This window comes from Elusimicrobiota bacterium, assembly GCA_016182905.1.
GTDB lineage: Bacteria > Elusimicrobiota > Elusimicrobia > UBA1565 > UBA9628 > GWA2-66-18.
Window position 1 is genome coordinate 1 of the sequence record JACPFR010000025.1, and the last position, 55803, is coordinate 55803.

Genomic DNA, 55803 nt, shown 5'->3' on the forward strand with positions numbered 1-55803 from the left:
CGCGCGGCCCCTCAAGCAGATCGTCGAGCGCCAGCTGTCCGACGCCATCGTCGAGGCCGAGCTCGAGGGCCGCATCGGCGAGGGCGACGCGGTCAAGATCGACTGGGACGCGCAGAAGAACGCGTTCACGGCGGACAAGAAAAATTAAGGTCCCGGACTGTCTCCGGAAACAGCCGCCCCACGGCGCGGCTTCATAACGGGTAAAATCTCAACGTGACCAGCAAAAAAGCCGGAGCCGTGCACCTGCGCGACTGGGGCGGGCCGGGCGCGCCGCTCCTCCTGACCCACGGCATGGCCGCGCACACGCACTGGTGGGACGCCGTCGTCCCCCGCTGGAAGGGCGTCTTCCACGCCGCCGCGCTCGACTTCCGCGGCCACGGCGACAGCGACTGGCTGTCGAGCGGCGAGCCGTACGTGTCGCCGCGCTGGGTCGAGGACATCGAGACCGCGCGCAAGGCCCTGGGCTGGGAGCGCTTCATCCTCGTCGGCCACTCGATGGGCGCGCGCATCGCCCTCGACTACGCCGAGCGCCACGGCGAGCGCCTGCGCGGAGTCTGCGCGATCGACTTCCTGCCCGAGTTCTACGAGTCGCGCACGCGCACCCACGAGAAGGTCCGCTCGCGGCCGCAGCCCGTCTACGCCGACGAGGAGACGATGCTCGCCAAGTTCCGCCTCCAGCCGCCCGGGACTTTGCTCGACGAGCGGGCCCTCCGCGAGCTGGGACGCCACGGGGTGAAGAAGACCGCCGCGGGCTGGTCCTGGAAGTTCGACTGGCGCTCGTTCCTCTTCCCGTACGGCCCGGTCTGGGAGCAGCTGCCGAGGGTCGCCGTGGACGCGCTGATCGTGCGCGGCGAGCACAGCACGATCATGACCCGCGAGGTCCTGGACAAGGTCGTCGCCGCGCTGCCGCGCGGCCGCGGCGCCGAGATCGCCGGGGCGCATCACCACATCCCCCTCGACAAGCCCGCGGACCTGGCGGCCGCCGTCTCCGCCTGGGCGTCGTCCCTGCAGGCGTGATGGAGATCGCCTCGATCTGCGTCGGCCCCGCCCGCAGGATCCCCTGGCGCGGGGAGACCGTCGCCACCGCCATCTTCAAGGCCCCGGTCGAGGAAGCCCGCGTCGCGGCGCTCGGCCTCGAGGGCGACGAGCAGGCGGACCCGGCCGTGCACGGCGGCCCGGGCAAGGCGGTGTACGCGTACTCGGCCGATCACTATCCATGGTGGAAGCAGCGGCTGCCGGGCAGGGAGCTGGCCTTCGGCGCCTTCGGCGAGAACCTGACCGTCTCGGGCTTCGACGACGAGGACGCCTGCCTCGGGGACGCCTACCTCGCCGGCTCGGCGCTGCTGATCGCGGCGCAGCCGCGCCTGCCCTGCGCGAAGCTGGGCCTGCGCTTCGACGACCCGGGCATGGTCAAGCTCTTCGCGCAAAGCCTCCGCCTCGGCGTCTATTTCCGCGTCGCGAGGCCCGGACGCGTGCGCCGCGGGGACGCGTTCGAGAAGGTCTCCGAGCACGCGCTCCGCCTCCCGGTCCCGGAGCTCGCCCGGCTGTACTTCGACCCCGGGCTCACGGCCGAGAAGGCCCGGCCCGCGCTCGAGCATCCCGCGCTCGAAGACAACTGGCGCGCGATGCTGGCCAAGCGCCTGCGCGCCGGGGCTTAAAAAGAGATAATATCGCGTGGACCCCGCCGAACGCTCGCGCCTGGCCTCGCTTCGCGCGCTGAACATACTGGACACGCTCCCCGAGGAGCGCTTCGACCGGATCACGCGCCTGACCCAGAGGACCTTCGGCGCGCCGATCGCCCTCATCACGTTCATCGACGAGAACCGCGTCTGGTTCAAGTCCCGCATGGGCCTGGCCGAGGCCGAGATGCCGCGCAACGGCTCCTTCTGCGAGGAGACCTTGGCCTGCGACGGGCTGATGATCGTCCCGGACGCGTCGAAGGATCCGCGTTACTCCGCCCATCCGCTCGTCGCGGGCGGGCCGAAGATACGCTTCTACGCCGGCCAGCCTCTCCAGGGCCCGGACGGGAAGGTCGTCGGCACCTTGTCCTTGCTCGACGTCGCGCCGCGCGACCTGGATATCGAGCAGCGCCGGGCCCTGCGCGACCTGGCCGGCATGGTCCAGGACCAGCTCGCCGGCTCCGGCGACAAGGAAGCGCCGCCCGACGAGCACGCGCGCCTGCTCGCCCGCCTGCGCCTGACGCCGGAGCACGCGACGGGGCGGCGCCGGATCCAGCTCGCTTTCCTCGCGATCGCGGTCGCGCTGCTCGCGGTCACGGCGTTCTCCATGCGCCTGGCCGGCAAGCTCTCGGCCGACGCGGACCGCATCGAGGCCCTCATGGCCGCCCCCGAGCGGCCGTCGGCCTTCGAGGAGATGAAGGCGCCCCTCGACCGCCTGCGTTCGACCGCGCGCTTCTTCCGGATCGCCGTCGGCGTGCGCGGGCTCATGGGGCTGACCTTGGTGTTCTCCGTCCTCGTCATCTTCGACCGTCACATGGACGGGCGCCTCTCGGCCATGGCCGCCATCGAGCTCGACCGCACGCGCCTCCAGGCGGTCATCGACGCCATCGGCGACGGCGTCGTCGTCGCCGACGCGGGCGGGCGCTTCACCGTGTTCAATCCCGCCGCCGAGCGCATCCTCGGCCTCGGCATGGTCGACGACCCCGATCACTCGGACCGCTTCTACCTCTCTTTCTTCGAGGACGACGGCGCCGCGTGCCTCCCCGAGAGGCATCCCTTGAAGCGCGCGATCGCGGGGGAGACCGTGCGCGGCGAAAGGCTGGTCGTGCGCAACGAGCGGCGCCCCGGCGGCGTCCAGGTCGGGATCACCGCCACGCCGGTCCGCGCGTTCGACGGGACGCCGGCGGGCGGCGTCATCATCTTCCGTGATCTGGCGTAGACCCGCCGCGCGCCGTTTCCTATGAACGACCGAAAGTACTGCTTCGTCGCCACCGGCTACCTGGTCCGCGACGGCAAGACCCTCCTCCTCAAGCACAAGAAGCTCGGGATGTGGCTGCCGCCGGGCGGCCACATCGAGGACGGCGAGACGACCGACGAGGGCGTCCTGCGCGAGGTGCGCGAGGAGACCGGCCTCGAGGCCGACTTCATCGCTCCGCCGCGCGCCCCGGTGATGCGCGGCGGCCGGGTCGAGTCCCTGCACGAGCCCCAGCGCGTGCAGATCGAGGAGATCCCCGGCCACAACCACCACATCGACTTCATCTACTACCTCCGCGCCCGCCCCGGCGAGCACGCCCACCGCCCGGACGAGAGCGACGACATCCGCTGGCACTCGCACGAGGACCTGGGCCTGCCCCACGTCCCCGACGAGGTCCGGGAGTCGGGCCGCGACGCCATCCGCCTCGTCGGCGGCTGAGCCCCCGCCTCCCTTGACAGGGATGACTCCCCGGTCTACACTGCCCCAGCAACGGAGGAGATCATGACCCGACAGTTCACCGTCGTTCTCGGACTCGGATTCGCTCTCGCGGCCGCCCTGGGCGGCCCCGCGCTCGCCCAGCAGCCGAAGGAGGCCGGCGCCTCGGAGAAATGCCTCGGCGGAGCCTCGGGCGACAAATGCGGCGGGGCGGCCGCCGCCCAGGAGCACGACCTGCGGGTCGTGTTCGACAAGGAAGGCGCCAAGGGCGAGATCAAGTGCAAGAAAGGCAAGCTCAAGGACGGGAAGGTGGAGTTCGAGAAATGCCTGCAGGACAAGCTCGACAAGTACGAGGACGTCGCGGTCCTGAAGAAGATCGTCGCGAAGGAGCAGCTCGCCAAGCTTCCCGCCAAGAAGAAGCGGCTGGCCAAGAAGCTCGCCTTCTATGACTCCGCCCGCAAGGAGCTGAAGGGTAAGCTCGCCGAGATGGGCGAGGCCAAGAAGGAAGACATCGAGTACAAGAAGGCGGAAGGCGCGCTCGAGAAGATCGACAAGGAGTTCGACAAATCGCTCGCCGAGTGCGCGAAGGAAGACAAGGCCGACTTCGCCTGCCCGACGAAGGACTAGTTCCTGCTCAAGGCCTTGAGCAGCAGCGCCGCCGCGGCGACGACGGCCAAGACGTAGACTCCGGTCTTCCGTTCCGCCGTTCTCCGCTCCTCGGGCGGGGGCGGCGGAGCGGAGGGCGCGGCCGAGGCGCGCGGCGAGGGAGAGCCCGGCGCTCCCGCTGAGACCGGCGAGACGCCCTCCGCCGCCGAGGCCGGCTCCCGCGCGACGGAAGGCGCATGGACCGCCTCCGGGGCGGAGCCTCCCGCGGACCCGCCCAGGCCGCGGGCCAGCTCCCCCATCCGGGCGAGCAAGGAGGCCAAAGACGGAGAGCGGCGCCCGCCGGCTCCGAGCTTTTCCGCGGCCAGGTCCTCGGCCGCGGCGAGGCGCCGGTCCTCCTCGGTGTACTCCCCGAACCCCTCGTCCTCGCCGTCGATCTCCTCCTGGGCGGCGCTCCAGACCGCGTCGAGGTCCTCCGGCGGGACGTCCTGGCCCTTGCGGTAGGAGCCTTCAGCGGCGTGCGGGTTGCAGGTCCCCGACAGGCCGCTGCATGAGGCGGACCATTGGAAATCCCGGGCCTGCGCGGTCATGCCGATGTCCTTGAAGGCGGTGGCGCGGAGCTCCGGCCGCGCCGCGAAATCGCGCTTGAGGTCGGCGAACTTCTCTCGCGGGAGCACCGCGAAGAAGTCCGGACGCCGCACGAGCGCGGCCGGCTCCGCGCGCAGCGCCTCGCGGAGACGGTCGAGCTCGGGCTCCGTCGCGGGGGTCCCGTCCGCGCGCTGGATGGCGGGTTCGCCGCGCGGGCCCGCGCCGACCTTGAGCCCCTGCTCGCGGAAGGTCGCGGCGTAGCCCGTTCGCGCCGCCAACGCCAGCTCCGGGACGCTCCGCGTCCCGGCCGGCGCGGCGGCCGTCCCCGGCTGGGAAGGGCCGGCGCTCCCCGCGGGCGGCTCTTCGGCCGGCAGGAAGCTCCGGCGCATGGTGTCCGCCGCTCCGGCCGCCCGGCGCATCGTCCGCGCGCGCCGCTCTCCGGCGTCCCGGCGCAGGACCTCGGTCCGCTCGGCGCTGGGCGGAGGGCCCGCCGAAGGCGGCGCCGCGGAGGCCTCCGCGGGCATCAGCGCGGCCGACGGCTCCCCGGGGACCGGCGGCGGCGCGGCGGCGGCCGGGTCGGGCGCGCCGGCCTCGGCCTCGATGGCCGAGATCACTTCGTTCTCCTTATTATTCTTGACTTTTTTCTTCTCGAGAAGATAGGGCTTGCAGTCGCCGGTCTTCTTGCAGGCGCTGAATTTCTTCTTCAGCATCGTCGCGTATTCATCGTCCAGGGGCTTGACGTCCACCCCGGCGGCGTCGAGCGTCTTACGCGGCTCATCGAGCTTCCCCTCGTCGAGCTGTCCCCGGGCCGGAGAAGCGGCCAAAGCGGCGGCCACGAGGGCGGCGGCGAGTCGCGGAAGGCTCATGTCCAGAGTTTAACGGCCGGATCGGCCGGTGTCAATCGCCCGGCCCCTCGACGAGGAATCCTTGACCTACGAGGGGAAATCATGTTGAATTAAGCCTTACGCCGGGTAAAGCCCTTCGAGGCGCCGGCTTCAAGGAGATAAATCACCATGGCGAAGAAGGCGAACGCGGCGTTCATGAAGCCCCTCACCCCCAGCGACAAGCTCGCTGAGATCGTCGGCAGCAAGCCCCTCCCCCGCACCGAGGTCGTCAAGAAGCTCTGGGCGTACATCAAGAAGAACAACCTGCAGGACAAGAAGAACAAGCGCAACATCAACGCCGACGCGGCGCTGAAGGCCGTGTTCGCCGGCAAGGCGACGGTCAACATGTTCGAGATGACCAAGCTCGTCTCCAAGCACCTGAGCTAAGTCTTTGACCGTCCGGGGAGACCCGGAAAGTCGGAAGGCCCCCGCGCGAGCGGGGGCCTTCTTCGTTTTACGGATTTGATAAACTGGCGCAGGTGGGCGAAAAAAAACTCGGGGGTCTGGTGGCGCGTACGGGATTTGAACCCGTGATCTTCGCCTTGAGAGGGCGACGTCCTAGGCCGCTAGACGAACGCGCCACCAGAACCCCGAGAACGGAAGGTGCCCCATCTTACCAATTCCGACGAGGCTGAGGCAACTGTGCATCGTCGCGGCGCTGGCCGCGGCGGCGGCGTCCTGCGGGACCCTCGAGAAGGCCTTCGCCCCGGCCCCCAACCCCTGGCCCATCCCGCGCGAGAGCCGCGTGCGCCGGGACGGCCGCCTCCTGCGGGTGTACGGCGCTTCCCTCAAGAGCCGGGCGGACGCCGAGGCCGACGCGAAGCGGTCCTTCGAGGCCTGGATGTGGAGCCTCGACCTCGGAGACGACATCCCCGAGCGCAAGGCGCTGATCGACCGCATCGTGAACTCGAAAGCCGCCCTGCCGGTGCCGTCGCCGGTCCCGGAGAAATCCGGCTTCACGTCGATCATCGAGATCGACCTGCCGAGCCTCCAGAAGCGCCTCGGCACCCACTATGAGTGAACGCGTCCCGCGCGAGCTGCTGTTCGGCAACCCCGAGAAAGCCTCGCCGAAGATCTCCCCGAACGGCAGGCTCTGGGCCTATCTCGCCCCGGACGAGGGCGTCCTCAACATCTGGGCCGGCCCCGAGGGCGGCGACGCGCGGCCCCTGACCAACGACCGCGGCCGCGGCATCCGCGTGTTCCTCTGGGCCGAGGATGAACGGTCGATCCTGTACGTCCAGGACCGCGACGGGGACGAGAACTGGCATCTGTACCAGACCGACGTCGAGACCGGGGTCACCCGCGACCTGACTCCGTACCCGGGCGTTCAAGCCCAAATAGTCGCCACCGAGCCGCGTTTCCCGAACGAGATCCTCGTCGCGCTCAACGACCGCGACCCCAAGCTCCACGACGTCTGGCGTCTCGACCTCACGACCGGCGCGCGGACCCTGGAGGCGACGAACCCCGGCGACGCGATCGGCTGGCTGGCGGACCACGACTTCAAGATCGGCCTGCACAAGGCGACGACGCCCCAGGGCGGGACGGTCCTGCGCCTGCGCGACGGCGACGGCTGGAGGGACCTCCTGTCCTGCGGCCCGGACGACGCGCTCGGCGCCCACGGGTTTTCGCCCGACGGCGAGAACGTCTATATCGAGTCGAGCGTGGGCCGCGACACGACGGCCCTGCTCGAGGTCCCGCTGTCCGGCGGCCCGGCCAAGGTCCTGGCCGAGCACCCGGAGTCGGACCTGGGCTCGGTCCTGATCCACCCGCGCCGCTACCACGCCGAGGCGGCGTCCTTCGAGGTCGACCGCGTCACCTGGCGCGCGCTCGACCCCGCCGTGAAGACGGACATCGCCGCGATGGCCGCCCTGCAGGGCGAGGTCACCATCGTCTCGCGTAACGACGCGGACACGGTCTGGTACCTGCTCGTCAACAAGCCCGACAAGTCGCCCGCCTTCCTGCGCTGGAACCGGGTCGGCCGCGTCGCGACCCCGCTCTTCTCCACGCGCCCGAGGCTCGACGCCTACGCGCTCGCGCCGATGAAGCCGGTCAAATACGCCGCGCGCGACGGCCGCGCGGTGCGCGGCTACCTGACGACGCCCGCGGGCGCCCCGGCCGGCAAGCTGCCTCTCGTCCTCCTGGTCCACGGCGGTCCCTGGGTCCGCGACCACTGGGGCTTCCACCCCGAGGCGCAGTGGCTCGCGAGCCTCGGCTACGCCTGCCTGCAGCTCAACTACCGCGGCTCCGCCGGCTTCGGCAAGGCGCACCTCCACGCGGGGGACCGCGAGTGGGGCGCCAAGATGCAGGACGACCTCACCGACGGCGTGGAGTGGGCGGTGTCGCAGGGCGTCGCCGACCCGGGGCGCGTCGCGATCTACGGCGGCTCTTATGGCGGCTACGCCGCGCTCGCCGGGGCGGCGTTCACGCCCGACGTCTACAGGTGCGCGATCGACGTGGTCGGGCCCTCGAACCTGATCACGCTCATCCAGTCCATCCCGCCGTACTGGGCGCCGCTGAAGCGCACCTTCGACCTGCGCGTCGGCTCGATCGAGACGGAGGAGGACTTCTTGAAGTCCCGTTCCCCCTTGTTCCACGTCGACAAGATCGACATCCCGCTCTTGATCGCCCAGGGCGCGCACGACCCGCGCGTGAAGCAGGCCGAGTCGGAGCAGATCGTCGCGGCCCTGCGCGCGAAGGGCAAGCCCGTCGAGTACCTGCTCTATCCCGACGAGGGCCACGGCTTCGCCAGGCCCGCCAACCGCCTCGACTTCTACGCCAAGGCCGAAGCCTTCCTCGCCAAGCATCTGGCGTAGGCCTTTAGCACGAAAATAGGCCGGGCCCTACGCCTGGGCTTCGGTAGGCCTTCCGGTGCTGAATATCCCGTCGAGAACAACCTACCATGGAGGCATGATCCCTTCCCCGCTCCGCCGGGCCCTGCTGCTCCTCGCCGTCGCCGCTTTCCTGATCACCCGCGCCGCGGCCCAGAACGCCGACGCCGCCTTCGCCTCCGCGCTCCGGGAGGGCGCTCCCTCCTTCGCGCGGATCGCGCAGTTCAAGGCCAAGCCCCGGAAGCCCGTCCCCCAGACGAAGGGTCCGAGCGCCTCCGAGGCCGTCTGGGCGAAGGTCCTCGAGACCGTCAAGCGCGACGGCAAGTACAGGCCCGACAGCGCGTTCGCTCCCGGCTCGTTCTCCATCGAGGACACCGTGGGAGACCCGAAGGCGGACCACTCGACCCAGGGCATCTCGGTGTTCGGCATGCTCAACGACGAGGAGCGGTTCGAGGCGCTGAGCGTGATGCTCGTCTTCAGGGATCACAAGCTCGACCCCAAGGACGGAAACTGGCACATCGAGCAGTGGCTCTTCCAGACCGACGTCTACGGCGAGGTCGCCGAGCTCGCCGCCGGCACGGTCATCAAGACCCAGGACGGCAAGGTCGTGGGGACGACGCGCAGCGCGATCAGCCCCTCCGATCCCAAGGTCCAGGCTCGGTACGACGCGATGCTCGCGCACTGGGCCGAGCGGAAGCCTTAAGGAGCATGACCATGAGACTCCTCCCCCTCGCTCTCGCCCTGACGCTCGCGATGCCGGCCTCCGCGGCCTCGACCGACTCCGATTTCTCGGCCTCGCTCGGCGGCATCGGCGAGAACCTCATCGGCCGCGCGAAGGCGCTCAAAGGGAACTACCGGCTGGCGACCCAGGAGTCCGGGCCCAACGACCCCATCCTGCTCGCCCAAAAGCCGCTGCTCGACCTCATCAAGAGGGTGGAGCCCTCGGTCGTGTTCCTCGTGATGACGGCCCAGGGCGAGGGGGCCTCGAAGAAGCCCGGCAGCGGGATCTGCACCGGCTTCTTCACGGACGCCTTGAAGGAGCTCGGCCGCCCGAGCGTCATCACGACCAACGCCCACTGCGTCGAGAAGCTGGCGGTCGGTGCCGAGATCCAGGCCGGACTTTACACCGGCGACGACAACCGCCCCAAGATGACGAAGGGCAGGGTCCTCGCCTACGGCAGCAGCACCGCCGCCAAGGACATCGCCTTCGTCGAGCTCGTCGACCGGAGCCTCGACCGCCGCCCGCTCCCGCTGTGGTCGAAGCTCGACCGCGGCGAGCAGGTCATCGCGATCGGCAGCCCCCTGGGCATGACCTTCTCGGTCTCGCGCGGCATCGTCAGCGCGCTCGAGCGCGACCGCCTGAGCGGCGCGTTCGTGCTCGAGATGAACCAGGCCGACGTCGCCGTCAACCCCGGCAACTCCGGCGGCCCGCTGTTCAACATGTGGGGCAGCGTCGTCGGCATCAACACGATGATCGCCTCCCAGTCCGGCGGCTTCGAGGGCATCAGCCTGTCCGTGCCCTCGTCCTACATCACCTTGGCGATGAAGCAGTACAAGCGGACCGGCAACCTGAAGCCGGGCGCGATGCAGGTGGAGGTCTCCCCCTCGACCGAGACGCTGAAGCTGACCGTGCGCAAGGTCGTCCCCGGCGGTCCCGCCGACGCGGCGAAGATGCGGACCGACGACCAGCTGATCGCGGTGGACGGCGTCGACCTGAGCGGCCCGAACAACGAGGCCGCGATGAAGGCCTTCCTGACCTACGTGAAGTACCGCTCCCCGGGCGAGACGATCTCGGTGACCGTGCGCCGTGGCGGCAAGGACGTCGCGCTGACGGTCACGCTCGGCGAGGCGAAGCCGCCGGAGCCGCCCCGACCCGAGTGGGCGCCGATCCCGCCCAAGGAAAAAGCCGACAAGTCCGGCCCGACCGGCTTCTCGATCTGACCGGCGGCCGCCCCGACTGTTTCCGGAAACAGTCGGGGCGCCTTTTTCGGGGACCCGCGCCGGCGCGAGTCCGCCTCTTGACGGGCGGGGGAAGGCGGAGCATAATCGGGGGGACATGGCCTCCCCCCTGCTGCTGATCGCGGTCCTGGCCGTCCCCGTCCTCGCCCAGAAGGTCCCGGACTGCATCCACGTCTCGACGACCGCGGTCCGGCTCCGATACAAGCCCGACCTCGACTCGGTGCGCGACTGCCAGGAGAAGGCGCGCCGGAAGCTCATCGACGACGCCCAGGACAAGGGCAAGCCGCTCTCGTACGCGAGGATCGAGAGGATCGACGACCAGCAGAGGGCCGAGGTCCGAGAGTTTGGCCAACAGCGGCACGATCATCGAGGGCTCGACGAAGAACAACCGCGGCCTCGGCGGGGTGACCGACGAGGACCTGTCCCGGGTCTCCGCCGAGGAGGGCGCCGAGGTCGGCGCCCTCGAAGATCGCCTGCACGCGGCGGCGGGCGACGGCAAGGACGGCATCACGCCCGCGATGGGACGCGACCTCATCGACTCCCTGACCAAGAAGCAGGGCTTCGTGAGCGCGGACATGAAGGACCTGATCGACTCCGTCGTCCGCGACGGCGGCAAGCTCACGCCCGAGACGATGAAGAAGCTGCAGAGCGCGGGACGCGCGGCGAAGGGCGCGGGCCTCGACCTCAACATCGACAAGGGCACCGAGAAGGCCCTGCTCGAGCGCGACTTCGACGCGGACAAGGAACCGGCGCCCGCGCCCCCCGCCGACCCCGGCAATCTGTAAAATAGACGGGTGAAGACAAAACCCGGCGTCCTGCCTCTTTTCCGTCACCTGACGTCCGTCCCCACCGCTCCCTTCCGCGAGACCGCCGTATCGAGGAAAGCCCTCGAGTGGATCCGCGACAACCTCGGCTCGCGCGTGAAGGTCCGCCGCCTGCGCGGCGGCTTCATCGTCTCCTACCGCGGCGCCGGCGCGGGCCCGGCGCTGTGCCTGGCGGCCCACCTCGATCATCCCGCCTTCGACCTGGTCAAGGTCGGGAGGACGGGCGCCGCCGCGCGCCTGCGCGGCGGACTGCCCCCCCACCTGCTGGCGGGCGCCGCCGTCGAGGCCTTCCCGAAGGTCCCGAAGGACAACCGGCCGCTCGCGCGCGGCGTGATCGGCCCGCGGCCGAGTGAGGACGGCGGCGCGTGGACGATCGCGTGGAACGAGCCCCTGAAGAACGGCGTCAAGCCCGACTTCGCCGTCCTGTCCCTGCCGGCCTGCGCGGTTAAGGAAGGCTGGCTGCTGTCGCGCTCGGTGGACGACCTCCTCGGCTGCGCGATCAGCCTCGAGGCGATGCGGCGCCTGGCGAAGGCGCGCGCGAAGGTCAACCTGACCGTCCTGCTCAACCGCGCCGAGGAAGTCGGCTTCGTGGGCGCGCTCGACATGATCAGGTCCGGGAAGCTGTCCGCCCTGGACTCCTATCTGTCGATCGAGTCGTCGCGGGAGCTGCCGGGCTCGAAGCCCGGGCAGGGCCCCACGGTCCGCCTCGGGGACAAGGCCTCGGCCTTCGATCCCAACCTCACCGCTCTGCTCGACGACGCGGCCGAGGCGCTGCGCAAGCGCGGCGCCAAGGTCCAGCGCCTGCGCCTGACCGGCGGGACCTGCGAGGCGACGGCCTACCTGGCCTTCGGCTACGAGGCCGGCGGCGTGGCGATCCCCCTCGTCGACTACCACAACGGCTGGGGCGCCGACGCGGTCGCGCCCGAGAAGGTGCGGCTGTCGGACGTCGAGGGCGGCGTCAAGCTGCTCACGGCGGCGTCGAGGCTGTTCGGCGCGAAGCTCCTGCGCGGCGCCCTGCGCGCGCGGCTCGAGAAGCGCCACGACGGCGAGAAGCGCTCGCTCGCGCCTTAAAAAAACCGTGACACCGCGGCGATAGACCCGCCGCCGGCGCGCGAGCTACCATGGCCTCCGAGGACAAGGAGGAGAAGACCATGGCGAACGAACTGCAGGGCTTCAGGGTCGCGATGCTGGTGACGGGCGGATTCGAGGAGTCGGAGCTCGTCGAGACGAAGAAGGCCCTCGAGGCGGCGGGCGCGGCGGTCAAGATCGTCTCCCCGGTCACCGGCGAGGTCCAGTCGGCGAGGCACGGCAACCCCGGCGACATGTTCCGCGTGGACGCGCTGCTCGGCCAGACCCACGCCGGCGAGTACGACGCCCTGGTCCTGCCCGGAGGCGTCGCCAGCCCCGACCGGCTGCGCATCATGCCCGCGGCCGTCGCCTTCGTGAAGCATTTCGTCGAGTCGGGCAAGCCGATCGCGGCCATCTGCCACGGCCCCTGGACCTTGATCGAGGCCGGCGGCGTGCGCGGCCGCCGCCTGACGTCGTGGCTCTCCCTGAAGACCGACCTGGTCAACGCGGGCGCCAAGTGGGTCGACCAAAAGGTCGTCGACGACCGGGGGCTGGTGACGAGCCGCCGCCCCGACGACCTTCCCGCGTTCGTCGCGAAGACGATCGAGGTGTTCGCCGCGAGCCGCCTCGCGCACACGGGCGTCTCCCGTCCCGGGAATCGCCGATGACGTACGTCATCACGGAGAAGTGCCTGGGCGAGCGCTACGGCGACTGCGTGGCGGTCTGCCCCGTCGAATGCATCCATCCGATCGAGCACGAGGGCAAGCCCTTCATGATCATCGACCCTCAGGTGTGCATCGAATGCGGCGTCTGCCTGCCGGAGTGCCCGATCGGCGCGATCGTCTCGTCCGAGGGCGAGGCGCCCTCGGACGCCGCGCTCGCCGCGAGCCTGGCGCCGCAGGCCATCGAGTACGAGAAGGCGCACGGCAAGGCCCCGACGCGGCCGCCGAACGAGCCGCCGAGGCGCCCGGAGAACAAGCTCGTGAAATGAGGACGCCTCCGCCCCCTTGCTAAATCCTCCCACGGCGCTACAATGATGAGCGCAGATGCGACTCGAACGTTATTTCGGCCTCAACGACCCGGTCTCCAGCCTCAGCCATCTCACGGCGGCGGTCGGGGCCTTGGGCGGCACCTTCTTCCTCTACAAGAAGGGACGCGGCGACGCCTTACGCGTCTCTTCGCTGATGATCTTCAGCGCCTCCTTGCTGTTTCTCTTCGCGATGAGCGGCGTGTATCACGGCCTGCCTCCCGGGCCGACGCGGGTCATCTTCCGGCGGCTCGACTACGCCGGCATCTGGCTCGTCATCGCCGGATCGGCCACGCCGGTGCACGTCCTGCTCTTCAAGGGCCACTGGCGCTGGGGCCTGACCGCGCTGTTCTGGGGCGCGGCGCTCACGAGCCTCGTGCTCATCGACGTGTATTTCAGCACCTTGCCGTACTGGGCGATCGTGACGGCCTACATCGGCGTGGCTTCGCTCGGCGTCATCTCTTTCGTCCGCATCACCGCCCGCTACGGCTGGAAGGAGTCGGCCCTGCTGTTCCTCGGAGGCATCGCCTACATCGCCGGGGCGGTCATCGACTTCCTTGACGGGCCCGTGATCTTCACCGGCGTCCTCGGCGCGCACGAGCTGTTCCACTTCCTCGTCATCGTCGGGGCGTCCCTGCACTGGAGCTTCATCTACAACTGGGCGGGGCGGCAGGACCTCGCCCGCTGAGCCCGGTCAGGCGGCGCGCAGGTTCCGCCAGATCCCGTACCAGAACCGCCCGCTGGCCGTGGACATCGACGGCCGGCGCGCGTCGCGCACCAGCCGCCGGCCGTCCTTGCCCGCCCCGTGCTCCCGACCGGCCGCCGGCCGTTGCGCCGCCTTCGCATCCTTGATCGCCATCTCGCGTCCTCCGCCGGAAGATTCCGGCTCTTGATCATAGGAACGCGGGCTCAACTTTCCGTCAAGCGGCGGTCAAATATCCGTCAAATCACTCGAGCGCGGCTTCGGCGCGCTCGATGTCGGCGAGCGCCGCGCGGGCGCCGGGGCTGTCCGTCAGCGCGAGGACGCGCTCGTAGGCCGCGCGCGACGCGGCGTAGTCCTTCTCCTGGAAGCAGATCATCCCCAGGAGGAACTGAGCCCGGGCGTTGTTCGGCGCGCAGGAGGCGGTCTGCTCGAACAGCGCGCGCGTCGAGCGGTAGGTGAGGTTGCGCGCGGCGGCGATGGGGACCCACAGCGCGAGGAGGGCGGCGAGCGCGACGGCGCCGCGCTCGGAACGGCCGAGGAGATGAGCGAGCAGGAGACAGAGGCCCGCGGCCGGGAGATACAGGTAGCGGTCCGCGACGGGGCTGACGTTCGAGAAGGGGATCAGGTGCAGAAAAGGCGCGAGAGCGAGGGGGATCCAGGCCAGGGAGAACAGGCCCTCTTTGGAGCGGCGGAGGAGGACGGCGGCCGCGGCGAAGACGCCGAGCCAGAGCGGCCACCACGGGCCGGAGGGCAGGGTGCGCTCGAGGCACAACGGATACGGGACGGCGAGGGTGCGCAGATAAAAGGAGAACGACTCCAAGGACGAGTACTCGAAACGGACGGGGAAGGCGCGCGGGGGAGTGAGGACGGAGAAACGGAGCACGAGATAAACGGCGCTGAGGGCGGCGACGGCGGCGGCGAGGGTCTTCAGCCGGGGGAGCTCGGCGCGGGCGAACAGCACGACGTAGAGGATCGATATCGGAACGGCGACGAGGGCGGACTCCTTGGAGAGGAGGCCGAGGGCGAGGAAAAAACAGATCTTGAACGGCGACGGGTGATCCTTGTCGGCGCAATACTCGATCACCGAAAGGAGAACGGCGAGGATGCAGGATGCGGCGAACAGGTGGCCTTTGAACGAGGAGAAGTTGAGGAGCTCGGTGTGGGCTGGGAAAAAAGCGAAGAGGCACGCCGCGTAGATCGCCGGCCGGCGGCCGGCGTCTAATCGCTGGGCGACCCGATATAGAAGCACGGCGTTCAGGAAGTGGAGGCAAAGGCCGAACGAACGGTAGATCAACGGGAATGAATGGGTCGCGTAATGGAACAAGGTGACTGCCGGTTGATAGGTCCGCTCCGCGGCGAAGAGAAAATAATCTCGAGAGAACAGACCGCTCAGGAACTCCCCTAGGCCCAAACGGAACGCCGGGTTATCCCTGACGTGAGAGACATCGTCATAGATGACGGGAGACACGAGCGCCGGCGCGTAGATGAGGGCTATGGCGCCGGCGAGCGCGGCGGAGCCGCGCTTGCTCATACCTTTCATGAAGACAAACGGCGGTGGGTGACCTCGCCGGCCCAGAGGCAAACGACGGCCAGGAATATGCCGGCCGGAACGTCGACGAGGTAGTGCCAACCGAGCAGGACCGTGGACGAGATCACCACGACGTTTAGAACGAACAGCGCCGCAAAAATATTCTTTCGCGGCAAAACGGCGTAGGTCGCCAAAACCGACCAAGCGACGTGGAATGAAGGGAAGGCGATCAAACCGCCCAACAGCGTGGTCACCGGCTGGAAATTATGGACCTGCTCGTATTTCCAATGCGTCAGGCGCTGGACCTGGAGGAAGTGCGGGCTGTCGAAGACGCCGGCGGGCCCCGAGGACGGGAAGAAATAATAGATCAGGCTGCCGAAGAACGACGAGTACACGACCGCGTACAGGAACGCGCGCAGACGCAGCCGGTCGTGCGCGAGGGCGGCGATGCACGGCGCCAGGATGAGCTGAAGCTCGGTCGAGTTGTAGCATACGACGAGGAATGAACGCAGCGACGGCCTCTCCGCGACCCAGCGCAGCACCGCGACCGTGTCCCAGCCGAGGGCCGCGTCCCAGCGGGCGAGCGAGTGATCGATCCGCGGGAAGGGCGAGTACTGGATGCCCGTGGTGAGGACCCCCATGACGGCCGCGGTCAGGGCGTAGAAGGCGAGGTTGACGGCCGCGAAGGACGCGTAGGGGGAGCGCCGGCGCACCCAATGGCCGAAGACCGCGAAATCCAGCGCCACGAAGGCCAGCCACCAAGCTTCGCGCGGGAAATAGCTGACGCCCGTGTAGCGGAAGAACGCCGCGTTGACGGCGAAGAGGACGCCCGCCGTCAGCAGGGCCGCCAGAAGCCAGCCGGCCAGCCAGCGGTCCTCGCGCGAAAGTGTCACACCCGGAGTGTACCGCAATCGCCTCGAATTTGGCAAAATGGGCCCATGAAGAACATCCCCGTCCTCCTGGCCCTCCTCGCCGCGCTGACCCCCGCCGCCCACGCCGACCCTTTCGCCGACTTCCAGACGCAGGTCCGCGCCGAGTACGTCAAGCCGTTCGCCCTTGACCTCGGCGGCGTCCTCGGCGGGGCCTCGGCTCACACCGGCCGCACGCTCGGCCTGCCCGGCTTCTGGGCGGGGGCCGTCGGCTCGGTGCAGCTCCGGCCGGACGCCAACGACCGCGTGCTCCGCGACGCGGGCGTGAAGGCCTTCGGCGTGCCTTTGATCGAGGCCGGCGTCGGCCTGCCCTTCAAGATCGACGTCGTCGTCCACGGCATGAGCGCGATGGGCGCCTCGATCTACGGCGGCGGCCTGCGCTATGGAGTCTACCGCACCGACCTCGTCGACACCTTCCTGCCGAACGTCTCGGTCTCCGCCTTCGGCGACAAGGTCAACCACAAGCATTTCAGCGCGTCCCACGGCGCGCTCAACGCCGCGGCGACCTGGAACCTCCCGATCGTCAAGCCGTTCTTCGTCGCGGGCTACGACGTCACCGAGGTGAAGGTCGGCGCGGCGACCTTCCCGGGCGTGGCCGGCATGAAGGCCACCGCCCGCGGCTCGCGCTTCTCGGCCGGCGTGGACGTCCACCCCCTTCCCCTCATCAGCCTGCGCGGCGCCTACACTTTGCGCCACGGCATCCCGGGCTTCGACCTCGGCCTCGGAGCGCAGTTCTAGGATGGCGATCTACACGCGGACGGGCGACAAGGGCGACACCGGGCTGTTCGGCGGCGACCGGGTGCCCAAGTGCGACCCCCGCGTGGACGCGTACGGCGAGATCGACGAGCTCAACAGCGCTCTCGGCCTTTCCCGCGCGCTGTTCCGCGAGGATCCCGCTCTCAAGACCGTGGACGAGGGCCTCGCGCGCGTGCAGGCCGAGTGCTTCATCATCGGCGCCCTGCTCGCCACCCCCGCCGACAAGCTCGGGAAGCTCACCCCGCCTTTCGACACCGGCCTCCCCGCGGACGCCCCCAAGCGCCTCGAGACGGAGATCGACGCCTGGGACAAGCACCTGACGCCGCTGAAGACCTTCATCCTTCCCGGCGGCGGCCGCGCGGGCGCGGCCCTGCACCTGGCGCGCGCCGTCAGCCGACGCGCCGAGCGCGCCGCCGTCGCGCTGTGCAGCGTCGACGCCGTGCCGGAAGGCGTGATCGTGTATTTGAATCGATTATCCACATGGTTATTCGTCGCCGCAAGATTCGTTAATAAAGAAACGGGCCATGCCGAAACCCCCTGGACAGGTCTGAAATAATGGACGCGGTCGTCGTAAGGGGCGTCATCCACGATTACCCCGCCAAACGAAAGTCTGCCGCGCGAAGAGCGCTCAATGACGTGTCGTTCTCCGTCGCCGAAGGCGAATTGTTCGGCCTATTGGGCCCGAACGGAGGCGGCAAAAGCACGCTTTTCCGGATCCTCGCCACCTCATTCCCCCCCACGAGCGGATCGGCGGCGATCCTGGGTCGTGATTTGATCGCCGATCCGGCTTCGGTGAGGCCGTTTCTGGGGATCGTTTTCCAGTACCCGTCTCTCGACAACAAGCTGACGGTGCGCGAGAACCTGACTCACGGCGGAAGACTTTACGGCCTCTCTGGGACGATCTTAACGAAGCGTATCGACGAGATGCTCGGCCATTACCGCCTGACCCCGCGCGCCGGCGACCTGTGCGGGACGCTCTCCGGCGGCCTGCGCCGCCGCGTCGAGCTGGCGAAGAGCCTCCTGCATCGGCCTTCGGTCGTGCTGCTCGATGAGCCCTCCACCGGTCTCGACCCCGCCGCGCGCCAGGACCTGTGGGAGCACCTGCTGAAGCTCAAGGCCGAGGGCGCCGCCATCCTGACGACGACCCACCTGATGGACGAGGGCGAGCGCTGCGACCGCGTCGCCATCCTCGACCAAGGCAAGATCGTCGCCCTCGGCGCGCCTTCCGCGCTCAAGGCCGAGATCGGCGGCGACGTGATCACGATCGAGACCGACGACGCGTCGGGCCTGCGCGACGAGATCACGAGGAAGTTCGGCGTCACGCCCCAGGCCTTCGGCGCGACGCTGCGCCTCGAGCGCGCCGCGGGCCACGCCTTCATCCCCCAGCTCGTCGAGGCCTTCCCCGGGCGGCTGCGCACGGTGAGCCTCTCCCGCCCGAGCCTCGAGGACGCGTTCCTGCACCACGCGGGCCGGCGCTTCGCCGACTCCGACGAGGCCTCCAAATGAGCGCCCTCCTGACCCTCTGGGAGCGCGACATCGTGCGCTTCTTCCGCGACAAGCCGCGCGTGATCGGCGGCCTCGTCCCGCCGATCGTGTTCTGGCTCCTCATCGGGGCCGGCCTCGGCACCTCCGTGCACGTGCCCGGCGCGCCGGAGGGCATGAGCTTCCTCCAGTATTTCTACGCGGGGACCTTGGTCCTGATCGTGCTGTTCACCTCGATCTTCGCGACGATCTCGATCATCGAGGACCGGCACGAGGGCTTCCTGCAGGCCGTGCTCGTGGCCCCCGTCCCGCGCCTGTCCATCGTGCTCGGCAAGGTGCTGGGCTCCTCGACGGTCGGGCTCGCGCAGGGCCTCGCCTTCCTCGCGCTCGCCGGAGCCGCCGGCCTGCATCCCGGCCTGCACGGCTACGCGCTGGCCTTCGCCGTCCTGACGCTCTCCTCGATCGGCCTGACGGGCCTCGGCTTCTGCATCGCCTGGGTGCTCGACTCCTCGCAGGGCTTCCACGCCGTCATGAATCTTTTCCTCATCCCGATGTGGATGCTGTCCGGCGCCTTGTTCCCGTCCGCCACCGCGCCGCGCTTCCTGCAATGGGTCATCGCGGCCAACCCGGTGTCCTACGCGGTCACCGGGCTCCAGCGCGCCCTGCTCCCCTCGGTCGTCGCTGAAGGAGCCGCCTCGATGGGCTGCTGCCTCTGGGTCCTCGCCGCCTTCGCGGCCGTCATGATCGGGACCAGCGTCTTCGTCGCCTCCCGCCGCGACGCGCGCTGAGCGACCCCGGAGGTCAGTTCTTCGACCGGAGCGCCGGCGGCAGCAACTTCGTCGGCAGGGGCAGGGACCGCTGGTCGCGAAGGATGTGATGCAGGCCCTGGTTGGGGTCCGTGGGGTGGAAGAAGGGGATCTCGGCGCGCTGGAAATCGAACTGAACGAGCAGGCCCACCGTGTGCCCGCCGTTGCCGTGGCCGCGGGAGGCGTTGAACCCGTAGCCGTAGCCGCTCAGGACCTGCCAGGCCTTCGAACGCGAGACGTACAGGGCGCCGAAGCCGACGCCGGAGTGGGTCTTGCCGCGCTGGGCGAAGCCCTCGGCGTAGTCGACCAAAGCCGTCGAGGCGGTGACCATCCCCGTCCAGGTCTTCTTGTCGCGGCTCAACGGGACGATATAGCTGCCGCCGAGGAGGCCGTAACGCCGGGCGCTGATCTCCTCGTAATAATACCCCGGCAGCGAGAGCGGGAATTCCGTGGCCATCGGCAGGTCTCCGCCCAGCCGGTAGGCGCTGAAGCGGTCGGCGCGGATGCTCGTGCCCCCGCTCAAGGTCGCGATGAAGCGGTCCGGAGAGCTCGGCTCGTTGTAGATGAGCAGGGCCCGCCCCCAGAACAGCTGCGAGTTGGGCTCGATGCGGCGGTCGCCTCCGTAGCCGTAATCCATCGGCGCGAGGCGCCAGCGGCCCTCGTACCAAGCGGAGACCTCCATCGCCAGGTTGGGGACGAGATAAGGCTCCCTTCCCCCCAGGCGCAGGCCCGCCCGCCCGTTGACCTCGGTCTGGGCCTCGGGCATGGCGAAGGCCCGGTCCGTCGTGTCGTCCCGCGTGTACTTGGAGTAATGGCTCTCGACGCGGAGTATGCCGGCCAGCGGGACGGGGCCTTGCGGAGGGAAATCATGGTAAAGGCTGAGGGAGGCGCGGGCCCCGTCTCCCCGGTAGGATTCGCCTCTCACGAAGCGGTCCTGGCGGATCTCGGTGTGGCTGTCGGCGAAGGCGCCTCCCGCCAGGCCGAGGCCGAGGTCGGTCTTCTCCCCGAGAGCCTTCTTGAAGCCGAGCTCGGAGTCGGCGTAGGCGGGCGCCACGATCAGCCGCAAGGCGCGCTTGGGCGAGAGGAACCTGGGCACGTTCAGGTAGTAATACGCGTAGGCGGCCAGCGGTCCCCGGCCGTCGACCGCCTGGTTGAAGCCCAGCTGCAGCAGCTGCCGCCGCTCCGGATCGATCTGGGCGCGGGCCGGGACGGCCCCCGCGCACAGCAGGAACGGGATGATCAGCCATCGCACGCGTCGATTATGCCAAGAGAGCCATTGCGGGGACATGGCTCCGAGGCGACGTTTCCGCGACGCCCGGGGTCACTCCGGCTTGTAGTCGGGGTCGCAGCCGCGTCCGACGAGGATGACGCCCGTGTTGGTCGCCCGGCAGCGCTCGACGAGGCCGCGAGGGCAGCAGCGCTCCTTGATCTCGTCGTAGTTCGCCGAGCTCGCGCAGTTCCCGTCGGAGGACGCCGAGAGGATGCGGCATTTCACCTCGACCCGGTCCTTGATGCCGTCCAGGGCGCGCTTGGTGACCTTCGCCACCGGGAGCGAACGGGCGCGCTGGGCCGCCGGGGACAACGGGATGGCCGGCGCGGAGATCGTGGCGGTGGACTTCTCCGGCTCGTAGGCCGACTTCGGACGCTGATACGGCTTCGGCACCCGGCCTTTCTTGTCGGACGTGACCAGTTCCGCCGCCCCCGAGCTCCCGCCCTTGTTGCCGGACATGCCGCCGCCGGCCTTCTCCTCCTCCTTCTTCTCCGGCGCCGGGCCGCAGCTCCCCCCCTCGTCGCCGCAGCCGAGCGCGGAGAAGACGAGCAAGGCGTTCAGGAACGCCAGGAGGCGCAGGCCCGGTCCCATCCCCAGAGTTTAAGACGCCGCGGCGGTTTCGTCAACCCTTGTCGCCCTTCCTCGGCCTTGCTAGACTCTCGGCATGATCCAAGACCTGCTCGGCTCGATCGCCTCGACGCAAGCCTACCGCCGTTTCGCCGCGGAGAAGACCAGCCGCACCGTCCTCTACCTCTTCTTCATCAGCCTGATCTTCACGATCGGCGGCTCGATCGCCATGCAGATGCGCATCGGACCCGTGGTCGACCAGACCTTCGCCTGGCTCGCCGCCGAGGTCCCGACCTTGACCTTCTCCGCCGGCAAGGTCACGAGCTCCGAGCCCGCCGCGAAGCGCCTGGTGCACCCCCAGGCCCCCGAGGTCGCCGTCATGATCGACACGGCCCGCACCGAGCCGGTGACCTTGCAGGTCATGCAGGAGAGCAAGGTCCTCGCCTACCTGACCAACAACGCCCTGAGCATCGACCAGGGCGGGAAGCTCGAGACCTACGACCTCTCCAAGGCCGCCCTCGAGCGCCCCATGGTCGTCGACTCCAAGTTCTTCCGCGAGGCGGCCGGCGCGCTGAAGAAGGTCGTCTATCCTCTCGCGATCGTCACCGTGTTCGTGTTCGCCGCGGGCTGGACGGCCTTCGCCGGGCTGGTCTACACCTTGGTCGCCATGCTCCTGCAGGCGATCGGGGGCGGCGCCCTGACCTTCGGCGCCCTATTCCAGATCGCGATCCACGCGCAGACGACCGCCCTGCTCGCGCGGATCGTCCTGTCCTTCCTGCCGTTCGCGGTCCCGCTCTCCGGCCTGCTGACGATCATCATCACCTCGGTCTATCTCTGGCTGGCCGTGAAGGCCAACGCGGCCGCGGCCGCCGAGACCTCGGCGATTTGAGGGCCGCCGCCGCGCTGGCGCTGCTCGCCGCCCTGGCCGGAGGCTGCGAGTGGCTGACCGGCGACTTCCGCCTCTCCGGCGTCGTCGAGATCTCTCCCGCCCTCGAGGCGCGCATCCCGAAGACGAACTCGGTGCTGTTCGTCATCGCGCAGAACGCCGGCGGCGTGCCCGTCGCCGTCCACCGCATCGTCAATCCCGAGTTCCCGGCCCCGTTCTCGATGTCGCCCCAGGACCTGCTCGTCCCCGGCATCCGCCGCAACGAGCACCTCGTCGTCGTCGCCCGCCTCAACGCGCACGGCATACTCGGCGCCCCCAAGCCGGGCGACCTCGAGGGCCGCTGCGCGGAGGCCGCTCATCCCGGCGACCGCGGCGTGAAGGTCCGGCTCGATAAAGCGCTATGAAAGAACACCGGCTCGCCGTCCTCGTCCTCGCCGCCTTGCTGTCCGTCCCTCGCGCCGCCGCCGCCGCGCAGGTCCTCGCGGGCATCGACGTCCTCGAGGAGGACGGCTTCCGTCCGCTGCAGGGCCGGCGCATCGGCCTCATCACGAACCACACGGGCAAGGATCGCGCCGGCCGCTCGACGATCGAGGTGCTCGCCCACGCGCCCGGCGTGACGCTCGCCGCGCTGTTCACGCCCGAGCACGGCCTCAAGGGGACGATCGAGGAAGGCCAGCCGTCCTCGGGGACCGTCGTGCTCGAGGACGGACGCAGGGTCCCGCTGTTCAACAGCCTTTACGGCCCGGAGACCGCCCGCGCCCCCACGCCTGAGATCCTCGCCGACCTGAAGCTCGACGCCCTCGTCTTCGACATCCAGGACATCGGCGCGCGCTTCTACACCTACTCGGCCAGCATGGCCATCGCGATGGAGGCGGCCGCGAAGAGCGGCCTGCGCTTCGTCGTTCTCGACCGCCCCAACCCGATCTCCGGGACCGTCGTCGAGGGCCCCTTGCTCGACCCGAGCATCCGCCACATCACCGCGTACTTCCCGATCCCGGTCCGGCACGGCCTGACGATGGGCGAGCTCGCGCGGCTGCACAGCCAGTCCGGCAAGGCGGGCGCCGACCTCGAAGTCGTCCGGCTCAAGGGCTGGAAGCGGGAGTTCTGGTACGACGACACCGACCTGCCCTGGACCCCGCCCTCGCCGAACATGCCCGACCTCGACGCCGCGGCCCTGTACCCCGGCGTCGGCTGCTTCGAGGCGACGAACGTCGCGGTCGGCCGCGGCACGCCGGTCCCCTTCCGCTGGATCGGCGCCCCCTGGTTCGACTCCCGGAAGGTCCTCAAGCGCCTCAAGAAGGCGAAGCTCGCGGGCGTCTCCTTCGAGCGGGAGGAGTTCACGCCGACGAAAAGCGTCTATGAAGGCAAGCGCTCGCCGGGCATCCGCGTCAGGATCACCGATCGGAACAAGATCCGCCCGCTCGAGGTGTTCGCGCACCTCGTGACCGCGGTGCGCGACGCGCATCCCCGGGACTTCGTGGTGCGCTGGCCGGAGATCCGGCGCATGGTCGGAACGGACCGCTTCAAGGAGCTCTACGAGTCGAAGGCCGACGCGAAGACCCTCATCCGGCACTTCGATGAAGGCCCGGCGCAGTTCGAGGCCGCCCGCCGCTCCGTGCTGCTTTACTGACCCGCATGAGGCGGCTCCTCCTCCTGGCGGCCGTATCGGCCTGCGCGTGCTCCGGCCCGGACGCCAGACGCGCCCCGGCGTCGGGCACCATGTCCGGGCTCGACGTCCTCGTCGCGCAGGGGTTCAAGCCCCTGCGCGGGAAAAAGATCGCCCTGATCGCCGACGCCTCGGCGCTCGACCGGCGCGGACGCCGCGCCGCGGACCTCCTCGCCGCGGCGCCGAGCGTCCGGCTGACCCGGGTCTACGCTCCGGCCGGAGGGCGCATCGAGGAGGCGCGCTTCGATCCCGACCGGCTCGCCGGCCTCGACGTCCTGGTCTTCGACGCGCAGGACTCCGGCGCCCGCTTCGACGTCCTCCTCGCCGGGATGGCGCTGGCGCTGGAGGCGGCGAAGGCGGCGGGCGTGGACTTCATGGTGCTCGACCGTCCCAACCCGATCCGAGGCGACATCGTCGAAGGTCCTCTCCTCGCCGATCCGAGCCTGCGCTTCCTGACTCCGACCGCCTTCTTCCAGGTCCCCGTCCGCCACGGGCTCACGGCGGGCGAGATGGCGCTGTGGCATAACCGCTCCGTCGGCCACCGGCGCCTGAGCGTCGTCAAGATGCAAGGCTGGGAGCGCGCCCTCTGGCACGACCAGACCGGCCTCGCCGCGCCGAACATGCCCGGCGCGGAGGCGTCCGCCCTCTACCCGGGCATCGGCATCTTCGAGGCCTCCAACATCGCGGTCGGCCGCGGGACGCCCGCGCCGTTCCGCTGGATCGGCGCCCCGTGGATGAAGGCGGAGGAGATCGTCTCCCGCCTGCAGGGGACCGTCGAAGGCGTCGAGTTCTCCGTCCAGGACTACACGCCGGCCAAGAGCGTCTTCGCCGGCCAGGCCTGCCGCGGCGTGAAGATCACCGTCACCGACCGCGACGCGATGCGCTCCCTCGCGGTGTTCCGCCACCTCGCCCTCGCCCTGCGCGAGTTCAACCCCAAGGAGTTCGAGTGGCGCTGGGACGAGGCCAAGCGCATGGTCGGCGTCGACGAGTTCCGCCTCCTCTGGGAGACGGGCGCCGGCGACGAGGCCTTCATCGCCCTCTTCGACAAGGGCCCCCGCGACTTCGAGCCCTCCCGCCGCTCCGTGCTCCTGTATTAGGTGTCAGGCATTCCGCTTTTTTCACTTTTCGGAGAAAAGTGAAAAAAGCGGAATGCCTGACACCACCTCCTAGCGGCCTTCGCCGTCGAGGGCGGGGGCGAGGACCCAGCCGAGGCCGAAGGTGCCGACCGTGCCGATGATGACGAGCCAGCTCCAGCCGAGCGGGATGATGGCCTTCTCGGACAGGACGAGCAGGACCGCGTTGACGACCGCCATGGAGCCCATCGCGACGACGACGGCCTTGTCGCCCTTGCGCTTGGTGGCCATGCCGAGCAGGAACACGCCGAGCAGCGAGCCGTAGGTCACGCCGCCGATCTTGAAGGCCAGCCACAGCATCTTGTCGAAGAAGCTGAAGAAGTAGGCGATGCCCGCCAGCGCGAGGGCGAACAGGGCCACGCAGACGCGGGAGACCTTCAGGTAGTGCGCCTGCGACTCGGCCGTCGCGACCAGCGGCTTGTACAGGTCGTTGACGAACACCGCCGTCAGCGACGCGAGCGGGGAGTCGATCGAGGCCATCACGATCGCCGTCAGCACCGCGCCGCGCAGGAACCGCGGCATCACCGTGGCCGCGAAGTGCGGGTAGATCTTGTCGAGCTTCTCCGGGAGCGCCAGGCCGGGGTTCTGCTTGTAGAAGACGAACAGCAAGGTCCCCACCGCGACGAAGACGACCAAGGTCAGCAGGGACCCGGCGATCGAGAGCAGGATCGTCTTCTGGCTGTCGCGCCGCGTCTCGACGGTGAGCAGCTTCTGCGTCATCTCGTGGTCCGTGCCGAAGGCGGCGGTCGAGCCGACGAAGCCGTTGAGGATCGCGATCCAGACGATGTTCGGGTTGCCGAAGAACTTGGCGAGGAAGCCCGGCTCCATCACGTTGGGACCCCAGTTGAGGATCCGGATCTTGCCGGCCTCGGACGCGAGCTGAAGGGCCGCCGGGAGGCCGCCCTCGATGCGGTGGATCAGGAAGGCGATGGTCACCGCCCCGACGCCGAGGAAGGTCAGCGCCTGGAGGACGTTGGTCCACACCACCGACTCGATGCCGCCGTAGGCGATGTACGCCACGCTGACGACGGTGAACAGCGCGATCGTCGGCGCGATGTGCCAGCCGAGGAGCACGCTGACCGCGACGCTCGCGGCCATCAGGCGCACGCCCGAGGCGAGGAGCCGCGTGACGAAGAAGAAGCCGGTGGCCGTGTACTGGCTGCTCGGACCGAACCGCTGGCGCAGGTATTCGTAGATGGTCGTGCTGTTGTACTTATAGAAGGCGGGGATGAAGAGGAACGCGATCAGGATGCGCGCGCCGGCGGAGCCGATGAAGAACTGCATGTAGCCCCAGTCCTCGCGGAACGTCGTCGCCGGCACGCCGATGATGGTCATCGCGCTGATCTCGGTGGCGACGAAGGAGAGCATCGCGGCCCACCACGGTATGCGCCGGCCGCCGAGGAAGAAGTCGTTCGTGTTCTTGGAGCCGCGCCCGCCCCACCAGCCGACGAGGAACATCAAGGTGAGCGTCCCGAGCAGCACGGTGAAGTCCGCCGCGGTCAGCGCGGAGCCGCCCGTGAACCACGAATTGGCTTCATTCATCTGTTTCTCCTAGAAAATGACCCGCCGCCGCGGCCTGGGCCGCTTCGGCGCGAGAGTACACGCAGAGCCCGGCCGTCCTCGCGGGGAGGCCGGACAGGACGAACGGGCTGCCGAAGCTGATCGCCGTCGCGCCGGGCGCGGAGCGCAGCGCCGCGACGAGGCGGCCGCGCGAGGCGTCGTCGAGGCGGATGCGGCCGGAGTACGCGCGAGGGCCGACGAAGATCCCGGCGACCAGGGCCTCGTCCTTGCGCGCCTTCCCGTTCCGGGCGACGCGGACGCGGACGCCGAAGCGCCTCAGGGCGGCGACGAAGCCGGAGCCCGAGAGCGGGTCGCGCTTCCCGGCCTGAGGCTCGAAGTAGGCGACGCGCTTCGGCGCGGGCCCGAAGGGCGGCCGCGTCCAGGCGGCGCAGGCGGAAAACAGCGGGGCCGCCTCGCGGCGGTGCGCGGCGCCGCCCACCGACGACGGGGACGGCCGCGGGGAGCGAACCCGGCGCAAGGCCGCGTCGAGGCGGCGCTCCGCCTCCGCGCAGCGCCGGCGGAAGGCCGCGTCGCGCCCGGCCTCGACGCGCAGCTCGGCGACCAAAGCGGCCGCGTCCTTCGGCACGAGCAGGACGTCGGCGCCGGCGCGCAGCGCCAGCAAAGCGGCCTCGCGCTCGCCCCAGTGCTTGGCGATGGCGCCCATGTCGAGCGCGTCGGTGGCGATCAGGCCGCGGAAGCCCCAGCCGCGGAGGAGCCTCGGCCCCGCCGCGGACAAGGTGAACGGGAGCCTCGCCGGGTCGAGCGCCGGAACGACGAGATGTCCGAGCATGACCGCGTCCGCGTCGCTCGTGAGAGCCCGGAAAGGAGCCATCTCGCGACGATTCAATAGCGCGCGGGGCGCGGCGACCGTCGGCAGGTCCAGGTGGGAGTCCTCCGTCGTGGAGCCGTGGCCGGGGAAGTGCTTGAGGCAGCCGAGCGCGCCGGCGTCGCGCAGGCCGGAGAGGTAGGCGCGCGCCAGCCGCGCGGCCTCCCGCGGGTCGCGGGAGAAGGAGCGGAGGTTGACGATCGGGTTCCTCGGCTCGCTCAGGAGATCGAGGACCGGCGCGAGGACCCAGTCCACCCCGAGCGCCCGCGCCTCGCGGCCCGTGATCCGTCCTTTCTCCCGCGCGACCGCCTCCGAGCCCGACGCGCCGACCCCCAGGTTGGTCGGCAGGGGCGTGGAGCCGGGAACGTGGACCCAGGCGCCTTCCTCGTAGTCCGCGCAGATCAGCAGCGGCCGCTTGGCCGCGCGGCGCAGGCGTCGCGTCAGGGCTGAAACGGTCCGCGGCGTGCCGCGATAGAGGCAGAAGCCGCCGACGCCGAGCCGGACCAGAGCCTCGGCTTCGCGCGGGTCTTGCTTTCCGACGGTGAAGCCGGGGAACACCAGGCGCGCGGGATCCACTCGCGGATTCTGCCTTTTAAGGGCTCTTCTCGGCAATAAAAGTATAATCGCCCCTTGCCACACTCTCCTTAGAGCATGCACGCCCCTCTTCTCGCCCTCCTGGTCGCCTTCCTCGGGAGCCCCGCGTCCGCCCAGTCCCCCACGACGGCGGCGTACGACGTCAAGGCGACGCCGCTCGACGACCTGTCGCGCGAGCTCCTGACCGAGACTGGCTACGTGATCCGCGACGACGGCAAGATCTGGGACAACATCGCCGACAACGCGGTGCGCCACGACGAGATGTCCTACCTGCTCGCGCGCCTGGCCGGCGCCCGCCGCCTGAAGGCCCTCCTCGAGCTGAACCTCATCCTGAACCGCTCGGAGGGCGAGAAGAAGCTCACCGCGGACGAGCGCGAGACCGTGCGCAAGATCCTGCGCAAGCATTGGGCCGTCTTCGGCGTCGGCACGCGCAAGGACTTCCGCTCCTATTTCACCGTGCGGGAGCTCACCGAGGAGCTCGACAAGATCCCGCCGCGATTCGACCGCGGCTCCGCGCTGCTGATGCGCGACCCGGACCCCGCGACGGCCCCGTCCCGGACCTTGACCGCGGCGCCGATCTCCGTCACGGCGCCGCCGCCCGCCGAGACCTACGCGCCGGTCCCCCTGCCGGCGCCGGCCCCGGAGGCAGCGCCGGCGCCCGAGGCGCCGCGCCAGTTCATCCCGCGTTCCGTGCTGACCCCTTTCCTCGAGCCCCCATCCCTGCGCCGGCCTTCCCCCTTCGCGCCGCGCGCGAAGCCCGCCGCGCCCAGCGCCGCCCGCCATCGCCCCGGCGATAGCCGCCGTTCTGGGCGCCATGGCGCCCGTCGACGGTCCGCGCCCGGCGCCGACGCCGGCTCCAGCGATCGCCGCCGCGCCCGCTCTGGCTCCCGCGCTGGCCCCCGCGCCGGCCCCCGCGCCGGCTCCTCAGCCCCTTCCCTCCGCGGTCTTCACGGCGCCTCCGCCCGAGCTGACGCCGAGGAACATCCCCGTCACCTCGGCGCCCCCCGCGCCGCCGCCTTCGCGCGCCCCCGTCCCGGCGCCCCCGCCGCCCGCGAGCGCGCCGCCGACGAACGCACTGTTCGGCTCCGCCCCGCCCGCCCAGCCGGCGACCCCGGGCGGACTCGGCACCCTGCAGCCGTGGATGCCGCCCTCGGCCGCGGACGCGGCGAAGCCCGCGGCTGCGCCCGCCGCCGCGGCGTCCGCCGCCGCGGCGCCTCCCGTCGCCGCCGCTCCCGTCGAGACCCCCAAGGTCAGCCAGGACGCGACGCAGGCCGAGTACGACGCGTTCGTCGCCAACGGACCCTACGGCCGCGAGGGACAAGCCCTCTTGAAGATGCTCGCGGAGAAGTCGCCGGAGTTCTGCCGCGCGATCCTGCGCCGCACGGTCGTGCGCGGCGCGCCGCTGATCGTCTTCGACGGCGCGCGCGCCGGCTCCGACCGCCGCGCGGGCTTCGCCGTGCCCGATCCCGCCCACCGCGGGGTGACCATCGCCCTCAGCGCGGGGCCGCTGCTCGTCGAGCGCAAGAAGGGCATGTTCTCCAAGACCTTGATCGCGCTCCCCGAGGACCCGCGCGCCTGGGCGGAGCTCGGCGTGGCGCCGCCCGCGCTCGACGCGCTCAAGAAGAACGCGGCCCCGACCGCGCAGGAGAACGGCCCCTGGGGCGTGGTCCGCGTCTACGGCGACCGCAGCCGCCACGGGACCTACTCCCCCCAGGAGCAGGCCGGAGAGCTGCTCGAGCGGCTTCTGCTGCTCGGCCTCGAGCGCGAGGGCTTCGCGTCCTCGACCTACGCGGCCCGCGTCTGGGCGCGCGCCGCCCGCCTGCTGTTCTCCGCGCGCGTCGCCGAGGACTACGGCAGCGACGCCTTCCTCGATCCCGACCGGAGGATGGAGCTGCGCGAGTGGATCGAGCGCGGAGACGAGTCGGCCGACCTGCTCGTCGCCTCGTGGTCCTCCTCCCGGGGCAACGTCCTGGACCCGCGCCGCGGCGGGCCCGAGTCGCAGTCCCGCTACGAACGGCAGGCGCGCGAGTCGTGCACCCGCTCCTTGCTCGCCGACCACCTGGCCGAGGCCGCCCGCAACCTCGCCGCGCGCGTGCGCGCGGTCGAGGCGCTCGCCGAGACCGGCCTGATCACCGCCGACGCCGCGCGCGCCTCGGCGGAGAAGGCCGCGAACGAGGAAGCCGCCGCGCGAAGCGCGCTGCTCGCCTCGCCGCCCGCCTGCGACGGACGCTTCGGCGCCGACGAAGCCGGGCTGCGGCGCTCGTCCGCCCTGCTCGCCGAGGTCTCGCGCGCCGAGCGCGCGTTCCGCGAGCGCAAGTCCCGAGGCTCGAACCATGAATAGCGTCCTCGCCGCCGCCCTCCTGCTCCTGTCCTCCGGCGCGTCGGCCGGAGATTGGCTCGCCGACGCCGACAAGGCCGCGCGCGAGGCCGCGATCCCCGGCGCCGCCAAGCCCGAGGCGCCGAAAGCCGCCTGGACGCCCTTCGTCCCCGCGTCGCGCCTGTTCTCCGGAGAGATCCCGGTCAACGGCTGGTGGCCGATGGAGGAGGAGACCGCGACCGGCTCCGTCTTCCGGCTGCTCGGCGGCGACTCGCAGTCGGGCGCGGTCCGCACCGTTCTGTCCGTGCGCTTCTACGACAAGGACACCCCCGGCTTCCTGCCGATCAAGCAGGCGGTGGACCTGATGCGCCGCGAGAACAAGGAGACCGGCCGCTCGATCACGCCGGTGCGTCCCGTCCGCGTCGGCCTCGGCCTGGCCCGCACCTTCGAGATCGTGGAGACGCGCCGCGTCCCGTCGGACGACGGGCCGTCCTTCGAGGAGGAGCTGCACCATTACGTCGCGGTGATCCCGGTCGGCGAGGCGTACTACCTCGTGCGGCTGGTCTCGTCCCGGGCGACCTACCTCGACTACCGCGACGACTTCGTGCGGTTCCTGAAGTCGCTGCGCTCGCTGTCCCGTTAGGGAAGGGCCTTGAGCTCGGCGCGCAGCTCGAGCACCACGCGAACGTAGTTCTCGGAGTGGTTGTAGGCGTACACCGCGCGCCCGACCGCGGACTCCGGCGTGAACGGCTCGCCGGCGCGATAGCCGTGGCGGGCGAGGTAGTTCGCGGCGCTGCCCAGCGCGTCCGCCCAGCCGAACAGGCCGCGCCGCCCGTCGCCGTCGGCGTCGACCGCGTAGACGTTCGCGCTCGAGGGCATGAACTGCACGAGGCCGAAGGCGCCGGCGTACGAGCCGAGCCACGCGTGCGCGTCCGCGCCCTCGGCGGCGGCGAAGACGAGAAGCTCGGCGAGCTCGCGCACCGCCCAGTCCGAGCGCCTGGGGACCTTCAAGGCGATCGTCCACAGCGCCGAGCCGACCGGCATCTTGCCGGTGTAGGCGCCGAAGCGCGTCTCCACGCCGGCGTGCGCGGCGAGCAGATAAGCGTCCACGCCGAAGCGCCCCTCGGTCGCGGTCAAGGTTCCCCTGTTGTCCGCGAGGAAGCGCGCGCCCGCGGCGAGGCTCTGCGGGTTGATGAATATCCTGCGGTACTCGTCGTACGGCAGGGCCTCGCCCGGCTTGCCGAAGCGGTCGGGGATGCCGGGGATCACCGCGAGGCGCGGATCGGCGAAGAAGGCGTCCACCGCCGCGGCCGGCACGCGGCCGTTCAGGCGGGCGAAGACGCCCGCGCGGACCTGCTCCGGCGTCTTGGCGTCTGGCGCCGCGGCGGGACGCGAGGACTTCGCCATGCGGCCGGCCTCCGCCAGGCCCGCCTGAAGCAGCGAGGCGAAGGCGGCGTCGCCGAAGGCCTGCGCGCGCGCCGGACGGGGGCCCAGGACCGCGGCCGCGACGACGGCCGTCAGGAGGCTCTTCTTCAGGAAGCCGGCGCACAGGCGCGTCAGGCGCTCCCGGCGGTCGAGGAAGTCGTGGGCCGCGCCGCGCTCGACGACGAGCCGGGCGTTCGGGCCGGCGCACTTCGCGATGCGCCGGGAGACGATCACCGGGATCGTCTGGTCCGCGTCCCCGTGCACGAGCAGCAGCGGGGCCTTGATGCGGCTCGCCGCGCGGCCCGGGTCGAAGGCGGTCACGGCTTTCCGGAAGTCGGCGGCCAGCGCCTTCGGCGCGAGCGTGTTCAGAGGCCGGGAGAGGCGCTTGATGAAGTCGATCGTGCCCGGGCCGACCATCTCGGCGCCGCCGGCGGGAGCGACCGCCACGACGGCGCGCAGCTTCGGGTCGCGCGCGGCGGCGTTGAGCGCCGTCCAGCCGCCCATGCTGAAGCCGAACAGGGCCACGCGGCGCGGGTCCACGAACGCAAGCCTGCGCGCGGCCGACAAGGCGGCGGCCGCCTGCGCGGGCAAGGTCGTGAAGCGGTACTTTCCCCCCGAGCCCCAGGCGCCGAGGAAGGAGGGCGCGACCGACGCGATGCCCTGCGCCATCAGGGCGCGCTGGATGTCGACGCTCTTCTCCGAGCCCGGGAAGCCGTGGAGGAACAAGACCGTGGGGAAGCGCCTCGTCTCCGGCCCCTCGGGCCGGTGATAATGGACGAGCATCTTCTGGCCCTTCACCCGGAATATCTCGGTGCCGGCGCGCGCGTTCATACGACGATTCTAGCGCAAATCCCGGCGCTCAAGACTCGCTATAATCTCCGCGTGGCGCAAAACTCCGAAACCCGGCCGCGCGTCGTCCTCGGCGTCGCCGGCGGCAGCGGCTCCGGGAAGTCCTGGCTCGCGAAAGCGGTCGTCGACGCCTTCCCGGAACAGACCACGGTCATCTGCCACGACTGGTACTACCGCCACAACGGGGACCTCGACGAGGCGGAGGCGCTGAAGCTCAACTTCGACCACCCGCGCTCGCTCGACACGGCCCTGATGTGCCGCCAGCTCGACCAGCTCAACGCGGGCCGCGCGATCGACGCCCCGATCTACGACTACGCGACGCACAGCCGCCTGAAGGAGAAGCGGCGCGTCGAGCCGCGCCCGCTGATCATCATCGACGGCATACTCGTGCTCACGGAGAGATCCCTGCGCGACCGGATGACCGTCTCCGTGTTCATCGAGACGCCCGACGACATCCGCCTGATGCGCCGCGTGCGCCGGGACTGCAACGAGAGGCGCGTGGAGCTCGACGAGACCCTGCGCCTGTACGAGGAGTTCGTGCGCCCGATGCACCGGCGCTACGTCGAGCCGTCCTCCCACCACGCCACCTGGATCTGGTCGCAGCTCGAGGACAAGACCTTCCCCAGCCTGCTGATCACCGACCTCAGGCGCCGCCTCTCCGAAAAAGTCCCCGCATGAGCCCCCGGCGCTACCGTCCGAGCTACGAGGCGCGGCCGGTCTTCGAAGGCTTGAGCCGCACCAAGGTCGACACGCCGGCCTTCCAACTGACGTCGGGCGTCGTCCTGTTCGCGGTCGGCCTGATCATGTTCCAGGTGCACCCTCCGGAGGGCGAGTGGACCGCGGGCACCATGGCCTGCTGGAGCGCCGGCGCCTGGGCCGGGGCGATCGCGGGCGGAGTCCTGCTGTTCGCGGCCTTCCAGAGCCTAGCCCGCGCCCGCGCCCGGGTCCAAGCCTTCGCCGCGGGCTCCCCCGACGCGTGGCGGCTCGACTATGATTGGACCCCGGGAGCGATCCGCGACCGAGCCGTGGCCGCGGCCGCCGAGGCCGTGCTCTGGATCGCCGTATCCGGGACGCTCGGCGTCGCCGCCCTGCTGCTCTCGCGCGGCGCCGACCCGCTCGTCCGGATCGTCGCGCTGTGCCTCGTGGGCCTCTCCGCGCTCTGCGCCTGGCTCTCGTCGGGCACCTTGCGGCAGGGGCTCCTGTTCGGGGAATCCGTCCTGCGCTGGGACGGCGGCGGGCCTTTGCGCGCCGGGACCGACTGGACCGGGTCCGTCGCGGTGGCCGAGCGCGTGAGCGCCCCTTACGCCCACCTCCAATTCATCAAGGAGGTCAAGACCGGGAGCGGCGACGAGGTCTCCTACTCCCGCCGGGAACACGACCGCATCGACCTCGCGGCCCGGCTCGAGCGCGCCGCGGACGGGCGGAAGACCCTGCGCCTGACCGCGAGCCTCCCCGCGGACGCGCCGTCGACCGAGCTGTCCCGCGACCCCGCCCGTTACTGGGAGCTGCGCCTCGCCGACGACGCATCGGGCTGGGCGACGACCTTCCTGGTCCCCGTCTACCGCTGACGGCTACTTCCTGCCGGCGACCTCGTCGGCGAGCGCCCCCATCCCGTAGACGGCGCGCAGCGCCTCGAGGATGCCCGAGGAGTGAACCGCGACCGTGCGGTTGCGCGCGTCGTCGTAGGCGTAGCGCCCGACGAGCGAGTGGATGTTGCCGTCGAACACGAGCCCGACGTACTCGCCTTTCGCGTTGACGATCGGCGAGCCGGAATTGCCGCCGATGATGTCGTTGGTGGTCACGAAGTTGACCTTCGTGCCGAGCTTGAGCTTGGCCTTGGCGGCCTTGACGCGCGGCGCGAGGTCGAACGGGGGCTTCTCGGAGTGGCCGATCGCGCGGTCATAGAGCCCGTAAAAGGTCGTGAACGGCGCCACCAGAGTCGTCCCCTGCTCGTAGCCCGCCACCTTGCCGTAGGACATCCGGAGCGTGAAGGTCGCGTCGGGATAGGTGGACTTGCCGTACACGGCGAAGCGCGCCTTGGCGATGCGGTTTCCCTCGGCCACGGTCACGCTCTCGATCTCGTCCTCGTACCACTTGCGCTGCGCGCGGTACACAGGGTCGAGCTTGCGCGCCCAGACGATCAGCGCGTCGTCCGAGTCCGCGACGGCCTTCTCGCCGCCCTCGATCAGCTTCCTGCGCGCGGCGACGTCGAACAGCCTCGTGCCCGCGATCAGGTCCTTGGCGACCTTCGCCGGCTCCCCGCCGCCGATGGCGGCGCGCACGAAGTCGTCGTTCTCGCCGAGCTCGCGGACCGCGTCCTCGAGGGCGCGGCGGAGGAAGAACTCCTCCATGTCGGGATACATCGGCGCCGGGGAGAACAGGCGGAACTTCAGGGACTCGAGAGCCGAGTCGCGGAACTCCTCGTAGCGCTTGTCGTTGGGCTTGGCGACCTCGGCGACGTACCGGACGACGGTGTTGGCCAGGCCCGCGACCTTCGTCGCGTCGAAGCGGCGGTACGTCGTCTGGATGCGGCGGTCGCCGGCCTTCTTGGTCGCCGCGGCGATCTTGTCCCACGAGCCCTTCGCGCCCGCGGTCGACTCGTCCTTGGACTCGGCGACGGACTTGCGCAGCCCGTCCTCGGCGGCCCTCAGCGAGCCCAGGAGCTTCGGATCGAGCAGGCCCTCGTACTCGCCGGTCACGGCCTTGATCGCGTTCTCGATGCCGAAGATGCGGTCCTTGGAGCGGCGCTGCTGCTCGGCGCCGAGCTTGGCGTAGGCGTAGTAGTCCGCGCGCTTCTCGGCGGCGGCCTTCAGGTACAGCGGCAGGCCGAGGTCCCGCGCGTACTCGAGCTGGGCGACGGTGTCGAGGCGGTCGGTGCGGCCCGGATGGCCGGTCACGAAGACGAGCTCGCCGTCGGCGGCGCCGTCCTTGGACCACTTCAAGTAGTGCTCGATCTTCACGGGCTTGCCGTTCTCGTAGACGCGGAAGAACGCGAAGTCGAGCGCGAAGCGCGGGTAGGTGAAGTTGTCGGAGTCGCCGCCGTAGAACGCGGCCTGCAGCTCGGGAGCCATGACGAGGCGCATGTCGGTGTACTTCTTGTAGCGGTACAGCCAGTACTCCCCGCCCTGGTACAGCTCGACGACGTCGGAGCGCAGCCCCGTCTCGTCGGTCGAGGCCTTCGTGATGCGAGAGATCTCCCCCTTGCGCTGCTCGTTCTGGTCCTTGTCGGAGGCCTTCGGGTCCACCGCCCCGCGGACGCGGGCCGTGACGTCCTCCATCGAGACGAGGACGTTGACCTCGAGGTCGGGGCAGGCGATCTCGCCCTTGAGGCCCTTCGCGAAGAAGCCCTCCTTCACGTAGTCCTTCTTCGGCGTGGACATCTTCTGCAGCTGGCCGAGCGCCACGTGATGGTTCGTCAGCACGAGGCCGTTCTTCGACACGAACGCCCCCGAGCCGCCGTCGTTGAAGCGCACCGAGGCCAGGCGCAGGTGGTCGATCCACTCCTGCTTCGGCGTGAAGCCGTAGCGGTCCCTGAGGAGCTTGATCGGGAGGTTGTCGAACGTCCACATGCCCTCGTCGCCGCGCAGCTGCGGCGTCGCGGCGACGGTCAGCGCCGCGGCCATCACGGCGGCGCGTGCGGTGCGATTGCGGGTCTGGGGGGTCGCGGACATGGGAAAGCCTCCTGAAGAAGGCGCTGATTCTAGCAAACCGCCGATATGGCTGGTGCCTGGCATTCCACTTTTTCACTTTTCGTCATGCAACTTTTTCCGGGGCTCATTCGTATGATAGGTATGGGACGACGACCACGCGTTCACTTTTCAGGGGCGGTCTTCCACGCGATAGCTCACGGGGTGGAGGGTCAGGACATCTTCCTCGATGATGCGGACCGCGTGAATTTCCTGGATGACCTGCGCCGTCTGGTCCAAGAATCCGGGGCCAGCCTCCTCGCCTATTGCCTCATGGGCAACCACTTTCACCTCGCGATACAAGTCGGGAACATCACCCTCTCGTCGATCATGCACCGCCTACTGACCCGCCACGCGAAGGCCTTCAATCTGCGTCACGATCGGAAGGGCCATTTGTTCTGGTCTCGCCATGATGAGTTTCTATGCAGCGACGAGAAATACTTGGCCGGCCTGATCCGCTACATCCATATGAATCCGGTCAAAGCGGGGCTCGTGAAGAAGCCCGAAGATTGGCCGTGGTCGAGCTTGGAAGGTAACCCGATGCCCGCGGATGCCGCCGGAGGCATCGATGAATTCGATCCCTGGGCCCGGGTCGAAACAACCCCGCCAGACCTGGTCCGGCCTGCCCAGATCGACATGCCGAGCATCGACGAACTTGGGCTGGGAATCGCCAATAGAATGGGTATCCCGGTCCCGGAACTTCGTTCCAATACCTACTGCAGGCCGGTAGTCGCCGCGAAAAGACTTCTTACCCGGGAGGCCATCAAAAGCGGACACCCACTCGTTGCCATCGGGCGCTGGTTGAATTCGTCACCAGCGACGATAAGCCGCTACGCCCGGAGCAATAGTGAAAAAGTGGAATGCCAGGCACCAATCAGATCGCGACGGTGAAGAAGAACTCGCTGCCTTTGCCGGGCTCGGAGCGCAGGCCGGCCGAGCCGCCGTGGGCCTCGGCGACGCTCTTGACGAAGGCCAGGCCGAGGCCGAAGCCGGGGATCTGGCCGGTGAAGTCCGCGTCGATCTGGTAGAACTTGCGGAAGAGCTTGGGCTGCTCCTCCCCGGGGATGCCGGGGCCGTCGTCCTTGACGGCGAACCGGAGGAAGCCGTCCGTCCGCGCGACGGCCACCTCGACGCCCTTCTTCGGCGCGGGGTTGAACTTCACCGCGTTCTCGACGAGGTTGGCGACGGCCTCCTTGACGAGGAACGCGTCGACCTTCGCCTTCGGCAGCGACGCCGCGGTCTTCGCGTCCCAGGCTACCGTGACGCCCGCCCCGAACTCGAGCCCGCGCAAGGCGGCGTCCACGACGTCCGCCGGCGCGGTCTCCGCGCGGTCGAGGACGATGTTCTCGGGGCTCTGCACGGCGGTGAAGGTGATCAGCTTCTCGACGAGGCGGGCGAGCTTCTCGTCTTCGCCCTGGATCTTGGAGAGCATCTTGCGCTGGTCAGGGCTGAAGTTCTTCTCGTCGCCGCGCAGCAGCTCCAGGTTGCCGAGCGCGATGGCCAGCGGCGTGCGCAGCTTGTGCGAGACGATGGACAGGAAGTTGCGGGCGAGGGACTCCCCCCGCTTCTCGAGCGTCGCGTCGTGGAAGATCATCAGGAAGCCGGCGTGGACGTTGTGGTCGCCGAGCCGGTCGGCCACGCCGGAGAGGATCAGCAGCTGCGGCGCCTCGCGGCGGAGCTCGAACGGCGTGATGCGCGACCTCCCCGCGAGGACGGCCGGGAGCGGGGGCTTGGCCGTGTAATCCGGCGTCACGGCCTCGGCCATGGTGGCCGCCGGGCGGTCCTGGCGGCCGAGCAAAGCGCGGGCGGCGGGGTTCATCAGGAGGACGCGGCCGTCCGGGTCGGTGAGGACCAGCCCCTCGCGCGTGTCGTTGAAGATGTTCGCGAGCTTCTCCTTCTCCTCCTGGAGGCCGCGGAACAGCAGGGAGTTGGCCACGGTCATCTCGTTGAACGCGCGCGCGAGCGTGCCGATCTCGTCCCGGGACTTCACCTCGACCTGGACGCTGAAGTTGCCGCGGCCGGCCTCGCGCGCGGCGGCGGCGAGCTTCGGCAGGGCGCGGGTGATCCAGCCCACGATCAGGATCGTGCCGAGCGCCGACACGAGGGTCGCGACGGCGGCGATCGCGATGATCTTCCGCTTCGGCGCCCGCAGCGCCTCCTCGAGCGAGCGCTCGTTGAAGCCGATGCGGGCCGTCCCCACGCGCCGCGGCCCGACCACGATCGGCGCGCTGAGGTCGTAGACGACGCCTCCCCCGTCCTCCCGATGCCGCTGGAGCTCGACGCGGTCCGAGGCCAGCGCCTTCACCGAGAACGGGTCCGCGAGGCGGTCTCCGATGCGCGTCGGGTCGCTGTGCGAGAGCACCGCCCCGTCCTTGTCGACGACGCCGGCGTAGGTGACCGCCTTCTCCTTGACCATCTCCTCGACGTGGAAATGCAGGGAGAACGGGTCGAGCTTCGGGAAGATCGCCTCGCGCGAGGAGCGCGCGAAGAACTCCGCGCGGACCTTCATCTCGCCGATCAGCCCTTCCTCGATGCCGCTGACGATCTGGCGCGCCATCAGGGCGATGACCGAGAGCACGAGCAGGCAGGTCAGCAGGGAGAGCTTGGCGGAGAGCGAGCGGAGCGGGTTCATCTTCATCAGTAGAGCACCGCGATCTTGAGCTTCTGGGTGCTGACGCGCGAGCCGTAGCGCTTCTCGATCACCGCGACGTAGCCGCCCGGGGACACGCGCATGCCGGAGTCGTTGTTCCCGTTCCAGGTCATGATCTGGTTGCCGCCGGCGAACGCGCGCGCGTCGCTGCGTACCAGGCGCCCCTGGAGCGTGAAGATCTTGAGCGTGACGTCGGCCGCCTCCTCGAGGTAGAAGCCGATCTGCGCGTCGCCGCGAGCGGGGCTGAAGGGGCTCGGCCAGGTGAAGGGCTTGGAGATCGGCACGTTCTGCGCGGGGATGAACACGGGCACCGCCGCGCTGACCGGCGAGAAGAGGCTGTAGACGCCGGCGTTGGAGCGCGCCCGCACCTGGGCGTAGTAGCTGCGGCCGGTGAGCATGCCCGTCGCGGAGTAGGACGCGACGGACACGTTCCCGGCGAACAAGTCGCTGGCGCCCGGCAGCGAGCCGACGATCAGGTTGTAGTCGAGGATGCCGACCGGGCTCGTCGCCTCGGCCCAGGCGAAGACGGCGTTCCCGTCGTACGAGAACGCGCGGTCCGATATCGGCGCGCCCGGGGCCGCGGGCGCCGTCGTGTCCGAGAGGTTGCCCGCGGTCGTCGAGATCACCGTCGAGAAGGCGCTCGGCGTGCCGCTGCGGTTGACGGCGCGCACGCGCAGGAAGTACTGCGTGCCCGGGGTCAAAGTGAAGAAGGTGGCCGACAGCGCGAGCGTGGTCGAGGAGTCGGTCAGCGAGAAGAAGTTGTCCGAGGACACCTGGGCCGTGTACAGCGTGTCCGTGGGGTTGGACCCGGCTGACCACGTGAAGACGCCGCTCGTGATGTGGATCGGCCCCGCGGCCGGCGACGCGGGAACGGCGGCGAGCGTCGCCGTCGACTGTGTCGCGAGGTAGGCCGTAGGGACGCCGTCGAGGTTCACGGCCCGCACGCGGAAGTAATAGGTCGTGTTGGGGGACAGTCCGGCGGGCGATGAGGATACCGCCGCGGCGAAGGTCGTCGAGACCGGCGCCGCGAAAGCCGACGAGGTCGAGGCGTCGAGCTCGTAGGTCGTGTACGAGGGATTCGCCCCGGCCGACCAGCCGAAGGTCAGAGAGGTCGCCGCGAGGGCGCTGAACGCGGGCGCCGAGGGCTCGGCCGCCAAGGTATGCGTGGAGACCGCGTTCGAGGGGAGCGAGTCCCCCCAATCAGTGTAGGCGGTCACGAAGCGCATGTAGGTCGTGTTCGGCGTCAGCCCCGTTTCCGTGGTTCCCGAGGCCAGGCTCGATGCGGTCGTCTGAGGGGTGGAATAGGGCGCCGTGGCGCTCGAAGGGAACAACCGATACGACTGCGAAGCGGCGGGACCGTCGCCGAACGAAGGTGCGGTGCTCCAGGTCCAACTGATCGAGGTCGAGTGGACGGTCGAGGCGGCGAAGGCGGACGCGGAGGAAGCGACGACGCCGAAGCTCACGGAGCCGACGGCTCCCGCCGCCGGCGGAGTGGAAGAATCGACGCTGCCCGAGACGAAGACGCCGCCAGCCGTGCCGGCTGCGGTCGACAGAGTCACGACGCCGAACGAAGACGAGGAGTAGAAGAGCTTGATGCGCCCGCCGCCGCCTCCGCCGCCAGGGGCTTTATTGGGAAAAACGAAACTAGAGGTCACGTTTCCGCCGCCATGCCCCTTGGCCGACAACCGGGATCCGTCCGCGAGCGTGAGCCCCCCCGTCGCTCGCAGAAGGATGGTCCCGCCGCCGCCGCCGCCGCCGCCGCCGGGATGGACCTGGCTCGCGGTGACGGTCACGACGTTGGCCGTCGATCCGTCGACGAGGATCGAGCCCGTGATGGTCATCGACGCGGCCTCGATGTAGATCGCTGCGCCGCCAAAAGCCCCCGCCCCTCCGGCCACGACCGCTCCGCCGCCGCCCCCTCCTCCGCCGGAACCTTGAAAGGCGTCGTCCGCGGAGATCGGGCTCGTCACCGTTCCCGTCGAGCCATAGCCGGCTCCGCCCGCGGCCCCGACGCCGCCGCCGCTGTCGCCCGCGCCTGCGCCGCCCGCGCCTCCGCCTCCTCCTCCGCCGCCTCCTTTGGCCGCCGCCGCGCCGCTACCGCCTCCGCCGGTGCCTCCGCCGGTTCCGCTCGACCCTGAACTGGAAGAGTCGCCGCCCCCGCCGCCGGGCTGGCCCCGTCCCACGCCGTTGATGACGCCCGTGATCGAGACGGTCGAGGCATAGACCACGAGGTTCGGACCTGAGGCGAGCCCCGCGACGAAACCGGTGACGCCCGCCGGCACGGTGAATGAAGAGACGTTCGTATAAACGCCGGAGAGCGTGTCGCCGTTGGCGACGGTGAGCCCTCCGCCTTGGTAGTCTCCGGCGGGCAGCAGCGCGGCGCGGGCCGCGGAGGAGAGCAGAAGCGACGACAGGATCAGCTTCGCGATCATCGGGTGTACCGCAGCGCCGCCTGGATCTTCTCCTTCAAGGTCCGCGCCGAGTCGGAGGACGGGTCGATCTGGAGGAGCTCGTCGGTCAGCGCGTCGGCGGCCTTGTAGCCGCCCTTGAGGTACTGCTCGACGGCGCGGTAGTAGAGCTGCTCGAACTCCTTGCGCTTGGCGGGGGTCAGGTCCTTCTGCACCGAGGCGCGAAGGGACGCCGCGCGCTCCGCCAGGCCCGGCTCGTCGGGAACCTCTCGCAGCGCCGCCTCGACGCTGCGCAGGGCCTCGGAGAAATCCTTCACGGAGGCGTGGGCGTCGGCCTCGGCGAGCTTCGTCTTGACGAGCTCCTTGCCCTGGCGCCGGACCTGCTCGATGAAGCCGGCGACCTGCGCGTTGCCCGGGAAGCGCTTGCGCGCCTTCTCCGCCTCGAGCAGCGCCTGGCGCAGCTGGCCGCGGGTGAGGAAGGTCGAGGCCTGGGCGAGGGCCAAGGCGATCTCGCCGGCCGACTGCGCCTCGCGCAGGCCCTCCAGGCGCGTGCGCTCCTCGACGGACAGGTCCCGGTCGATGCGCGCGAGCTCGCGCGCGGCCTCGGCGTGGTCGCGGTCGAGCTCGAGCACGCCGCGCCAGTACTGGCGGCTGGCGAGCAGGTTGCCCTGGCGGTCCTGCTCGCGCGCGAGCGCCGCGCCGCGCTCGATCATCTGGCGCTTGAGAGACTCGTCCCACTTCGCGGTCGTGTTGTTGATCTTCGCGCGGATCTCGCCGTTGCGCGGGTCGAGCAGCGACGCCGCCTCGAGGTCGCGCAGCGCCTCCTGGATCCGGTCGCGGCGCAGCTCCTCGTCGGCCTTCGCGAGGTACGCCTTCGACAGGCGCGCGCCCTCGACGTAGGACAGCTTGCGGATGCCGCTGCGGATCGTCTCCTCGAGCTCCTCCGGCGTCTGGCCGAAGCGCTGGGTGAAGGTGAACAGGCTGCCGACGCCCAGGTCGCCGAGCGAGGCGGCGTAGTCGAAGCTCGAGTTGCCGAAGCGCACGCCGACGCCGGTGCTCAGGGCCCGGTCGCGCATGCCGAGGCGAAGAGCGAGCAGGCGCTGATACTGGAGCTCGACGCCCCCGGACACCGCGAGGCTCTCGTTCTGCGCCTTCGAGAATTTGAGCGCGGTCAGCGCGCGCATCGACGAGGACAGCTTCCAGAGGTAGGCGGGCGAGACGTCGATCACGCGCGGATAGGCCACCGGCGAGGACACGAAGGTGAGCTTGGGCGCGACGAGGTTCGAGACCATGAGGCCGACCGAGACCCGGTCGTCGGGCGAGAAGATGATCCCGGCGTCGGCGCCGCGCCCGGAAGCCGAGGTCGAGCCGACCGACTCGCTGACGGACTTGACCGTCACGCCGAGGGAGAGCGGCTTCGGGCGCCGCAGCCAGGAGGCGCCCGCGAGCCAGGGCAGAGCGAACGCGCGGCCCCAGCCGCCGGCCAGCGCGCTCTGCGTGATGGAGAAGTTCGACGGCGCGTCGTTGGGGCCGGAGCGCGCCTCGAAGCCGCCGGAGGACTGACGGACGTAGCCGAGCCCGAAGCCTCCCCAGCGCGCGGTAGCCAGGCCGCCGGAGATGAAGTCGAAGGTCGTGTCCTCGAACAAGGTCACGTGCGTGGCGCCGGCCTCGGGCTTGGCGAGGCGGGCCAGGCCCGCGGGGTTCCAGGACAGGGCGGTCGCGTCGTCGACGACGGCCGTCATCGCGCCGCCGAGCGCCGCGCCGCGCGCGTTCGCGTCCTGGCGCAGGAAAGCGCCCGCGCCCGCCTGCCCCCACGCGGTGAGAGGCGAGGAGACGGCGTATAATAGGAAAAGAACGAGGCGGGATATCTTCAAGACGCCCACGAAGGGTAACAGGGATAATAGGATTTGGTCAAGCGCTCCGATGTTTTCTAAAGTAGACGCATGGCGAAGCTTCTCATCATCGAGGACGACGGGGACCTCCAGCAGGTGCTCTCGGTCGTATTCAACCGCGAGGGCTACGAGCTGCACTACGCCTTCAACGGCAAGGAGGGCTACGACAAGATGCTCGCGGTGCAGCCCGACGTGGTGCTGCTCGACCTGATGCTGCCCGTGCTCAACGGCGTCGAGGTGCTCAAGCTCGTCACGACCAACACCTCGCTCAAGGACATCCCGATCATCGTCATGACCGCGCACGGAGACAAGGCGGACATGCTCGAGCATTCGATCAAGGCCCAGGGCGTGCGCGCCTACCTGAAAAAGCCTTTCGAGCTCGGGGAGATCCGCTCCCTCGTGCGGCGCATGCTGACCCAGTATCCGCGCAATCCGGTGACCGCCGCGGAGATCGCCAAGGGCGAGGTCCGCCTCGACGTCAAGTTCCGCACGGTGTGGGTGAAGGACCGGATGGTGGCCACCTTGTCGCCGATGAAGGCCGCCGTGCTCCAGGCGCTGCTGGAGGCCAAGGGCGCGGTCAAGCGCGAGAAGCTGCTGCAGGCGGTCTGGGGCGACAAGAGCTCGGTGCCCGCGATGGAGAAGACCATCCAGCGCCTGCGCGAGGATCTCGGCGCCGAGGGACGGCGCCTGCAGACCACCGCCGAAGGCTACGAGATCGTCGGCTGACCGCCGCTGACAACTCCTGACAGGAGCGGTCTTGCCCTTCCCGAGGGGCCTGCTATCCTTAGGGCATCAGACGCCTCGCCCCCCTCGTCGTGCTCGCTCTTAACGCCTCCTGGCTCGGGGCCATTTCCTCTTATAGCCGCGCCGCGGAGTGGACCGCGACGACGGCGCTGCCGGACTCCATTCAAGGTCACGCCCTCGTCTATTCCTCCAATCGCCTGTTCCACACCGGCGGGATCAGCTACAACGGAGGAATCCTCGACGGGGTGAAGGTCTATTCCGCCTCGGCTTCGGACGCGGGCGCGGTGGGCGCCTGGACCGCCGGCGCGCCTTTGCCGGAAGCGGTGTACTACCACGCGGGCGCGACGGTCAACGGTCATCTGTACGTCCTCGGCGGCTTCCACTACACGGACGCGGACGGCATGGTCGTGTCGAACGTCGTGTACCGTTCGAAGATCGGCTCCGACGGCGCCGCCGGCGCCTGGCAGACGACGACGGCCCTGCCCGAGCCCGTCTTCTTCCCGAGCGCCGCCGTCTGGAGCGGCCGCATCTACATCACCGGCGGCTGGAACGGCTCGACCTTGGTCAACAAGGTCTACTCGGCCGAGGCGCGCGAGGACGGGAGCCTCGGCCCCTGGGTCGCGCAGAAGTCCCTGCCCGAGGCCGTTTACACCCATGCCGCGGTCTCCAACGGCACCCTCTACGTGCTCGGCGGCACCGTCAACGGCGGCGCGGACATCCAGAATTCGGTCTACTTCGCCAAGATCAACGCCGACGGCACCCTCGACGACTGGGCCGCGACGACCCCGCTGCCGTCGCCGGTCTCCAACCACGGCGCCGTGGTGGCCAACGGCCGGGTGATGGTCTTCGGCGGCTGGACCGGCGCGGCGCCGACGGCGTCGGTCAACGCCGCCGCGGTCGAGCCCGCCGGCGGCCTCGCGCCATGGTCGGCCGAGACCCCGCTGCCGCGCCCGCTGTACCTGTTGGCGTCGGCCGCGAGCCCCTCCCACATCTTCGTCAGCGGCGGCATCGACTCCGTCGACACCCGCGGCGAGGTGTACTCCCTGCCGCTTCCCCCCGCGCCGGCTCCGCTCCCGCCGCCCCCCCCGACGGACGCCCTGCCGCCGCGCACGACGATCGCCTTCGGCAGCCCGTTTTACGGAGGGGCCCCTTTCATCTCGCCCGATACCCCCGCGTCGCTCGCGGCGGTCGACGACGCGACGGCCGTCGGCGACGGGGCCGGCGTCGGCGTCGCCTCCACGCAGTGGGCCGTCGACGACGGGACCTTCACCGCGTACACCGCGCCGATCCGCCTGACGGCCGACGGCGGCCACTGGATCCGCTTCCGCAGCGTCGACGCCCTGGGCCACGCCGAGGACCTGCGCGCCTCGTCGGCCGCGGTCGACGGGACGCCCCCCGCGTCCGCGCTCGAAGTCGGCTCGCCGAAGGCCGTGCTCTCGACCGGGAAGGTCGTCGTCGGACCCGGCACCGCGCTCGCCGTCTCCGCCGCGGACCCCGTCGTCAACGGCGCGGCCTCCGGCGTCGCCGCGACGCTCGCCGCCGTCGACGGCGGCGCGCTCGCCGCCTCGTCTTCGTCCTTCGTCCTCCCCGCCGCCGACGGCGCCCACGAGATCTCGATGCGCTCGACCGACAACGTGGGCAACGAGGAGTCCGTCCGCCGCGAGACGGTGTACCGCGACGGGACGGCGCCCGTCACCGCGATCGCCTTCTCCGCCGCGCCGTACGCGTCCCCCTCGGGCCCGATCTACGGCGCCGGCCTCGAGATCGGCTTCACCGCCTCGGACCCGGTCTCCGGCGGCGTGGCCGCGGGCGTGCATCACACCGAGTTCGCCTTCGACGGCGGCGCCTCGACGAAGTACGCGGGCCCGTTCGGCGCGGCCGAGGGCGCGCGCACGCTCTCCTACCGCAGCGTGGACTCCGTGGCGAATGAGGAGCCGTCCCGCGTCGTCGCCTTCCAGGTGGACGCCACGCCGCCGATGAGCTCCCTCTCGGTCTCGGGCGGGACGACGTTGTTCGGCGAGGACCTGGCCGCGTCCGGCTCTCAGATCTCCCTGTCCGCCGAGGACCCCGTCTCCGGCGGCGTCGCCTCCGGGGTCGCGAGCCTCGTCTACAGCGTGGACGGCGGCGCCGACCAGGCCTATGCCGGCCCCTTCTCCGTCGGCGAAGGCCGCCACACGGTGAGCTTCGGCGCGGTGGACCGCGCGGGCAACGCCGAGGACCGCCGCACCGCCGCGGTCTCTCCCGGAGCCTTCCTGACCGCCGCGCTCACGGGCCTCGACTCGGTCGACTTGTCGGGCAAGGCCAAGGTCACGGGCGACGTCGTCGGCCTGACCGTGACCGTGAACGGCCAAAGCTCGGTCACCGGGACGATCACCCGGGGCGCGGCCGCCGCGCCGGCCTACGATCTGGACGCGGCGCGGGCCTGGGCGCAGGCCGACAACGACAACGCGGCGATCCCCGCCGCGTATCTCAAGGACGGCGCGCTGGCCTTGACCGGCGGCAGCCTGGAGCTTCCCGAAGGCGACTATTACTTCACGGGCCTGAGCCTGGCCGGGCAGTCGCGGCTGACCGTCGCGGGGCGGGTCAACGTCTTCCTTCACGGCCCGCTGTCGGTCGAAGGCGGCGCCGAGCTCAACGCGGAGGGCGCGGCGGACGGCCTGTGGATCGTCGCCGACGCCGGGGACGCGAGCGTGGCCGGAAACGCCCGCTCGGCGTTCAACCTGTTCGCCCCGCGCTCCGCGGTCAGCGTCGCCGGCGGCGGGCAGTTCGCCGGCCGGGTGCTCGCCCGGACCGTGGCGGTGTCCGGCAAGGCCGTCCAGCCGTCCACGACGGGGCTTCCGCCGTCGACGCACGCTCCGAAGGGACCCTCGACCCGCGCGCCGCGCGCCGCCCGCGAAGGGAAGGGAACCGCGGGCGGCGGCCACGCCGGGGGGCGCGACGAGGAGGTCGCGTCCTCGACCCTCGAGCGGCGCGCCCCCCGCAAGGAGACGAGCGGCCCGGTCCAGCCCGCGCCGAGTTCCCTCTCCTCCGCGGTCCCCGAGGTCCGCTCCGCGCGCGCGACCCGCGTGAAGTCCTCGATGCCCGCCCTGGCCTTGTCGGCCCGCGCGGCCTTCTCGTCCGTCGGCCGCGAGGCCCACGCCGTGCGCTCCAAGGACCGCACCGCGGTCGTCTTCCCCGAGGGCGCGGTCACCTCCCCGGTCGGCGTGACCGTGTCCACGCCCAAGACGAGCGACCTCATCGAGACCCGGCGCCGGGCCTCCGTCGAGTCGCGCAAGGGCCTCGTCGCGGCGTCCGCGGGCGTGCAGTACGGTCCCGAGGGGACCCGCTTCGCCAAGCCCGTCACCTTGGAGCTGCCCTACGACCGCGCGGCCCTCCCGAAGGGAGTCTCCGAGAGCGACCTCGCCGTCCACTACTGGAACCCGGTCCTCGGCGACTGGGAGAAGCTCGACTCGAGCGTGGACGCCCGCGATCAGATCGTCCGCGCCCAGACCACGCACTTCTCGCTGTACCAGGTCTTCGGCGGCGGCTCCCCCGCGTCGGCGCCGTCGGGCCCCAACGACCCGACCTTCGCGGTCCACGCCGGCTACGCCTTCCCCAACCCCTCGCGCGGCGGCGCTCCGGTCGTCATCCGCGTCCAGCCCGGCCTCGCCGACTCGGTCTCGGTGCGCGTCTACGACCTCTCCGGCCGCATGGTGCACGAATCCTCGAATTTCACGAACCGCGGCGGGGTCGACGACGGGAACGGCTTCGGCTCGCAGTTCACCTTCGAGCACGTCTGGGACGTCGCCGGCGTGGGCTCGGGCGTGTACAACTTCGTCGTCACGGGGCGCAAAGCCGGCGCGAGCGACATCAAGGCGACCGGCAAGGTCGGGGTGATCAAATGAGGCTCCTCCTCCCCGCCCTGCTGCTTCTGGCCGCCGGCGCGGTCCGCGCGGCCGAAACCGCCGCCTTCCTCGACATCGGCGTCGGCGCCCGCGGCATCGGCATGGGCGGCGCCTACACGGCCCTCGCGGACGATTCCAGCGCGGTGTACTGGAACCCCGCCGGCCTCGCCCGCGTGGAGAAACGCGAGGTCTCGGTCAGCCACGCCGAGCTCGGCCTCGGCACGCGCGAGGACTTCCTCGCCTACGCCCATCCGACCTCGCGCGGAACCGTCGCCGCGGCGATGACCTACCTGAGCCAGGGCGCCATCTCCGGCCGCGACGCGACCGGCCGGCCGACCGGCGACTTCCAGGCCTCGGACGCGGCCTTCGCCGGCGCCTACGCGGTCAAGGCCGAGGTCGCGGACCTGGGCGTCTCCGTGAAGTACCTGCGCAGCCACATCGCCTCCTCCGAGGCGCAGGGCGTGGCCGCCGACCTCGGCGCGCGCCGGGCCTTCGACGGCGCCGGCCCCGGCAAGCTCGTCGTCGGCGCCGCGCTGCGCAACATGGGCCCGGGCCTGAAATACGACGATCAGCGCAACGACCTGCCCCTGCGCCTCGCCGGCGGCGCGGCCTACTCGTTCGCCGCCGGGCGCACGCTCGCCTTCGAGATCCAGAGCGCGCCGCGCGGCGGCGGCGCCGACGGAGGCTTCGGCGGCGAGTTGAAGGTCATGGAGGGCGCGCTCCTGCGCCTGGGTTGGTCGACGAAGAGCGCCGCGCCGGAGGGCTCCGGCTTCGACGCCGCGCGCGGCCTCACGGTCGGCCTCGGACTCGAGCGCTCCGGCTTCCTGTTCGACTACGCGGCGCAGGCCGCGGGAGAGCTCGGCGCGGCCCACCGCTTCACGCTCGCGAAGCGGTTCTGAGCCCGGCGCCTAACCGCCGACGCGCTTGACCTTGTACCCGTCGGCGAGGAGGAGCTTCTCGATCTTGTCGCGGTGGTCGCCCTGGAACTCGAAGCTCCCGTCCTTGAGCGTCCCGCCGCAGCCGAGCGCCTTCTTGAGGCGGCCCAGCATCGCGTCCTTGTGGGTCGGGTGCATCACGAGCCGCTCGACGCGGGTGACGCCGGAGCCCTTCGCGCCCCGCTGGAACGAGAGCCGCACGGGCTCGGGCTGGCGGGGCGTTCCGGGCTTCCCCCAGTCGGGATCGCTCGAGTACACGACCTTGTCGCTCATGACTGAAAGAACTCCAGGAGGCGGGGGTTCGCGCGCTCGGGCGCGTCCTCCTGAGGGGCGTGGCCGCAGGCGTCGAGGATGCAGAGGGTCGCGTTGGGCATCTCTTTGACCAGCCGCTCCGCGCCCGCGCGGCCGACCATCTTGTCGAGCTCGCCGACGAGCACGAGAGTCGGGTGGGTCACGTCGCGGTAGCGCTTGATGCGCTCGCGGTGGTCGGGCGGGATCGCGCGGCGGACGAACTCGGCCACCGCGCGGCGGCCCGCGGCGCTCTTCAGCGCGTGGCCGTACTCGGCGACCATCCGCTCGTCGACCTTGCTCTTGTCGACGAAGGTGGCGTTGGCGATGTACCGCAAGGTCACGTCGCCCAACGCCCACTCGTAGAGGCCGCCGATCACGGGCCAGGACAGGGGCCAGAGCATCTTCGGCCGGTTCTCGACGTAGGCGGGCGTGCCGAACAGCGCCATGCGTTCGACCCGGGACGGGGCCTCCATCGCGGTCCACAGCGACAGCACGCCGCCCATCGAGTTCCCGGCGAAGCGCGCGCTCTTGATCCCGGCGTGATCCATGAACTTCAGGATCCAGGCATGCAGGCCGTGGATCGAGTAGTCGAAATCCCAGGGCTTGTCGGTGCGGCCGAAGCCGGGCAGGTCGGGCGCGAACACCTCGTAATGCTTGGCCAATTCGGGGAGGGCGTAGCGCCAGGAATAGGACGACGCCCCCAGTCCGTGGAGCAGGATCACCGGCTCGCCCTTCCCCCCGCGCAGCACGTTGGTCTTGAGGCCGGCCACCGTCATCGTCTCGGTGCGGATCACCCCTGTATTGTAGCGGTAATATCGGATAAATCCAGAGACCTCTGGACCCATGTTCCAGGGACCGGGAGGCCCTCCCCGGACGGCGGGTTTTTCGCCTATCCTTCCAGGATGACGCGACGCTCATTCTCCGCGCTCCTGGCCGCGGTCCTCGGCCTGGCCCCGTTCCCGGCCTGGTCCCAGGTCGGCCGCGTCTCCCTGCGGGCCCCCTCCGCTCCCGCCCTGAACGTCTCGGCCGGCGCGCTCAACGCGGCGAGCGTCTCCCCCCTCCCGCCCGCCTCCTTGGCGCCCGCCCTCGCGCCCGTTCTCGCGCCGGCCCTGACCGCGCCGGTCCTCTCCGCTCCCGCCCTCCCGGCGAAGGCGACGCGCCCCGCCGATCGGCCGAAGGCGCCGCAAAGCCCCGTCGCCCTGTCTCCCGTCCGCGTCCTGGCCCAGGCGGCCGAGCGGGCCGCCGTCGCTCCCGAAACCATCGGCCGGCTGTACGACGACGCCCCCGCCGCCCCCGATTTCGCCGCGTTGACCTCGGTGAGGACGCCGGAGGCGCCCGCTCCCTGGCGCCCTTCCGCATTCCTCTTGAAGCCCGCGGCCGCGGCCGTCAACGCCTGGCGCCGCTCCGGCCACGAGAAGCGCCTCGGCCGCCTCGGCCCCGGAGAGCGGGTCACCACCGAAGAGATCGGCATGAGGCAGACCTTGTCCGAGGCTCACGACGCCCTCGCCGCCGGGCGCCTGCAGGACGCCCTCGAGGGCCTGACCCGCCTGTTCAAGGGCGCCGGCGCCAACCGCTGGTATCGCGCCAACCCCGTCTACGCGCCCTATCAGCGCCAGGGCCACGACTACATCCGCTTCGTCGAGCGCGCGGTCAAGCTCGCCTACGAGCGGGCGCACGGCCGCGCGCGCGACGCCGCCCTCATCGCCGAGGCCCGCGCCGCCGCGCGCTCCGGCGGCCTCCTCGGCCATGAATGGCGCACGACCGCCATACAGGACCGCGGCTCGGCCCACTGCGCGCATCACGCCCTGTTCAACGCGATCTCGGCCTCCGTCGGCTTCGTCTACCCGCTCTCCGTGCACCGCTTCATCGAGCGCGCCCGCGAGACCCTCAACGTGCGCGCGGAGACGCTGACGGGCAAGACGGGCGCCGAGCTCGCCGCCCTCGAGCGCGGCCTCGGCCTCAAGCTCGGCGTCGACGTCGGCGAGGGCATGGGTACCGCGGAGATCGAGAAGTGGGCGCAGGCCCTCGGGATGAGCTTCGAGGCCCGCGGCCCGCCTCACGGCGACGCGCGCTGGAGCGCGCTGCTCGGCTCCGGCAAGGAGGTCCTGATCAGCCTGCGCCTGTTCCACGAGCGCTTCAAGCACTCGCCCGAGGAGCGCGCGCTCCACGGCCACGACTACGAGACGCTCCACCACGAGGTCTACCTGCTCGGCGCCTTCGACAGCCCCTCGCGCGGCGTCCGCCTGTACATGGTCCAGGACTCCGGCTCGGGCGCCACCGATCTCTACACCGCCGAGGAGCTCTCCGCCGCCGCCTCCGGCCTCCAGCTCGTCGGGACGCCGTCCCCGGTGGCCCTGCCGTGAGCGCCGCCCTCGACGCCTTCGCCGCGGCCCTGCCCAAGGCCGAGCTCCATCTCCACATCGAGGGGACCTTGGAGCCCGAGCTCATGTTCGAGCTCGCGCGCCGCAACTCGGCCAAGCTCCGGTTCTCCTCGGTCGAGGCGATCAAGGCGGCCTACGCCTTCGACGGCCTGCAGAGCTTCCTCGACGTCTACTACGAGGGCGCCGGGGTGCTGCGCACCGAGCGCGATTTCCACGACCTGGCATGGGCGTACTTCGTCCGCGTGGCGCCCATGAACGTGAGGCACGCAGAGATCTTCTTCGACCCGCAAACGCACACAAGTCGTGGCGTTCCATATGAGGCCGTGATTTCCGGCCTGACCCGAGCATGCCGCCGTGCCGAGAAAGAATTGGGCATCACCTCGAAGCTCATCCTTTGCTTTCTCCGGCATCTCGACCAGGAATCCGCCCTCGAGACCTTGGCCGAAGCCCTTCCGTTCGGCGGCCTCTCCGGCGTCGGCCTCGACTCCTCGGAAAAGGGCCGCCCTCCGTCGCTGTTCAAGGACGTGTTCGCCAAGGCCCGCGCCGCCGGCCTGCGCTGCGTGGCTCACGCCGGCGAGGAAGGCCCCCCGTCCTACATCGTCGAGGCGTTGGATCTCCTCATGGTCGAGAGGATCGACCACGGCGTCCGCTGCCTCGAGGACCCCGAGCTGGTCAAGCGCCTCGCCGCCGAGGGGACGGCCCTGACCGTCTGCCCCCTCTCCAACCACAGGCTCCGCGTGTTCGCCGCGCTGGAGGACCACAACCTGAAGGACCTGCTCGCGGCGGGGGTGCTCGCCTCCGTCCACTCCGACGACCCCGCCTACTTCGGCGGCTACGTGGACGCCAACTACCGGGACACCGCGCGGGCCCTGGGGCTGACGAAGGCCGATCTGAGAACCCTGGCGCGGAACTCCTTCCTGTCGTCCTGGCTGAGCGGCCCCGAGAAGGACCGGCACCTCGCCGCGATCGACGGGATCACGGCCTCCTGACCCCCGATCCGCGGGGGTTTCATCAAGCAAGACGACCCTCTGCGTTCCGCAGAGGGTCGCTTACTTCGTCATCGCGACGGCGAACCGCGCCAGCACGGTCGCGCGCCGCAGGTCCGGCTTGGGCCGGAGGTCGGTCGGGATCAGCGCCCGGCACGCCTCCAGCGCCACGTCGAAGGCCGTCACGGCCTTCTGCTTGCGGTGCTTCTTCCTCACCTTGGATCACCTCCTTGCGTATTTCCCTGAAAACGAAGAGCCCCGGGCTCGCAGGCCCCGGGGCTCCCGCCGCGCGCGCCGAGGGGCTCGCGCTAGACGGGCGCCTCCGCGCCGCGGTACGATCCGGACCGGCTGGTCGATTCGATGTTCATCGTTCCGCCAAAAAAAAGGCCGCGATCCATGGCGCGCCGCGCGCGCCCGTCGTGACACTGGAGTATAGCCGAAACCCTTGTTTTGTCAAGGGCTCCGGGCTCAGCCGATGCGGCGGGCCCGGGCGGCGAGCAGGGGCAGGGACTTGTCGAGGCGGTCGTTCATGTCGAAGTGGCCGAACGCGTGCTCCTCGTGGACGTGGCGGACCTTCAGCGCCTTGAGGGCGTCGGACAAGCGGCGCGCGCCGAGGTGCAGGCAGTACTCGTCCTTGACGCCCGCGTCGAACCAGAGCGTCTTGAGGCGCCGCAGGGCGCCGGCGTGCTTGGCCGCCGCGTGCACCGGGTCGAGGGCCTGCCATCGCTTCCACACCGCGGGGACCAGCTCTCCGGTGCGGAGGTCGCAGGGCAGGTCGAAACCGAGCGCGGCTTTCTCGTTGGGCGAGTAGCAGGCGGCCATCGCGATCATGTTCACCGCCGCGTGGTCGAAGCTCTCCTTGGCCCGGGAGGCCCTGAATTCATCGATGAAGCGCTTGGGCGAGCCGCCGTAACGGCCGAGCGCGGTCACGAACTTGTACATGTCCGTCCCGTAGGCGGCCTCGAAGCCCATGTCGCCGCTGTGGCTGACGCAATGACCGAAGACCTCGGGATGACGCATCGCCAAGGTCAGCGCGCCGAAGCCGCCGGAGGACTTGCCGATGATCGCGCGGCCCTCGGGATGCCTCACCGTGGAGTGCTTGCCGTCGATGTAACCCACGACCTCGTACACCGCGAAGTCCGCGTAGCGGCCGGTCGCCGTCGAGTTCAGGTACTGCGAGCCGCCGTAGGCCGTGAAGCCGTCGACGATGACGATGAGCGCCTCGCGCGCCTTGCCCTGCTCGATGAGCCGGTCGAAGCGCTCGGCGATGTTCTCCTTCCAGGGGTTGTAGTTGATCGCGCCGCGGGCGGTGCCGGTGAAGCCGGGAAGGTAGTACAGGACGGGGTAGCGGCGGCCGCGCACGGTCCCGTAGGTCGGCGGCAGGTAGACGGGGATATCGCGGCGGCGCGGGTCGCCGAGCGGGTTTTCCTTGAGCACGATGCTCGAGATGGTCTCGATCTGAACGCGGCCTTTCATCGCTGTCCCTCCAAAACCCGGCGCAAGGCCCCGCCCGAGCCCGCGAGCAGCGCGCGGGCGTCCGCGGCGGACAGGCCCTTGCGCGCCATCACGACGGCGGTCTTCACGCTCCCGCCCGAGGCGCGGAACAGGGAGCGGGCGCGGGCGGGCGCGACGCGGCCGAGGTCGGCGACGATGCGCTCGCCCCGCAGCCGCAGCTTGCGCGAGGTCGGCTTGAGGTCCACCATCCAATGGTCGTACACCTTGCCGATCTTGATCATAGCGCCCGTGGTCAGCGCGTTGAGGACGAGCTTGGCGGCGGTGCCCGCCTTCAGGCGCGTCGAGCCGGTCACGACCTCGGGGCCGACGAGCGGCGCGATCACGATGTCGGCGTGACGGCCCTTCGGGCGGCCGTTGGAGGTGACCAGGATCGTCGCGGCCCCCCGCTTCTTCGCCTCGGCCAGGGCGGCGTGGACGAACGGGGTCACCCCGCTGGCGGCGACGCCGATCACCGCGTCGCCCTTTCGGACGGACGAGGCCGCCTTGCGGCCGAGTCCGGGCTCGTCCTCGGCGCCTTCCTTGGCGCGGAACACCGAGCGCCTGCCGCCGGCGATGACCGCGCGGATCTGGCGCGGCGTCGTGTTGAAGGTGGGCGGGCACTCGGCCGCCTCGAGGACGGCCAGCCGCCCGCTGGTGCCGGCGCCGAGCAGCAGAACCGAGCCGCCGGAGGCGAGGGTGCGCGCGAGCGCGTCGACGCCCTGCGCCAGCTCGCGCGCGACGCGCGCGACGGCGAGCGGGACGAGGCGGTCCTCGGCGACGATGAGCTCGACGATGCGGGACGAGGACTTGGTGTCGACGTCCCGCGTGCGCGGGTTGGCCTGCTCCGTCGGCAGGCGCGCGTAGGCCCGGGCGGAGAGGAGGGCCACCTTAATCGTCGCTGTCGTCGGCCGGCTGAACGGCCGGCGGCGGCGTGCCGGTGTCGTCGATCAAGGTCTTGCCTTCCATCGGGTCGCCGTTGAGGATGGTCCCGGTCGAGACCGCCGTCGCCTCGGGCGCGATCGGGTCGCCGAGCCAGTCGATGACCCGGCCGACCAAGGCGCGCTGGGCCCGGAACATGCGGGTGCCGCGCTCCTGCGGGACCGAGATCAAGGTCGCGTGGCGCTCGCCGACGGCGGCCTTGGCGAACGCGTGCAGGATCGGGACCTCCTTGGCGGTGCGCTTGTCCGCCTCGGAGTAGACCATCAGCACGGGCGTCGGGATCGCGCGCTTGAGGGCGCGCAGGGCGTTCGGCGTGAGGACCTCCTGCCAGCGCATGCCCGGGGAGAGCATCACGACGAGCGGCACCTTCTGGTGCGTCGCCGCGTAGCGGATGGCGATGCTGCCGCCGACCTCGGAGCCGATGAGCCCGATCGAGTCCTCGGGGACGCCCTGGCCCGCGAGCCAGCCGACGGCGGCCTCGGCGTCGCGCGACATGTCCGCGAAGTCGTTGGCGGTCGGCGTGGCCCGCAGCTTCTTCCAGGTCAGCTCCTCGCCGGAGGGGCTGACCCGGCTCTCGCCGTGGCCGCGCAGGTCGACGGCCATCACGCCGTAGCCCGCCCGGGTGAGCGGGAACGCCAGGCGCTTCCAGTCCTCCTTGCGCTGCCCCGTGCCGTGCAGCAGCAGCAAGGTCATCTTGCCGGGCACCGACGGCGCGAACATCGCCTTCAGCGCCCAGCCGTCGACGGTCTTCAGCTCGACGGCCTCTCCCGGCAGGGAAGGACCGGCGGGCTTCGCCGGCTTGGGAGCCGGAGCGGCTCCCGCGGACAGCGCCAGGGCGGCGACGAGGAGGACCGCGGACTTCATGGCGTTAAGGGATGATCTCGTCCTTCTTGAACCACAGGGCGACTTCCTTCGCCGCGTCCGACGGGTCCGAGGAGGCGTGGATCACGTTCTCGAACTGCTTGGTGACGGAGTTCATGCGGCCGAACGAGCCGCGGATGGTCCCGGGGGCGGCGGCCTCCGGGTTCGTGGCGCCGGCGACGGCGCGGACGGCCTTGATCGCGTT

The 55803-nt window shown here is 70.4% G+C and carries 54 protein-coding genes and 1 tRNA gene (1 of these 55 only partly in view); 33 read left to right on the forward strand and 22 right to left on the reverse strand.

Going from position 1 to position 55803, the window contains the following annotated elements; translation table 11 throughout:
- The 6 genes from HYV14_09935 to HYV14_09960 all read left to right on the forward strand — a co-directional run.
- Positions 1 to 148: hypothetical protein (locus HYV14_09935; GenBank protein ID MBI2386318.1), on the forward strand; the 148-nt coding region annotated here is incomplete at its 5' end.
- A gap of 65 nt (positions 149 to 213) precedes the next feature.
- Positions 214 to 1017, forward strand: coding sequence for an alpha/beta hydrolase (locus HYV14_09940; GenBank protein MBI2386319.1), 804 nt, complete (start codon positions 214 to 216; stop codon positions 1015 to 1017).
- A complete protein-coding gene (locus HYV14_09945; GenBank protein MBI2386320.1) occupies positions 1017 to 1658 on the forward strand; it encodes an MOSC domain-containing protein in 642 nt (213 codons plus the stop codon). The genes HYV14_09940 and HYV14_09945 overlap by 1 nt, the downstream gene beginning before the upstream one ends.
- Before the next feature lie 16 nt (positions 1659 to 1674).
- Positions 1675 to 2898, forward strand: coding sequence for a GAF domain-containing protein (locus tag HYV14_09950; protein ID MBI2386321.1), 1224 nt, complete (start codon positions 1675 to 1677; stop codon positions 2896 to 2898).
- Between the two features lie 21 nt (positions 2899 to 2919).
- Positions 2920 to 3372 carry an NUDIX domain-containing protein gene (locus tag HYV14_09955; protein ID MBI2386322.1) on the forward strand — a complete coding sequence of 151 codons (453 nt, stop codon included), beginning with the start codon at positions 2920 to 2922 and terminating at the stop codon, positions 3370 to 3372.
- A gap of 63 nt (positions 3373 to 3435) precedes the next feature.
- On the forward strand, positions 3436 to 3996 hold the full coding sequence (locus tag HYV14_09960) for a hypothetical protein (GenBank protein MBI2386323.1): 561 nt from the start codon (positions 3436 to 3438) through the stop codon (positions 3994 to 3996).
- On the opposite strand, the gene HYV14_09965 is transcribed toward HYV14_09960, so the two are convergent.
- Entirely contained in the window at positions 3993 to 5426 is a 1434-nt protein-coding gene (locus HYV14_09965; protein MBI2386324.1) for a hypothetical protein, read from the reverse strand. The genes HYV14_09960 and HYV14_09965 overlap by 4 nt on opposite strands.
- Positions 5427 to 5573: 147 nt before the next feature.
- On the opposite strand from HYV14_09965, the gene HYV14_09970 reads away from it, so the two are divergent.
- Positions 5574 to 5831 (forward strand): SWIB/MDM2 domain-containing protein, encoded by a 258-nt coding sequence (locus HYV14_09970; protein ID MBI2386325.1) that lies wholly within the window; start codon positions 5574 to 5576, stop codon positions 5829 to 5831.
- Between the two features lie 117 nt (positions 5832 to 5948).
- Here HYV14_09970 and HYV14_09975 read toward each other — a convergent pair.
- Positions 5949 to 6025, reverse strand: a tRNA-Glu gene (locus HYV14_09975).
- A 164-nt stretch (positions 6026 to 6189) separates the two neighbouring features.
- On the opposite strand from HYV14_09975, the gene HYV14_09980 reads away from it, so the two are divergent.
- The 9 genes from HYV14_09980 to HYV14_10020 all read left to right on the forward strand — a co-directional run bounded on the left by HYV14_09980 (position 6190) and on the right by HYV14_10020 (position 13838).
- On the forward strand, positions 6190 to 6465 hold the full coding sequence (locus HYV14_09980; protein MBI2386326.1) for a hypothetical protein: 276 nt from the start codon (positions 6190 to 6192) through the stop codon (positions 6463 to 6465).
- Positions 6458 to 8257: a S9 family peptidase gene (locus HYV14_09985; GenBank protein MBI2386327.1), complete on the forward strand. Its 1800-nt coding sequence runs from the start codon at positions 6458 to 6460 to the stop codon at positions 8255 to 8257. Before HYV14_09980 ends, HYV14_09985 begins: the two co-directional genes overlap by 8 nt.
- A 94-nt stretch (positions 8258 to 8351) precedes the next feature.
- On the forward strand, positions 8352 to 8975 hold the full coding sequence (locus HYV14_09990) for a hypothetical protein (GenBank protein MBI2386328.1): 624 nt from the start codon (positions 8352 to 8354) through the stop codon (positions 8973 to 8975).
- A gap of 11 nt (positions 8976 to 8986) precedes the next feature.
- Entirely contained in the window at positions 8987 to 10213 is a 1227-nt protein-coding gene (locus HYV14_09995; protein MBI2386329.1) for a trypsin-like peptidase domain-containing protein, read from the forward strand.
- Positions 10214 to 10575: 362 nt separating this feature from the next.
- Positions 10576 to 11016: a hypothetical protein gene (locus HYV14_10000; protein MBI2386330.1), complete on the forward strand. Its 441-nt coding sequence runs from the start codon at positions 10576 to 10578 to the stop codon at positions 11014 to 11016.
- A 9-nt stretch (positions 11017 to 11025) separates the two neighbouring features.
- The gene (locus HYV14_10005; GenBank protein ID MBI2386331.1) at positions 11026 to 12126 is read left to right on the forward strand and encodes a M20/M25/M40 family metallo-hydrolase; all 1101 of its coding nucleotides are present in this window, start codon (positions 11026 to 11028) and stop codon (positions 12124 to 12126) included.
- Positions 12127 to 12206: 80 nt separating this feature from the next.
- Positions 12207 to 12791: a type 1 glutamine amidotransferase gene (locus HYV14_10010; GenBank protein ID MBI2386332.1), complete on the forward strand. Its 585-nt coding sequence runs from the start codon at positions 12207 to 12209 to the stop codon at positions 12789 to 12791.
- A complete protein-coding gene (locus tag HYV14_10015; protein ID MBI2386333.1) occupies positions 12788 to 13114 on the forward strand; it encodes a 4Fe-4S dicluster domain-containing protein in 327 nt (108 codons plus the stop codon). Before HYV14_10010 ends, HYV14_10015 begins: the two co-directional genes overlap by 4 nt.
- A gap of 55 nt (positions 13115 to 13169) precedes the next feature.
- The gene (locus HYV14_10020; GenBank protein ID MBI2386334.1) at positions 13170 to 13838 is read left to right on the forward strand and encodes a hemolysin III family protein; all 669 of its coding nucleotides are present in this window, start codon (positions 13170 to 13172) and stop codon (positions 13836 to 13838) included.
- A 6-nt stretch (positions 13839 to 13844) separates the two neighbouring features.
- Here the strand turns inward: HYV14_10020 and HYV14_10025 are convergent, their stop codons facing one another.
- From HYV14_10025 to HYV14_10035, 3 genes are all read right to left on the reverse strand, one after another.
- Positions 13845 to 14009 carry a hypothetical protein gene (locus HYV14_10025; GenBank protein MBI2386335.1) on the reverse strand — a complete coding sequence of 55 codons (165 nt, stop codon included), beginning with the start codon at positions 14007 to 14009 and terminating at the stop codon, positions 13845 to 13847.
- Positions 14010 to 14097: 88 nt separating this feature from the next.
- A complete protein-coding gene (locus tag HYV14_10030; protein ID MBI2386336.1) occupies positions 14098 to 15384 on the reverse strand; it encodes a hypothetical protein in 1287 nt (428 codons plus the stop codon).
- 5 nt (positions 15385 to 15389) lie between these two features.
- Complete coding sequence (locus HYV14_10035; GenBank protein ID MBI2386337.1) at positions 15390 to 16274, reverse strand: phosphatase PAP2 family protein; 885 nt, start codon at positions 16272 to 16274, stop codon at positions 15390 to 15392.
- A 45-nt stretch (positions 16275 to 16319) separates the two neighbouring features.
- Between HYV14_10035 and HYV14_10040 the strand changes: the two genes are divergently transcribed.
- The 4 genes from HYV14_10040 to HYV14_10055 are packed head-to-tail and all read left to right on the forward strand — an operon-like array spanning position 16320 to position 19336.
- Entirely contained in the window at positions 16320 to 17048 is a 729-nt protein-coding gene (locus tag HYV14_10040) for a hypothetical protein (GenBank protein ID MBI2386338.1), read from the forward strand.
- A gap of 1 nt (position 17049) precedes the next feature.
- The gene (locus tag HYV14_10045) at positions 17050 to 17622 is read left to right on the forward strand and encodes a cob(I)yrinic acid a,c-diamide adenosyltransferase (GenBank protein MBI2386339.1); all 573 of its coding nucleotides are present in this window, start codon (positions 17050 to 17052) and stop codon (positions 17620 to 17622) included.
- Positions 17622 to 18572 (forward strand): ATP-binding cassette domain-containing protein, encoded by a 951-nt coding sequence (locus HYV14_10050; protein ID MBI2386340.1) that lies wholly within the window; start codon positions 17622 to 17624, stop codon positions 18570 to 18572. Before HYV14_10045 ends, HYV14_10050 begins: the two co-directional genes overlap by 1 nt.
- Positions 18569 to 19336, forward strand: coding sequence for an ABC transporter permease (locus HYV14_10055; protein ID MBI2386341.1), 768 nt, complete (start codon positions 18569 to 18571; stop codon positions 19334 to 19336). Before HYV14_10050 ends, HYV14_10055 begins: the two co-directional genes overlap by 4 nt.
- Before the next feature lie 13 nt (positions 19337 to 19349).
- Here the strand turns inward: HYV14_10055 and HYV14_10060 are convergent, their stop codons facing one another.
- Together HYV14_10060 and HYV14_10065 are read right to left on the reverse strand one after the other, a co-directional pair.
- The gene (locus tag HYV14_10060; protein ID MBI2386342.1) at positions 19350 to 20606 is read right to left on the reverse strand and encodes a hypothetical protein; all 1257 of its coding nucleotides are present in this window, start codon (positions 20604 to 20606) and stop codon (positions 19350 to 19352) included.
- Between the two features lie 69 nt (positions 20607 to 20675).
- Entirely contained in the window at positions 20676 to 21215 is a 540-nt protein-coding gene (locus HYV14_10065) for a hypothetical protein (GenBank protein ID MBI2386343.1), read from the reverse strand.
- Positions 21216 to 21288: 73 nt separating this feature from the next.
- Between HYV14_10065 and HYV14_10070 the strand changes: the two genes are divergently transcribed.
- From HYV14_10070 to HYV14_10085, 4 genes are read left to right on the forward strand one after another with little or no spacing between them, the layout of a single operon-like run.
- Positions 21289 to 22080, forward strand: a complete 792-nt coding sequence (locus HYV14_10070) for a DUF1189 family protein (protein ID MBI2386344.1) — start codon at positions 21289 to 21291, stop codon at positions 22078 to 22080.
- Positions 22077 to 22481 (forward strand): hypothetical protein, encoded by a 405-nt coding sequence (locus HYV14_10075; protein ID MBI2386345.1) that lies wholly within the window; start codon positions 22077 to 22079, stop codon positions 22479 to 22481. The genes HYV14_10070 and HYV14_10075 overlap by 4 nt, the downstream gene beginning before the upstream one ends.
- Positions 22478 to 23707, forward strand: coding sequence for a DUF1343 domain-containing protein (locus HYV14_10080; GenBank protein MBI2386346.1), 1230 nt, complete (start codon positions 22478 to 22480; stop codon positions 23705 to 23707). Before HYV14_10075 ends, HYV14_10080 begins: the two co-directional genes overlap by 4 nt.
- A 5-nt stretch (positions 23708 to 23712) precedes the next feature.
- Positions 23713 to 24840 carry a DUF1343 domain-containing protein gene (locus HYV14_10085; GenBank protein MBI2386347.1) on the forward strand — a complete coding sequence of 376 codons (1128 nt, stop codon included), beginning with the start codon at positions 23713 to 23715 and terminating at the stop codon, positions 24838 to 24840.
- 69 nt (positions 24841 to 24909) lie between these two features.
- On the opposite strand, the gene HYV14_10090 is transcribed toward HYV14_10085, so the two are convergent.
- The 3 genes from HYV14_10090 to HYV14_10100 all read right to left on the reverse strand — a co-directional run bounded on the left by HYV14_10090 (position 24910) and on the right by HYV14_10100 (position 28443).
- Positions 24910 to 26418: a sodium/solute symporter gene (locus HYV14_10090; GenBank protein MBI2386348.1), complete on the reverse strand. Its 1509-nt coding sequence runs from the start codon at positions 26416 to 26418 to the stop codon at positions 24910 to 24912.
- A complete protein-coding gene (locus HYV14_10095; GenBank protein MBI2386349.1) occupies positions 26411 to 27838 on the reverse strand; it encodes a hypothetical protein in 1428 nt (475 codons plus the stop codon). Before HYV14_10095 ends, HYV14_10090 begins: the two co-directional genes overlap by 8 nt.
- A gap of 464 nt (positions 27839 to 28302) precedes the next feature.
- Positions 28303 to 28443 carry a hypothetical protein gene (locus HYV14_10100; protein ID MBI2386350.1) on the reverse strand — a complete coding sequence of 47 codons (141 nt, stop codon included), beginning with the start codon at positions 28441 to 28443 and terminating at the stop codon, positions 28303 to 28305.
- Positions 28444 to 28670: 227 nt separating this feature from the next.
- Between HYV14_10100 and HYV14_10105 the strand changes: the two genes are divergently transcribed.
- Together HYV14_10105 and HYV14_10110 are read left to right on the forward strand one after the other, a co-directional pair.
- The gene (locus HYV14_10105) at positions 28671 to 30197 is read left to right on the forward strand and encodes a hypothetical protein (protein MBI2386351.1); all 1527 of its coding nucleotides are present in this window, start codon (positions 28671 to 28673) and stop codon (positions 30195 to 30197) included.
- Positions 30190 to 30816 (forward strand): hypothetical protein, encoded by a 627-nt coding sequence (locus HYV14_10110; protein ID MBI2386352.1) that lies wholly within the window; start codon positions 30190 to 30192, stop codon positions 30814 to 30816. The genes HYV14_10105 and HYV14_10110 overlap by 8 nt, the downstream gene beginning before the upstream one ends.
- On the opposite strand, the gene HYV14_10115 is transcribed toward HYV14_10110, so the two are convergent.
- A complete protein-coding gene (locus HYV14_10115) occupies positions 30813 to 32429 on the reverse strand; it encodes an alpha/beta fold hydrolase (GenBank protein ID MBI2386353.1) in 1617 nt (538 codons plus the stop codon). The genes HYV14_10110 and HYV14_10115 overlap by 4 nt on opposite strands.
- 51 nt (positions 32430 to 32480) lie before the next feature.
- Between HYV14_10115 and udk the strand changes: the two genes are divergently transcribed.
- Together udk and HYV14_10125 are read left to right on the forward strand one after the other, a co-directional pair.
- A complete protein-coding gene (gene udk, locus HYV14_10120) occupies positions 32481 to 33125 on the forward strand; it encodes a uridine kinase (protein MBI2386354.1) in 645 nt (214 codons plus the stop codon).
- Entirely contained in the window at positions 33122 to 34015 is an 894-nt protein-coding gene (locus tag HYV14_10125) for a hypothetical protein (protein ID MBI2386355.1), read from the forward strand. The genes udk and HYV14_10125 overlap by 4 nt, the downstream gene beginning before the upstream one ends.
- A 3-nt stretch (positions 34016 to 34018) precedes the next feature.
- Here the strand turns inward: HYV14_10125 and HYV14_10130 are convergent, their stop codons facing one another.
- Positions 34019 to 36118: a S46 family peptidase gene (locus HYV14_10130; protein ID MBI2386356.1), complete on the reverse strand. Its 2100-nt coding sequence runs from the start codon at positions 36116 to 36118 to the stop codon at positions 34019 to 34021.
- Positions 36119 to 36163: 45 nt separating this feature from the next.
- Here HYV14_10130 and HYV14_10135 point away from each other — a divergent pair, with 45 nt between their 5' ends.
- Positions 36164 to 37024, forward strand: coding sequence for a transposase (locus HYV14_10135; protein ID MBI2386357.1), 861 nt, complete (start codon positions 36164 to 36166; stop codon positions 37022 to 37024).
- On the opposite strand, the gene HYV14_10140 is transcribed toward HYV14_10135, so the two are convergent.
- Genes HYV14_10140 through HYV14_10150 form a run of 3 tightly spaced genes read right to left on the reverse strand, consistent with a single transcriptional unit; the run spans position 37008 to position 43065 of the window.
- Positions 37008 to 38765 carry a HAMP domain-containing protein gene (locus HYV14_10140; protein ID MBI2386358.1) on the reverse strand — a complete coding sequence of 586 codons (1758 nt, stop codon included), beginning with the start codon at positions 38763 to 38765 and terminating at the stop codon, positions 37008 to 37010. The genes HYV14_10135 and HYV14_10140 overlap by 17 nt on opposite strands.
- A 5-nt stretch (positions 38766 to 38770) precedes the next feature.
- Positions 38771 to 41215 (reverse strand): fibronectin type III domain-containing protein, encoded by a 2445-nt coding sequence (locus HYV14_10145; GenBank protein MBI2386359.1) that lies wholly within the window; start codon positions 41213 to 41215, stop codon positions 38771 to 38773.
- Positions 41212 to 43065, reverse strand: coding sequence for a hypothetical protein (locus tag HYV14_10150; GenBank protein MBI2386360.1), 1854 nt, complete (start codon positions 43063 to 43065; stop codon positions 41212 to 41214). Before HYV14_10150 ends, HYV14_10145 begins: the two co-directional genes overlap by 4 nt.
- Positions 43066 to 43134: 69 nt before the next feature.
- Here HYV14_10150 and HYV14_10155 point away from each other — a divergent pair, with 69 nt between their 5' ends.
- From HYV14_10155 to HYV14_10165, 3 genes are all read left to right on the forward strand, one after another.
- The gene (locus tag HYV14_10155; protein ID MBI2386361.1) at positions 43135 to 43809 is read left to right on the forward strand and encodes a response regulator transcription factor; all 675 of its coding nucleotides are present in this window, start codon (positions 43135 to 43137) and stop codon (positions 43807 to 43809) included.
- 89 nt (positions 43810 to 43898) lie between these two features.
- Entirely contained in the window at positions 43899 to 47711 is a 3813-nt protein-coding gene (locus tag HYV14_10160; GenBank protein ID MBI2386362.1) for a hypothetical protein, read from the forward strand.
- Positions 47708 to 48610, forward strand: coding sequence for a PorV/PorQ family protein (locus HYV14_10165; GenBank protein ID MBI2386363.1), 903 nt, complete (start codon positions 47708 to 47710; stop codon positions 48608 to 48610). Before HYV14_10160 ends, HYV14_10165 begins: the two co-directional genes overlap by 4 nt.
- Positions 48611 to 48619: 9 nt before the next feature.
- On the opposite strand, the gene HYV14_10170 is transcribed toward HYV14_10165, so the two are convergent.
- Together HYV14_10170 and HYV14_10175 are read right to left on the reverse strand one after the other, a co-directional pair.
- Positions 48620 to 48919 carry a translation initiation factor gene (locus HYV14_10170; protein ID MBI2386364.1) on the reverse strand — a complete coding sequence of 100 codons (300 nt, stop codon included), beginning with the start codon at positions 48917 to 48919 and terminating at the stop codon, positions 48620 to 48622.
- Positions 48916 to 49731, reverse strand: coding sequence for an alpha/beta fold hydrolase (locus HYV14_10175; GenBank protein MBI2386365.1), 816 nt, complete (start codon positions 49729 to 49731; stop codon positions 48916 to 48918). Before HYV14_10175 ends, HYV14_10170 begins: the two co-directional genes overlap by 4 nt.
- Positions 49732 to 50687: 956 nt before the next feature.
- Here HYV14_10175 and HYV14_10180 point away from each other — a divergent pair.
- Positions 50688 to 52307, forward strand: coding sequence for an adenosine deaminase (locus HYV14_10180; GenBank protein MBI2386366.1), 1620 nt, complete (start codon positions 50688 to 50690; stop codon positions 52305 to 52307).
- A gap of 60 nt (positions 52308 to 52367) precedes the next feature.
- Here the strand turns inward: HYV14_10180 and HYV14_10185 are convergent, their stop codons facing one another.
- The 5 genes from HYV14_10185 to HYV14_10205 form a co-directional block, all read right to left on the reverse strand.
- Positions 52368 to 52520 carry a hypothetical protein gene (locus HYV14_10185; protein MBI2386367.1) on the reverse strand — a complete coding sequence of 51 codons (153 nt, stop codon included), beginning with the start codon at positions 52518 to 52520 and terminating at the stop codon, positions 52368 to 52370.
- A 252-nt stretch (positions 52521 to 52772) separates the two neighbouring features.
- Positions 52773 to 53780: an esterase gene (locus tag HYV14_10190; protein MBI2386368.1), complete on the reverse strand. Its 1008-nt coding sequence runs from the start codon at positions 53778 to 53780 to the stop codon at positions 52773 to 52775.
- On the reverse strand, positions 53777 to 54691 hold the full coding sequence (locus HYV14_10195) for an N-acetylmuramic acid 6-phosphate etherase (protein ID MBI2386369.1): 915 nt from the start codon (positions 54689 to 54691) through the stop codon (positions 53777 to 53779). The genes HYV14_10190 and HYV14_10195 overlap by 4 nt, the downstream gene beginning before the upstream one ends.
- Complete coding sequence (locus HYV14_10200) at positions 54687 to 55601, reverse strand: alpha/beta fold hydrolase (GenBank protein MBI2386370.1); 915 nt, start codon at positions 55599 to 55601, stop codon at positions 54687 to 54689. The genes HYV14_10195 and HYV14_10200 overlap by 5 nt, the downstream gene beginning before the upstream one ends.
- A 4-nt stretch (positions 55602 to 55605) precedes the next feature.
- On the reverse strand, positions 55606 to 55803 hold the 3' portion of the coding sequence (locus HYV14_10205; GenBank protein ID MBI2386371.1) for a nucleoside-diphosphate kinase. Its footprint extends 255 nt past the window's final position; the window shows 198 of its 453 coding nt (coding positions 256-453); the start codon falls outside the window, past its right edge; the stop codon is at positions 55606 to 55608.

What these genes read in the sequence shown, in the direction of transcription:
- HYV14_09990 (MBI2386328.1), top strand. Translation starts at nt 8,352, where the DNA reads ATGATCCCTTCCCCGCTCCGCCGGGCCCTGCTGCTCCTCGCCGTCGCC.
- HYV14_10040 (MBI2386338.1), top strand. Translation starts at nt 16,320, where the DNA reads ATGAAGAACATCCCCGTCCTCCTGGCCCTCCTCGCCGCGCTGACCCCC.
- HYV14_10090 (MBI2386348.1), bottom strand. Translation starts at nt 26,418, where the DNA reads ATGAATGAAGCCAATTCGTGGTTCACGGGCGGCTCCGCGCTGACCGCG.
- HYV14_10125 (MBI2386355.1), top strand. Translation starts at nt 33,122, where the DNA reads ATGAGCCCCCGGCGCTACCGTCCGAGCTACGAGGCGCGGCCGGTCTTC.
- HYV14_10015 (MBI2386333.1), top strand. Translation starts at nt 12,788, where the DNA reads ATGACGTACGTCATCACGGAGAAGTGCCTGGGCGAGCGCTACGGCGAC.
- HYV14_10050 (MBI2386340.1), top strand. Translation starts at nt 17,622, where the DNA reads ATGGACGCGGTCGTCGTAAGGGGCGTCATCCACGATTACCCCGCCAAA.
- HYV14_10145 (MBI2386359.1), bottom strand. Translation starts at nt 41,215, where the DNA reads ATGATCGCGAAGCTGATCCTGTCGTCGCTTCTGCTCTCCTCCGCGGCC.
- HYV14_09970 (MBI2386325.1), top strand. Translation starts at nt 5,574, where the DNA reads ATGGCGAAGAAGGCGAACGCGGCGTTCATGAAGCCCCTCACCCCCAGC.
- HYV14_10065 (MBI2386343.1), bottom strand. Translation starts at nt 21,215, where the DNA reads ATGGGACCGGGCCTGCGCCTCCTGGCGTTCCTGAACGCCTTGCTCGTC.
- HYV14_09945 (MBI2386320.1), top strand. Translation starts at nt 1,017, where the DNA reads ATGGAGATCGCCTCGATCTGCGTCGGCCCCGCCCGCAGGATCCCCTGG.
- HYV14_10085 (MBI2386347.1), top strand. Translation starts at nt 23,713, where the DNA reads ATGAGGCGGCTCCTCCTCCTGGCGGCCGTATCGGCCTGCGCGTGCTCC.
- HYV14_10025 (MBI2386335.1), bottom strand. Translation starts at nt 14,009, where the DNA reads ATGGCGATCAAGGATGCGAAGGCGGCGCAACGGCCGGCGGCCGGTCGG.
- HYV14_10045 (MBI2386339.1), top strand. Translation starts at nt 17,050, where the DNA reads ATGGCGATCTACACGCGGACGGGCGACAAGGGCGACACCGGGCTGTTC.
- HYV14_10115 (MBI2386353.1), bottom strand. Translation starts at nt 32,429, where the DNA reads ATGAACGCGCGCGCCGGCACCGAGATATTCCGGGTGAAGGGCCAGAAG.
- HYV14_10010 (MBI2386332.1), top strand. Translation starts at nt 12,207, where the DNA reads ATGGCGAACGAACTGCAGGGCTTCAGGGTCGCGATGCTGGTGACGGGC.
- HYV14_10165 (MBI2386363.1), top strand. Translation starts at nt 47,708, where the DNA reads ATGAGGCTCCTCCTCCCCGCCCTGCTGCTTCTGGCCGCCGGCGCGGTC.
- HYV14_10055 (MBI2386341.1), top strand. Translation starts at nt 18,569, where the DNA reads ATGAGCGCCCTCCTGACCCTCTGGGAGCGCGACATCGTGCGCTTCTTC.
- HYV14_10190 (MBI2386368.1), bottom strand. Translation starts at nt 53,780, where the DNA reads ATGAAAGGCCGCGTTCAGATCGAGACCATCTCGAGCATCGTGCTCAAG.
- HYV14_10170 (MBI2386364.1), bottom strand. Translation starts at nt 48,919, where the DNA reads ATGAGCGACAAGGTCGTGTACTCGAGCGATCCCGACTGGGGGAAGCCC.
- HYV14_10020 (MBI2386334.1), top strand. Translation starts at nt 13,170, where the DNA reads ATGCGACTCGAACGTTATTTCGGCCTCAACGACCCGGTCTCCAGCCTC.
- HYV14_10030 (MBI2386336.1), bottom strand. Translation starts at nt 15,384, where the DNA reads ATGAGCAAGCGCGGCTCCGCCGCGCTCGCCGGCGCCATAGCCCTCATC.
- HYV14_09965 (MBI2386324.1), bottom strand. Translation starts at nt 5,426, where the DNA reads ATGAGCCTTCCGCGACTCGCCGCCGCCCTCGTGGCCGCCGCTTTGGCC.
- HYV14_10070 (MBI2386344.1), top strand. Translation starts at nt 21,289, where the DNA reads ATGATCCAAGACCTGCTCGGCTCGATCGCCTCGACGCAAGCCTACCGC.
- HYV14_10105 (MBI2386351.1), top strand. Translation starts at nt 28,671, where the DNA reads ATGGCGCCCGTCGACGGTCCGCGCCCGGCGCCGACGCCGGCTCCAGCG.
- HYV14_09960 (MBI2386323.1), top strand. Translation starts at nt 3,436, where the DNA reads ATGACCCGACAGTTCACCGTCGTTCTCGGACTCGGATTCGCTCTCGCG.
- HYV14_10180 (MBI2386366.1), top strand. Translation starts at nt 50,688, where the DNA reads ATGGCGCACGACCGCCATACAGGACCGCGGCTCGGCCCACTGCGCGCA.
- HYV14_10080 (MBI2386346.1), top strand. Translation starts at nt 22,478, where the DNA reads ATGAAAGAACACCGGCTCGCCGTCCTCGTCCTCGCCGCCTTGCTGTCC.
- HYV14_10140 (MBI2386358.1), bottom strand. Translation starts at nt 38,765, where the DNA reads ATGAACCCGCTCCGCTCGCTCTCCGCCAAGCTCTCCCTGCTGACCTGC.
- HYV14_10155 (MBI2386361.1), top strand. Translation starts at nt 43,135, where the DNA reads ATGGCGAAGCTTCTCATCATCGAGGACGACGGGGACCTCCAGCAGGTG.
- HYV14_10110 (MBI2386352.1), top strand. Translation starts at nt 30,190, where the DNA reads ATGAATAGCGTCCTCGCCGCCGCCCTCCTGCTCCTGTCCTCCGGCGCG.
- HYV14_10130 (MBI2386356.1), bottom strand. Translation starts at nt 36,118, where the DNA reads ATGTCCGCGACCCCCCAGACCCGCAATCGCACCGCACGCGCCGCCGTG.
- HYV14_09985 (MBI2386327.1), top strand. Translation starts at nt 6,458, where the DNA reads ATGAGTGAACGCGTCCCGCGCGAGCTGCTGTTCGGCAACCCCGAGAAA.
- HYV14_09955 (MBI2386322.1), top strand. Translation starts at nt 2,920, where the DNA reads ATGAACGACCGAAAGTACTGCTTCGTCGCCACCGGCTACCTGGTCCGC.
- HYV14_10135 (MBI2386357.1), top strand. Translation starts at nt 36,164, where the DNA reads ATGGCTGGTGCCTGGCATTCCACTTTTTCACTTTTCGTCATGCAACTT.
- HYV14_10200 (MBI2386370.1), bottom strand. Translation starts at nt 55,601, where the DNA reads ATGAAGTCCGCGGTCCTCCTCGTCGCCGCCCTGGCGCTGTCCGCGGGA.
- HYV14_09995 (MBI2386329.1), top strand. Translation starts at nt 8,987, where the DNA reads ATGAGACTCCTCCCCCTCGCTCTCGCCCTGACGCTCGCGATGCCGGCC.